Annotated in this window: 59 protein-coding genes, 1 rRNA gene and 1 riboswitch (1 of these 61 running past the window's edge); of the genes, 13 read left to right on the top strand and 47 right to left on the bottom strand. The window is 46.6% G+C overall.

The window, feature by feature from the left end:
• Together CRO25_RS26690 and CRO25_RS26695 are read right to left on the bottom strand one after the other, a co-directional pair.
• Positions 1-75, bottom strand: a 16S ribosomal RNA gene (locus CRO25_RS26690); the annotation flags it as partial.
• A 510-nt stretch (positions 76-585) separates the two neighbouring features.
• Positions 586-1,467 carry a nucleotidyltransferase-like protein gene (locus CRO25_RS26695; RefSeq protein ID WP_256863756.1) on the bottom strand — a complete coding sequence of 294 codons (882 nt, stop codon included), beginning with the start codon at positions 1,465-1,467 and terminating at the stop codon, positions 586-588.
• 122 nt (positions 1,468-1,589) lie between these two features.
• On the opposite strand from CRO25_RS26695, the gene CRO25_RS26700 reads away from it, so the two are divergent.
• Positions 1,590-1,994 carry a YgzB family protein gene (locus CRO25_RS26700; RefSeq protein WP_053778954.1) on the top strand — a complete coding sequence of 135 codons (405 nt, stop codon included), beginning with the start codon at positions 1,590-1,592 and terminating at the stop codon, positions 1,992-1,994.
• Positions 1,995-2,118: 124 nt separating this feature from the next.
• On the opposite strand, the gene CRO25_RS26705 is transcribed toward CRO25_RS26700, so the two are convergent.
• The 17 genes from CRO25_RS26705 to CRO25_RS26785 all read right to left on the bottom strand — a co-directional run bounded on the left by CRO25_RS26705 (position 2,119) and on the right by CRO25_RS26785 (position 15,672).
• Positions 2,119-3,849 (bottom strand): glycosyl hydrolase family 18 protein, encoded by a 1,731-nt coding sequence (locus CRO25_RS26705; protein WP_079697082.1) that lies wholly within the window; start codon positions 3,847-3,849, stop codon positions 2,119-2,121.
• A 137-nt stretch (positions 3,850-3,986) separates the two neighbouring features.
• Positions 3,987-4,409 carry a peroxide-responsive transcriptional repressor PerR gene (gene perR / locus CRO25_RS26710; RefSeq protein ID WP_024631328.1) on the bottom strand — a complete coding sequence of 141 codons (423 nt, stop codon included), beginning with the start codon at positions 4,407-4,409 and terminating at the stop codon, positions 3,987-3,989.
• 174 nt (positions 4,410-4,583) lie between these two features.
• Positions 4,584-5,975 carry a DUF4097 family beta strand repeat-containing protein gene (locus CRO25_RS26715; protein WP_079697083.1) on the bottom strand — a complete coding sequence of 464 codons (1,392 nt, stop codon included), beginning with the start codon at positions 5,973-5,975 and terminating at the stop codon, positions 4,584-4,586.
• Positions 5,976-6,001: 26 nt separating this feature from the next.
• Positions 6,002-6,595 (bottom strand): hypothetical protein, encoded by a 594-nt coding sequence (locus tag CRO25_RS26720; protein ID WP_079697084.1) that lies wholly within the window; start codon positions 6,593-6,595, stop codon positions 6,002-6,004.
• A 146-nt stretch (positions 6,596-6,741) separates the two neighbouring features.
• Positions 6,742-7,452 (bottom strand): MgtC/SapB family protein, encoded by a 711-nt coding sequence (locus CRO25_RS26725; RefSeq protein ID WP_063566622.1) that lies wholly within the window; start codon positions 7,450-7,452, stop codon positions 6,742-6,744.
• Positions 7,453-7,484: 32 nt separating this feature from the next.
• The gene (locus CRO25_RS26730) at positions 7,485-7,949 is read right to left on the bottom strand and encodes a GNAT family N-acetyltransferase (protein WP_079697085.1); all 465 of its coding nucleotides are present in this window, start codon (positions 7,947-7,949) and stop codon (positions 7,485-7,487) included.
• A gap of 120 nt (positions 7,950-8,069) precedes the next feature.
• The gene (gatB, locus tag CRO25_RS26735) at positions 8,070-9,509 is read right to left on the bottom strand and encodes an Asp-tRNA(Asn)/Glu-tRNA(Gln) amidotransferase subunit GatB (protein WP_079697086.1); all 1,440 of its coding nucleotides are present in this window, start codon (positions 9,507-9,509) and stop codon (positions 8,070-8,072) included.
• Between the two features lie 26 nt (positions 9,510-9,535).
• A complete protein-coding gene (gatA, locus tag CRO25_RS26740; protein ID WP_079697087.1) occupies positions 9,536-10,993 on the bottom strand; it encodes an Asp-tRNA(Asn)/Glu-tRNA(Gln) amidotransferase subunit GatA in 1,458 nt (485 codons plus the stop codon).
• A 27-nt stretch (positions 10,994-11,020) separates the two neighbouring features.
• Complete coding sequence (gene gatC / locus CRO25_RS26745; protein ID WP_063566618.1) at positions 11,021-11,308, bottom strand: Asp-tRNA(Asn)/Glu-tRNA(Gln) amidotransferase subunit GatC; 288 nt, start codon at positions 11,306-11,308, stop codon at positions 11,021-11,023.
• Positions 11,309-11,611: 303 nt separating this feature from the next.
• Positions 11,612-11,995 carry a hypothetical protein gene (locus tag CRO25_RS26750; RefSeq protein WP_024631336.1) on the bottom strand — a complete coding sequence of 128 codons (384 nt, stop codon included), beginning with the start codon at positions 11,993-11,995 and terminating at the stop codon, positions 11,612-11,614.
• Between the two features lie 126 nt (positions 11,996-12,121).
• Positions 12,122-12,358 carry a hypothetical protein gene (locus CRO25_RS26755; RefSeq protein ID WP_064640575.1) on the bottom strand — a complete coding sequence of 79 codons (237 nt, stop codon included), beginning with the start codon at positions 12,356-12,358 and terminating at the stop codon, positions 12,122-12,124.
• Entirely contained in the window at positions 12,351-12,686 is a 336-nt protein-coding gene (locus CRO25_RS26760; RefSeq protein ID WP_079697088.1) for a YxlC family protein, read from the bottom strand. The genes CRO25_RS26755 and CRO25_RS26760 overlap by 8 nt, the downstream gene beginning before the upstream one ends.
• A gap of 2 nt (positions 12,687-12,688) precedes the next feature.
• A complete protein-coding gene (gene sigY, locus CRO25_RS26765) occupies positions 12,689-13,225 on the bottom strand; it encodes an RNA polymerase sigma factor SigY (RefSeq protein WP_231952702.1) in 537 nt (178 codons plus the stop codon).
• Between the two features lie 98 nt (positions 13,226-13,323).
• Positions 13,324-13,575 carry a hypothetical protein gene (locus CRO25_RS26770; RefSeq protein WP_143021589.1) on the bottom strand — a complete coding sequence of 84 codons (252 nt, stop codon included), beginning with the start codon at positions 13,573-13,575 and terminating at the stop codon, positions 13,324-13,326.
• Between the two features lie 271 nt (positions 13,576-13,846).
• The gene (locus tag CRO25_RS26775) at positions 13,847-14,479 is read right to left on the bottom strand and encodes an MBL fold metallo-hydrolase (protein ID WP_064640577.1); all 633 of its coding nucleotides are present in this window, start codon (positions 14,477-14,479) and stop codon (positions 13,847-13,849) included.
• A gap of 6 nt (positions 14,480-14,485) precedes the next feature.
• Complete coding sequence (locus CRO25_RS26780; protein WP_079697089.1) at positions 14,486-15,055, bottom strand: thioredoxin family protein; 570 nt, start codon at positions 15,053-15,055, stop codon at positions 14,486-14,488.
• Between the two features lie 2 nt (positions 15,056-15,057).
• Positions 15,058-15,672, bottom strand: coding sequence for a DedA family protein (locus tag CRO25_RS26785; RefSeq protein ID WP_063566612.1), 615 nt, complete (start codon positions 15,670-15,672; stop codon positions 15,058-15,060).
• 160 nt (positions 15,673-15,832) lie between these two features.
• On the opposite strand from CRO25_RS26785, the gene CRO25_RS26790 reads away from it, so the two are divergent.
• Positions 15,833-16,180, top strand: a complete 348-nt coding sequence (locus CRO25_RS26790) for a dehydrogenase (RefSeq protein ID WP_072735631.1) — start codon at positions 15,833-15,835, stop codon at positions 16,178-16,180.
• Positions 16,181-16,366: 186 nt separating this feature from the next.
• Here CRO25_RS26790 and CRO25_RS26795 read toward each other — a convergent pair whose 3' ends face one another.
• The 5 genes from CRO25_RS26795 to yyaC form a co-directional block, all read right to left on the bottom strand.
• Positions 16,367-18,541, bottom strand: coding sequence for an O-antigen ligase family protein (locus tag CRO25_RS26795; RefSeq protein ID WP_079697090.1), 2,175 nt, complete (start codon positions 18,539-18,541; stop codon positions 16,367-16,369).
• 269 nt (positions 18,542-18,810) lie between these two features.
• Entirely contained in the window at positions 18,811-20,088 is a 1,278-nt protein-coding gene (locus tag CRO25_RS26800; RefSeq protein ID WP_256863762.1) for an SAM-dependent methyltransferase, read from the bottom strand.
• Positions 20,089-20,178: 90 nt separating this feature from the next.
• A complete protein-coding gene (locus tag CRO25_RS26805) occupies positions 20,179-20,868 on the bottom strand; it encodes a DUF6483 family protein (RefSeq protein ID WP_079697091.1) in 690 nt (229 codons plus the stop codon).
• 240 nt (positions 20,869-21,108) lie between these two features.
• Positions 21,109-21,900 carry an alpha/beta fold hydrolase gene (locus tag CRO25_RS26810; RefSeq protein ID WP_079697092.1) on the bottom strand — a complete coding sequence of 264 codons (792 nt, stop codon included), beginning with the start codon at positions 21,898-21,900 and terminating at the stop codon, positions 21,109-21,111.
• 76 nt (positions 21,901-21,976) lie between these two features.
• Complete coding sequence (gene yyaC, locus CRO25_RS26815; protein ID WP_079697093.1) at positions 21,977-22,519, bottom strand: spore protease YyaC; 543 nt, start codon at positions 22,517-22,519, stop codon at positions 21,977-21,979.
• Between the two features lie 160 nt (positions 22,520-22,679).
• On the opposite strand from yyaC, the gene CRO25_RS26820 reads away from it, so the two are divergent.
• On the top strand, positions 22,680-22,904 hold the full coding sequence (locus CRO25_RS26820) for a DUF1128 domain-containing protein (protein WP_063566608.1): 225 nt from the start codon (positions 22,680-22,682) through the stop codon (positions 22,902-22,904).
• 122 nt (positions 22,905-23,026) lie between these two features.
• On the opposite strand, the gene CRO25_RS26825 is transcribed toward CRO25_RS26820, so the two are convergent.
• Positions 23,027-23,752 carry a pirin family protein gene (locus tag CRO25_RS26825; protein WP_063566607.1) on the bottom strand — a complete coding sequence of 242 codons (726 nt, stop codon included), beginning with the start codon at positions 23,750-23,752 and terminating at the stop codon, positions 23,027-23,029.
• Positions 23,753-23,895: 143 nt separating this feature from the next.
• Positions 23,896-24,915 carry an asparaginase gene (locus tag CRO25_RS26830; RefSeq protein ID WP_079697094.1) on the bottom strand — a complete coding sequence of 340 codons (1,020 nt, stop codon included), beginning with the start codon at positions 24,913-24,915 and terminating at the stop codon, positions 23,896-23,898.
• Positions 24,916-25,094: 179 nt separating this feature from the next.
• On the opposite strand from CRO25_RS26830, the gene CRO25_RS26835 reads away from it, so the two are divergent.
• The 4 genes from CRO25_RS26835 (at position 25,095) to CRO25_RS26850 (ending at position 27,102) form a co-directional block, all read left to right on the top strand.
• Entirely contained in the window at positions 25,095-25,790 is a 696-nt protein-coding gene (locus CRO25_RS26835; RefSeq protein ID WP_063566605.1) for a phosphatase PAP2 family protein, read from the top strand.
• Between the two features lie 134 nt (positions 25,791-25,924).
• Positions 25,925-26,182: a GlsB/YeaQ/YmgE family stress response membrane protein gene (locus CRO25_RS26840; protein ID WP_063566604.1), complete on the top strand. Its 258-nt coding sequence runs from the start codon at positions 25,925-25,927 to the stop codon at positions 26,180-26,182.
• 65 nt (positions 26,183-26,247) lie between these two features.
• Positions 26,248-26,655, top strand: a complete 408-nt coding sequence (locus CRO25_RS26845; protein WP_079697095.1) for a YtxH domain-containing protein — start codon at positions 26,248-26,250, stop codon at positions 26,653-26,655.
• 81 nt (positions 26,656-26,736) lie between these two features.
• Entirely contained in the window at positions 26,737-27,102 is a 366-nt protein-coding gene (locus tag CRO25_RS26850) for a DUF5665 domain-containing protein (RefSeq protein WP_024631356.1), read from the top strand.
• A 25-nt stretch (positions 27,103-27,127) separates the two neighbouring features.
• Here CRO25_RS26850 and CRO25_RS26855 read toward each other — a convergent pair whose 3' ends face one another.
• From CRO25_RS26855 to CRO25_RS26905, 11 genes are all read right to left on the bottom strand, one after another.
• On the bottom strand, positions 27,128-28,156 hold the full coding sequence (locus CRO25_RS26855; RefSeq protein ID WP_240321509.1) for a magnesium transporter CorA family protein: 1,029 nt from the start codon (positions 28,154-28,156) through the stop codon (positions 27,128-27,130).
• Between the two features lie 128 nt (positions 28,157-28,284).
• Positions 28,285-29,058: a sigma-70 family RNA polymerase sigma factor gene (locus CRO25_RS26860; RefSeq protein WP_024631358.1), complete on the bottom strand. Its 774-nt coding sequence runs from the start codon at positions 29,056-29,058 to the stop codon at positions 28,285-28,287.
• Entirely contained in the window at positions 29,055-29,507 is a 453-nt protein-coding gene (rsbW, locus tag CRO25_RS26865) for an anti-sigma B factor RsbW (protein ID WP_063566601.1), read from the bottom strand. The genes CRO25_RS26860 and rsbW overlap by 4 nt, the downstream gene beginning before the upstream one ends.
• 18 nt (positions 29,508-29,525) lie before the next feature.
• Positions 29,526-29,864, bottom strand: a complete 339-nt coding sequence (locus CRO25_RS26870) for an STAS domain-containing protein (protein ID WP_063566600.1) — start codon at positions 29,862-29,864, stop codon at positions 29,526-29,528.
• An 86-nt stretch (positions 29,865-29,950) separates the two neighbouring features.
• Positions 29,951-31,627 (bottom strand): response regulator, encoded by a 1,677-nt coding sequence (locus CRO25_RS26875; protein WP_079697096.1) that lies wholly within the window; start codon positions 31,625-31,627, stop codon positions 29,951-29,953.
• Positions 31,628-31,643: 16 nt separating this feature from the next.
• A complete protein-coding gene (locus CRO25_RS26880; RefSeq protein WP_063566598.1) occupies positions 31,644-32,516 on the bottom strand; it encodes a protein-glutamate O-methyltransferase CheR in 873 nt (290 codons plus the stop codon).
• Positions 32,517-32,587: 71 nt separating this feature from the next.
• Positions 32,588-36,307 carry a response regulator gene (locus CRO25_RS26885; RefSeq protein WP_079697097.1) on the bottom strand — a complete coding sequence of 1,240 codons (3,720 nt, stop codon included), beginning with the start codon at positions 36,305-36,307 and terminating at the stop codon, positions 32,588-32,590.
• The gene (locus tag CRO25_RS26890) at positions 36,304-37,473 is read right to left on the bottom strand and encodes a PP2C family protein-serine/threonine phosphatase (RefSeq protein WP_079697098.1); all 1,170 of its coding nucleotides are present in this window, start codon (positions 37,471-37,473) and stop codon (positions 36,304-36,306) included. Before CRO25_RS26890 ends, CRO25_RS26885 begins: the two co-directional genes overlap by 4 nt.
• Before the next feature lie 391 nt (positions 37,474-37,864).
• Positions 37,865-38,209, bottom strand: coding sequence for a general stress protein (locus CRO25_RS26895; RefSeq protein ID WP_064640589.1), 345 nt, complete (start codon positions 38,207-38,209; stop codon positions 37,865-37,867).
• Between the two features lie 93 nt (positions 38,210-38,302).
• Positions 38,303-38,815, bottom strand: coding sequence for a hypothetical protein (locus CRO25_RS26900; protein ID WP_143813272.1), 513 nt, complete (start codon positions 38,813-38,815; stop codon positions 38,303-38,305).
• 87 nt (positions 38,816-38,902) lie between these two features.
• Entirely contained in the window at positions 38,903-39,415 is a 513-nt protein-coding gene (locus CRO25_RS26905) for a DUF948 domain-containing protein (RefSeq protein ID WP_063566593.1), read from the bottom strand.
• 219 nt (positions 39,416-39,634) lie between these two features.
• Between CRO25_RS26905 and CRO25_RS26910 the strand changes: the two genes are divergently transcribed.
• Positions 39,635-39,799 carry a DUF1328 domain-containing protein gene (locus tag CRO25_RS26910; protein WP_017692264.1) on the top strand — a complete coding sequence of 55 codons (165 nt, stop codon included), beginning with the start codon at positions 39,635-39,637 and terminating at the stop codon, positions 39,797-39,799.
• Between the two features lie 398 nt (positions 39,800-40,197).
• Positions 40,198-40,701 carry a hypothetical protein gene (locus CRO25_RS26915; protein WP_090954767.1) on the top strand — a complete coding sequence of 168 codons (504 nt, stop codon included), beginning with the start codon at positions 40,198-40,200 and terminating at the stop codon, positions 40,699-40,701.
• Positions 40,702-40,806: 105 nt separating this feature from the next.
• Here the strand turns inward: CRO25_RS26915 and CRO25_RS26920 are convergent, their stop codons facing one another.
• On the bottom strand, positions 40,807-41,697 hold the full coding sequence (locus CRO25_RS26920; protein WP_063566592.1) for a cation diffusion facilitator family transporter: 891 nt from the start codon (positions 41,695-41,697) through the stop codon (positions 40,807-40,809).
• Between the two features lie 292 nt (positions 41,698-41,989).
• On the opposite strand from CRO25_RS26920, the gene CRO25_RS26925 reads away from it, so the two are divergent.
• Positions 41,990-42,178 carry a hypothetical protein gene (locus CRO25_RS26925; protein WP_063566591.1) on the top strand — a complete coding sequence of 63 codons (189 nt, stop codon included), beginning with the start codon at positions 41,990-41,992 and terminating at the stop codon, positions 42,176-42,178.
• A gap of 167 nt (positions 42,179-42,345) precedes the next feature.
• Here CRO25_RS26925 and CRO25_RS26930 read toward each other — a convergent pair whose 3' ends face one another.
• The 6 genes from CRO25_RS26930 to CRO25_RS26955 form a co-directional block, all read right to left on the bottom strand.
• Positions 42,346-43,971: an ABC-F family ATP-binding cassette domain-containing protein gene (locus CRO25_RS26930; RefSeq protein WP_064640591.1), complete on the bottom strand. Its 1,626-nt coding sequence runs from the start codon at positions 43,969-43,971 to the stop codon at positions 42,346-42,348.
• A gap of 215 nt (positions 43,972-44,186) precedes the next feature.
• A complete protein-coding gene (locus CRO25_RS26935; RefSeq protein WP_079697100.1) occupies positions 44,187-45,251 on the bottom strand; it encodes an MBL fold metallo-hydrolase in 1,065 nt (354 codons plus the stop codon).
• A gap of 71 nt (positions 45,252-45,322) precedes the next feature.
• Positions 45,323-45,520: a hypothetical protein gene (locus tag CRO25_RS33725; protein WP_063566588.1), complete on the bottom strand. Its 198-nt coding sequence runs from the start codon at positions 45,518-45,520 to the stop codon at positions 45,323-45,325.
• An 8-nt stretch (positions 45,521-45,528) separates the two neighbouring features.
• Entirely contained in the window at positions 45,529-46,563 is a 1,035-nt protein-coding gene (locus CRO25_RS26945) for a cytochrome d ubiquinol oxidase subunit II (RefSeq protein ID WP_063566587.1), read from the bottom strand.
• The gene (locus CRO25_RS26950) at positions 46,560-47,906 is read right to left on the bottom strand and encodes a cytochrome ubiquinol oxidase subunit I (RefSeq protein ID WP_063566586.1); all 1,347 of its coding nucleotides are present in this window, start codon (positions 47,904-47,906) and stop codon (positions 46,560-46,562) included. The genes CRO25_RS26945 and CRO25_RS26950 overlap by 4 nt, the downstream gene beginning before the upstream one ends.
• 327 nt (positions 47,907-48,233) lie before the next feature.
• Positions 48,234-51,044: an ATP-binding protein gene (locus CRO25_RS26955; protein ID WP_176854785.1), complete on the bottom strand. Its 2,811-nt coding sequence runs from the start codon at positions 51,042-51,044 to the stop codon at positions 48,234-48,236.
• Positions 51,045-51,424: 380 nt separating this feature from the next.
• On the opposite strand from CRO25_RS26955, the gene CRO25_RS26960 reads away from it, so the two are divergent.
• On the top strand, positions 51,425-52,123 hold the full coding sequence (locus CRO25_RS26960; protein WP_064640594.1) for a response regulator transcription factor: 699 nt from the start codon (positions 51,425-51,427) through the stop codon (positions 52,121-52,123).
• Positions 52,124-52,163: 40 nt separating this feature from the next.
• On the opposite strand, the gene CRO25_RS26965 is transcribed toward CRO25_RS26960, so the two are convergent.
• The gene (locus CRO25_RS26965; protein WP_064640595.1) at positions 52,164-52,604 is read right to left on the bottom strand and encodes a hypothetical protein; all 441 of its coding nucleotides are present in this window, start codon (positions 52,602-52,604) and stop codon (positions 52,164-52,166) included.
• Positions 52,605-52,829: 225 nt separating this feature from the next.
• Here CRO25_RS26965 and CRO25_RS26970 point away from each other — a divergent pair, with 225 nt between their 5' ends.
• Positions 52,830-53,972, top strand: coding sequence for a virulence factor (locus tag CRO25_RS26970; RefSeq protein WP_064640596.1), 1,143 nt, complete (start codon positions 52,830-52,832; stop codon positions 53,970-53,972).
• Between the two features lie 142 nt (positions 53,973-54,114).
• A riboswitch (Lysine riboswitch) is annotated at positions 54,115-54,332 on the top strand.
• A 114-nt stretch (positions 54,333-54,446) separates the two neighbouring features.
• Positions 54,447-55,913 carry an amino acid permease gene (locus tag CRO25_RS26975; RefSeq protein ID WP_063566581.1) on the top strand — a complete coding sequence of 489 codons (1,467 nt, stop codon included), beginning with the start codon at positions 54,447-54,449 and terminating at the stop codon, positions 55,911-55,913.
• A gap of 166 nt (positions 55,914-56,079) precedes the next feature.
• Here the strand turns inward: CRO25_RS26975 and CRO25_RS26980 are convergent, their stop codons facing one another.
• Positions 56,080-57,207: a transglutaminase domain-containing protein gene (locus CRO25_RS26980; RefSeq protein WP_072735556.1), complete on the bottom strand. Its 1,128-nt coding sequence runs from the start codon at positions 57,205-57,207 to the stop codon at positions 56,080-56,082.
• Between the two features lie 198 nt (positions 57,208-57,405).
• Positions 57,406-57,671, bottom strand: the 3' end of a protein-coding gene (locus CRO25_RS26985) for a YcdB/YcdC domain-containing protein (protein WP_079697102.1). It continues 2,134 nt past the right edge of the window; only the last 266 of its 2,400 coding nucleotides appear in the window; its start codon lies beyond the right edge, outside the window; the stop codon is at positions 57,406-57,408.

A 57,671-nucleotide genomic window follows, 5' to 3' on the forward strand; every position in this document is an offset into this window, starting at 1 on the left:
TCAAGTCCGCTCGACTTGCATGTATTAGGCATGCCGCCAGCGTTCGTCCTGAGCCAGGATCAAACTCTCCAATAAAGATGAATTTCAGTAGCGTGGTTAAACGCTATGAAAATCATCTCAAGTATTTGAAAAGAGCGATAAGCTCATTTTGAAACTGACGAGATTAAAAATCTCATTGTTTTGCTTTGAAATCATACAGTCCGAAGACGTGTACCGATTTCTCAGCGTCGATCTTGCAAGCAAGATCGTTACTCACTCGTTGTTCAGTTTTCAAAGATCAAACTCGATTTGCGTTACTCTTTTTCGTCTCAACCGTGTTTTCGGCGGCGACTTAAATAATGTATCACATTTCGTTTGTTTTCGTCAAGAACTTTTTTTAATTTATTTTTTGAAGCTTTTCGTTCTTCACTAATTCCTATGCAGAATTTATCATTTGTTGACGATAAGCTCGTTTGAGGAACGAAATATAATGTATCATATTTCCTGAATAAGAGTCAACCTCTTTTTATAAATTATTAAACAAACAAAAAAGGAAGGTTTCCCCTCCCACTTTATAATCCATATAACGTCAGGCTTCACGAGTAACTACGCCTCAATCCAATAGCGGATTTCCCGCCCATCTCCTCCTATAAAGGATGGCCATCCTGCCGATTCTTTTACTATAGAACGAAACACCATCTTACGAAGGATAAGCGGCAAATCCTCCCGTACGAATCTCAACTGTGGATGATGGACAAGTTCATCCATACTCCACGGTTCTCTTCGACTTCCAAGCACACGCAGAAGCAATCCAGAGCAATCGCTCATTTTGGACATCACTGAGAATTCACAAGCAAGCAGCACAAGCTCAACTCTCTGTTCCAGCGTCTCTGAACTTACTGTAAGCTCCTGATAGAGCTTCCACAAAGCACGATCCAAACTCTGCACATGTGTCCAGACCGCATGATCTGGGTAGATCCCCTGTTCAATAAGTACAATTCTTGCCCAGTTCCCCAGAGCCTCAAGTACATTGTAATAGGCATCAACAACATGGCCTTCTTGAATGTAACGTTTCGCTTCCACATACATTCTCAAAAAACTGGCGAATTCATGTAGCAGCTTTTGCTCACGCAGTTCGGTTCCAAAAGCAGATAGTTCCTCTCGCAAATCGCTCAAGGCGTTATCCGCTTCCCAGATGATCTCACCTTCAATCAGGCACTGCATGATGTTATTGTTATCCCCCGTGATTACACTGCTCTGCAGCTCATGACGGCTGACATAGATTATTTGATAACGAAGATCACCATATTTGTAGTGTCCAACCTTGGATATCAACTGGTCGGTATTATGAACAACAAGTACGAGCAATTCAAAATCCTGGATTAGGGAGCCGTGGAATCGCTCTCCCGGGTGGGAATAAGCGATAGCCCCAACTGCCCCTGTCTCTTCCGACTGTTCGGACAAAAAAGCAAGGTTCTTTAGTTCCACGATTCCCTCCATACAATTCATGGCAGATAAGCGCCAAGTCAGTTATAATGTAATTCTACATGTAGGCTGAAGTTTCCTTCTTATCCAGGTCCGATACTACTCATACGATAGGAGCATTTTTCATGATTTTTAAATCAGCAAAAATTAATGCTTTTCGCACTTGGGGACTACTGCTTACCATGCTAGGCATGGGCCTAATGGTACTGGGAACGGCCGGAATTGTGTTCTGGGGACACGCAGGCAAAGTATTTGCTGCTGTGGGACTCGTCATCGGCCTGATAGCCATGATGGCTAGTCTGGCCATTTATTTCTGGGCTGGTATGCTTTCCACAAGCGCAGTACAAGTGGACTGTCCGGAATGTGGCAAGTTAACCAAAATGCTCGGCAAGACGGATCGTTGTATGTTCTGTCACACCATCCTTACCCTGGACCCTAATCAGGCCAATACTACCAGTTCACAACTGAAAGCGCATTCCACACCTCCATCCCCTTCCGACACAGATCATGGCATGAGTTCCAACAGCTAGATTTTCTTTTCATCAAAGCCCAGAGACAGAAAAAAGGCCCGGTATCTTCACCGGACCTTTTTTTGAATTTCAGAAGCACTTTTAAATTAATTAATATATAAGTTCAAAGAGAGCTATTTCATGTTTATTTCGAATACCCTGCCTGTTTTAGCGTCTCCCATGCCGATGCATCGGCGAAGCTTCGATTCCATGCAGCTACTCCACCCAATTTCAACGAAGCAACCAAATCAACACGTGCCTGAAGCGAAACGGCATCTTCTATCCAGATTTTCTTAGTGGCCCCATCCTCGGAATATTCCACATAATTCTGTCCGCTTTGTTTATCCAGAATAGGTTTGAGTTTCTTTTCCTTGATCAGGTCTGCGACGGTGCTCATGCCTACCGCTTTGGAGGACACTTTCACTTCTCCTTGATCATTGGTCTCTTCCGTCCAGATTCGAGTATATAGCGGCACAGCCATAATCAATTTGTTCGATGGTACTTCATCCTCTTCCAGGATCTTTCTCATAGAAGACTCGGTCCAAGGAAGCGAGGCAACCGAACCGGCCTTTGGACTCGCAGCCCAGTGCTCGTCATACGCCATAACGACAATATAATCGGCAAAAGAGCCTAACGAGCGACGATCCAGAAAAGCAGACCACATCTCACTGTTCGATTTCGGCGTCACATCAACCGAGAGCATCAAGCCATGTATGCGAGCCATCGCTTTGATTTCACGGACAAATTGAGTGATATTCGGCCCGTCATCTGTATAGACATTCTCAAAGTCAATGTTAATGCCGTCCAAATGATACGTCTGTGCATACTCCAGCATCTGCTCAATAATATGCGTACGTGTCTCATATGAGGCCACAGCTTCTTTCGTAACATCCGGATCAAAGCTGTTATCCATCAAGCCCCACACTTCCATGCCGGAATGGTGAGCCCAGTTGACGTATGCTTTATCTCCTTTGCTTTTTACGTTGCCCTGTCCATCTGTAATATGGAACCACGTGGGACTGACCACATTAACTCCAGGCATCTTGCCAATCGAAGATACATCAGGCTGTCGGTTGTATACGGCTTCCCAAACCAGATTGACCGGTTTATTCTGCCACTTTTTCTCCGCCGCAGTCAGGGTAAATTTAGGCTTGTCCAGTTCCTTTTTCTCCGTAAGAGTGACATACTTATTAGCCACATAACCGGCATAACCATTATCCAACTGAACAAAGCTCTGGTCATCACCTGTCTGCCATACCCTTACTCGTGCGTCCTGCTCCATATCGGCGATGATGGGAGAAGATTCTCCCCCACGTTTGTACAAAGGAACCGTTTTGTCTGCCTTGGAAGACAATGTATTAATCTCTGCATACTGAATCGTGTCACCTCCACGCATCAGCAGAACGGCACCCGTTGTAACATCTTCCTGTATAGCTATCCCATATACTTCTTTCAATGGTTTGAGCGGAATATAAGCTTCTCCCCCAACCACCTCCGGTTTAACCGTCATGGGATAATCTCGATGATTAAGCTCCGCTTTTGTACTGCCTTCCTTCATATGGAGTACTCGTTGCGGTGTTGCAATAATGATATCTCCTGTGTCTGCTTCATAACGTATTCCGGAATCGATCGCCTCTTGCAGCACCGATACGGGCAATTTAAGCTGATCTCCCGTTCCTGAAGCCTCGCCATCCATCAATTGTCCGTCCACAAAAATAGGTTGATTCATGCCAATCCAGTCGGGGTCTTCGTGAATCTGATTAAGCCAAACATTCGTTATTAGCCAATAAGCACCGCCTGCAACAACACAGGCAGCCAAAAATCCAGGCCAGAACGAGCGGCGCTTCTGACGTGTATATCTACTTTTTCTACTCAAACGTCTACCTCCGTTAATCATGCTGAATCATAAAATAGCTAAACTGCTGAAGACTATATACATTCTATCGTCCTAAAAACAAAAAACGTGAAGAATCCAAACTGAATTCTGCACGTTAATATTGTAATTCATCTCTCTTAATCCCTGCAACTTTTACAAACACCATATACTTCCAATCGGTGACCATGTACTTCAAATCCTGTACTTGACTCCGCCTGGAGCTCCACGCTTTTTAGCGAAGGATAACTAAAATCTTCAATCTTGCCGCATTTATCACAGATAACATGGTAATGATCCGTCACATTGGCATCGAAGCGACTTGAGTTATCCCCGTATGTCAACTCCCGGACCATGCCCGCTTCCAGAAACATCTTCAAATTGTTATATACAGTCGCCACGCTCATACTGGGAAACTGGGGTTCAAGCGCACGGTAAATTTCATCGGCTGTCGGATGCCCCATGGATTCCATCAGATAGTTCAATATGGCATGACGCTGGGGTGTAATACGGACACCGGTCGTTTTCAGATGCTCCAACGCATGTTGGACACGTGTTGCCATAAAACCCACCGCCTTACCTTTCATTACTCTGCAGAGACAGAATGTATGATCACATGTTCTCTTCATTCAGAGTTGATCCTCGGCTGGAACAACGACATTACATTTTCCTGCCGTGTAACCTTGCCAGTTTATATTTATTGTACGGCGATTGCAAGTTTATTGTCAACGCGCCAGTCAGGGAACTTCGGACATTTCGCCTTGGGAATTCTGTCCGTCTTCGGTCATTTGTTCCAAGTTATCTTCCGAATCCAGTGAATTCGTTCCAACAGGAGGCACTGCAGGATTACGATCAATCGTGAGGTCACTGTTACCTTCAACTTTAACCGTATACTCTCCTTCACCAAGCTGGCCCTCAATCGTTTTATTCTTCACTTTAAACGGCAGATCCGTTTGCAGATCTCCATAACTGCTGGAACCACTGAGGCTATAATCCCCCCGCTCCGGAAGCAGAATGTTAATAGCACCTACAGCGCTATAAACGTCCCAGTCACCGCCTACTTTGGCGGAAACAATACTTATACTGCCATTGAGGGATTGAGCTTTAACTGCCAAACTTGCGCCGTCTACATTGATATTTCCGTTTCGGGTATCCGCTGTGATCTCTCCGACGGAGTCCGTGATGTTAATACTTCCGACTTGTGTAGTCAGATTCACATTTCCAGAAACCCCACGGGCCTTCATGTCCCCACGATTACTGTTCAAGTCCACATTTCCGATCGCATTTGCCACAACGACATCACCATTCAACGTTTTACCGGAAATATCACCTACGGCATTCGTAATTCTAATCCGTCCATTTCCGGTCTCGGCCAAAATGGTACTAATGGCTTCCGGACGATTCAACAATATGGCTCCATTGGACGTCCGAATATCGAGATTGAAACGACGATCATCCGGGATCGTTATGGTGATATTCATCCGCGGCTGTGTTTTCTCGTTCTCTCCATACGTTTTGCCTGTAGTCTTGATATGAATCACTTTTGTCCCGTCTGCCTCAACAAAAGAAGCGTCCGCCACTGCTTTGGCCTGTACTTCAGTTGTCTGATCCACCCAAACTACCGTGCGCACTTCAATTTCTTCCGTGTCCCCCCGCTGTATCGAGATATCCCCGTTCACTCCCTCAACAACAAGGTCCGATGTATCCATACCTACAGGCACCCGAATCGTGCCCTTATCTTCCATATATCCTGCTGCCTGACTATAGTCCATGGATGCCGCTCCGAGATTAAGACTCACCCTGTTCCACAAATGCATATAATGATCCTGCTCAGAAACGATAAATACAGAAGCCGTCAGGACAAGGGACGTCAGGATGCCTTTCGCATCAGGTCTGAAGCGCATTTTAATTTTCTCACCTTGGTTGTCTGAACCTGCGTTCCCTCTTCGACGTGTCACTAAGAACAACAGTATGTATTCTACACCTAACACAACGAGCAAGAGGGGCCACCAATCGACCATCTCATATACATAGTCCGTTCCCCACCGTTTATCCAAAATCAACAGCACACCGACAGCTACGAGTAAGGCCGCAGCCGTATAGCGGCCGACCCGGACTTTACGGTTCATGGCTATCCCTCCTTGAATAGTTCACACTAGATTTTCTTCTTGCGAAACATGACCCAGATTTCCCGTCCGAAAAGGATTAGTCCACCTGCGATCATCAGAACAGCAAAAGTGTATCCGCCATACACAGCGATTAACTCTTTAAACCAACGTGGTTTACGAAAGAACAATACCAGCATCGATCCCCCTACAATTAAGAGCAATCCAAACGAGATGCCTCTCTCCCACACCATCATGGCTTCCCCTGCAGAACGTTCATTAGGAATGGGCTTGTCCGAGCTATTGTGGGTAACCGCTCTTCTCCTGCGCATCATCACCCAGTCCGCAGATTGCAATACGTCGAATACATTGTAAAAGTAAATCACCGGAATAAACAACGCCAACAGGATAAGCAATGGTACATTGATCTGTATTCCAATGGTTGAGAAGTACAAGAGTGCTGACAAGTCCAGAAGTACAAGCATCATGAAAGTCAGACCTCTCATGTATAATCGGAGATAAATATGGCCCAGACCCGGAATAACCGCACTTAGTAACCCGGCAATAAACTTGTGAGTTCGATTTCGGACAGGTTTTCCGCGCGTTCCGCTGGAAGTGTTGTTCGACTGACGTTTCCGTTTCATAAACGACTCCTTTCTTCCGGGCTGATGTTCCCGCTCTTCATGCATTTGGTTAGATAGTACCCTAAAGAGCCGGGAGAGTAACTGGAAGAAATATGGTTATGAGCAAAAACCCTCCGGCACTAAAGGCCTCAGAGGGTTTAATTCATTTATTCGACCGACACTTTCGTTACATGTTCCCACTGTCTTAACTTGGATACGAGATGCACTGCACTCAATTCATGTGGCATGTAGACATGCAGCACAATTTCAATTTTGCGTTCAACCGATATCATTTCAGCATAAGCCAAATCCTGTTCATTCACCGTTATTTTACGGATTTTGATCTTCTCCTGCTCCATAAATGAAGATACCTGTTCCAGAAAACCGGGCTCAGACAAAGTATGAAGTGTAACGACATGCAGTTTGTTTCCTCGTATATACCTAAGCTCCAACTTGTTGAATACCCAGAGATTAAGTAATACCAAGACGGTTGACACGATGGAGGCAAAAAAGAATCCTGCGCCTGTTGCTAGTCCGATGGCTGCCACAACCCAAATGGAAGCCGCCGTTGTCAGTCCGGTAATCGACTTGCCGGTAAATAGAATCGTGCCCGCTCCGAGAAACCCAACGCCTGTAATAACGGCTGTAGCCAGACGGGCCGGATCAATCCTTACGTTTAATTCATTTGCAAAATCTTTAAAACCATAAATAGACAACATCATGATTAGTGCAGATCCAAGACATACCAAAATATGGGTACGCAGACCAGCAGCATGATTGGAACGCTCCCGCTCCAGGCCTACAAGCCCTCCAAGCAGCATAGCCAGTAATAATCGCAATAAAATGTGCCACTCATCTATTAACCAGGGATTGCCCAAAGCCGGTATTCCTCCTCCAGTTGTTCACATCATTAATCTTTATTCTTATGAAATGTCGTTAATTCCACTCCAGGTGCAATCTGTACAACCTCCACGGGCTTAAAACCGAATTTGGTATACAATTTCACGGCTGGCTGGTTCAACGTTCCTGTGGAAACGATATAACGCGGAAGATCCGGATACTGTTCAAACACATACGTCATCAAAGCAGCAGCAATCCCTTTACGAAAATGATCAGGATGCACCATCATGCGTGTGATCGTCAATGTATTGATCTCTTCCTCATCCACCGCAATCGCACCAAGCAATTCCCCATCCGTGTCCAGATAGCCATAGAAAGTCTCTCCACAGTTCTGAAGTGTCTCCATCGTATCCATCAAAGGCGGAATTTCCTGGAACCCGATGATCTCGGCTTCGAGCCGATAAGCTACATGCTGCAGTCGCCAGAGCTGCCCTACGGTCTCCAGATCATTCAAATACAAAGATTGAATCTTCATAACCTACCTCATCTCCTTCGTACGTCCACTGAATCCAGGACAATAAAATCAAACTTATGCCCTAACAAAAAGAGGCTGTCACAGGGACGAGCCTCTTTCTGTCCGGCCTCACCGGATGGATTAGCGGTTCAGTACATCTGTAAGCAGTTGATTGGCTAGTCCCGGATTGGCTTTGCCTTTGCTTTCTTTCATGACTTGACCAACGAGGAAGCCAATGGCCTTCTGCTTACCAGCCTTGTAATCTTCCACGGATTGCGGGTTGTTCGCAACAACCTGCTCCACAATCGCGAGAATGGCACCTGAGTCACTAATCTGGACCAGACCTTTTTCTTCAACAATTTGCTGTGGAAGCTTGCCACTCTCGAGCATTTCCTTAAATACCGTTTTGGCGATTTTACTGTTAATTGTACCTTTTTCAAGCAATCCAATCATCTCACCCAGACCTTGGCCAGTCAGTGGCACCTGAGTCAATTCAAGGTTGCTGGTATTCAAATAACCAAGCAAATCACCCATAATCCAGTTGGATACGGCTTTGGCATCCTTGGTGTATTTCAGACTGTCTTCAAAAAGATCAGCGACCGCTTTGGAAGAGGTAATAACCTCAGCATCATAATTAGGCAGTCCATAATCAGCGGTATAACGGGCTTTACGCTCGTCCGGAAGCTCCGGTATGGAAGCTCTGATTCGTTCTTTCCAGGCTGCATCGATATGCAGCTTCACCAAATCCGGGTCTGGGAAATAACGATAGTCATGCGCTTGCTCTTTACCACGCATCGACAGTGTTTTCCCTTGAGCCTCATCCCAGCGACGAGTTTCCTGAACCACTTCGCCGCCGTCGTCCAAAATTTCCGCTTGGCGGAATTGTTCATATTCCAGACCACACTGAACGCCACGGAAGGAGTTCATGTTTTTCAGTTCGGCTCTCGTTCCCAGCTTCTCTTGTCCATGCGGACGCAAACTAATGTTGGCATCACAACGCAGTGAACCTTCTTCCATCTTCACGTCGGATACATCACAGTACTGCATGATGGCACGCAATTTTTCCAGATATGCACGAGCTTCCTCTGGAGAAGAAATCTCCGGCTCAGAGACAATCTCCACGAGTGGCGTACCAACACGGTTGAAATCGACCAATGAAGCATAGCCGCCGTCCACGTGGGTAAGCTTCCCTGCATCTTCTTCCAGATGAAGACGCGTAATGCCGATTCGCTTCGTTTCACCGTTGACTTCAATATCGATCCAGCCATTCTCACCGATCGGTTGATCGAATTGTGAGATCTGATATGCTTTCGGAGAATCGGGATAGAAGTAGTTTTTGCGGTCAAACTTGCTGACATCAGCAACAGTGCAGTTAAGGGCCATGGCTGCTTTCATCGCGTAATCTACAGCCTGGCGATTCAATACAGGCAATACGCCTGGGTGTCCGAGACAGACCGGACAAGTATGTGTATTTGGCGGAGCTCCAAAGGCAGTGGAGCAGCCGCAAAAGATTTTGGAGTTTGTATGCAACTCGACATGGACTTCAAGTCCAACGACCGTTTCATATTTAGATGCGGACATTTCTATATTCCTCCGTTCCGGGCAGTCTACAGCTGCGGACGCTGCTTGTGGAATTCCGTATTTTGTTCAAACGCATGCGCTACGCGCAGTACGGTCGTTTCATCAAAAGCTTTACCGATAATCTGCATGCCAACAGGCAGTCCATCCGAGAATCCGCAAGGGATGCTGACTGCAGGTACACCAGCCAGGCTGACAGGGATAGTCAGAATGTCGTTGAGATACATCGTAAGTGGGTCATCGACTTGGGATCCTAGTTTGAATGCTGTTGTTGGCGCAGTTGGCCCAATGATGACATCATATTTAGCAAATACGTCGTCGAAATCCTGTTTGATCAACGTACGCACTTTCTGTGCTTTCAAATAATACGCATCGTAGTAACCCGAGCTGAGTGCATAGGTTCCAAGCATGATGCGTCGTTTCACTTCGGGACCAAAACCTTGACTGCGGGACTGGTGGTACAGATCCAGCAAGTTTTCCGGATTGTCTGCACGAACACCATAACGTACGCCGTCGAAACGAGCCAAGTTCGAAGAAGCCTCCGAGGAAGCGAGTAGATAATACGTAGCCACCGCATATTCGGTATGCGGAAGGGATACTTCTTCCCATGTTGCGCCGAGTCCTTCGAGGACTTTCAGGGCAGACAGGACGGTTTCTTTAACTTGAGGATCAACGCCTTCACCAATGTATTCCTTCGGAACAGCAATGCGAAGTCCTTTGACATCCCCTGTCAGTCCGCTCAAGTAATCCGGGATATCCACTTTCGCGGATGTCGAATCTTTGGCGTCATAACCAGCAATGGCTTGCAGCACATAGGCAGAATCCTCGACATTTTTCGTCAAAGGTCCAATTTGATCCAGGGAAGATGCGAATGCAACCAGACCAAAGCGGGAAACGAGTCCGTAGGTAGGTTTCAAACCAACAACGCCGCAATAGGATGCAGGCTGTCTGATCGAGCCCCCTGTATCTGATCCCAATGTGAAATAAGCTTCTCCTGCCGCAACAGCGGCAGCAGATCCACCACTGGAGCCGCCTGGAACACGATCGAGTGCCCAAGGGTTACGTACAGGGTAGAAGCTTGAATTTTCATTGGAGCCGCCCATGGCGAATTCGTCCATGTTCAGCTTCCCGATCGTCACGGTATCCGCCGCTTTCAGCTTCTCGACAACCGTTGCATCATACACCGGGTCGAAATTGCGCAAAAACTGGCTGCCGCATGTTGTGCGCAGTCCGCTCGTAACGATGTTGTCCTTTATGCCGACTGGCAGACCGAAAAGCAAACCTTTCTCCTCACCGCTGACGAGACGATCATCCAGTTGACGTGCACGTGCACGTGCTTGTTTTTCATCCAGCGCCAGATAAGCCTTAACCTTTTCATCCCGTTCACCAATGTTCCGATATGCCTGATTCACCAGATCGCTGACCGACAGCTCCTTGGCGTGCAGCTTGTTATGTATCTCCGGCAACGATTGTTCAAATAAACTCACGTAATTCGTCCTCCTTCCGGTTATCCGTTATTCCATTACAGCAGGCACTTTGAATTGCCCGTCTTCTTCATCTGGTGCATTGCGCATGACCTGTTCAATTGACAGACTTTCTTTCGTCTCATCTTCACGCATCACATTGCTGACGTGCAGCACGTGAGTGGTAGGCTCAATGTTCTCTGTATCCAGTTCATTCAGCTTCTCAGCATATTTTAAAATCGCGTTCAGCTGCCCTGTTAGGGTTTGCTCTTCTTCAGCAGTCAAATTAAGCCGGGCCAGCTTGGCCACATGCTGAACGTCATTATTCGAAATACTCATTTCCGGATGCCTCCTTCATTCGTTCTAATTCCTGAAACCGCCGAAAACGAATCGTCCGTTTAACGGGCTAAAGTCCCAAGATAACTTTTTTCATTATAGGTGAGATAGTTCGACAATTCAATGCAAATGACCCGAGTTACCGAATATGCAAAATAACACCACATCAGGGGAGTCTTCCTTTAATGCGAATTTCAAAACCTATTAACTGAATTTTTACGCATTAACCAGGATAATGAGGAGCTTCAACGTTCATATGTTCCAGTCTAATCAAAAAAGAGCCGGCATCAGCCGACTCTTAAAATTCTAAATCCATGCACGCAGGTTAACCTGCTTTATAAAATCCGCCTGGGACATAACATCGTTCGCGGTTTCCTCTTCCTCTTCCACAGCTTGAAAATCTCCGTTCATCAGATGATGAAACAGTTTCTCATTGTGTGTCGCAAGGGCGTAATCTATCAACGCTTCTCGCTCGACCCGCTCAGCTTCCTGCTTCAGCAGAACCTCTTCTAGATCGACGTCGCCGGATGGAACAAAAAAGTTCCGATTCACCTGCGGCACTCGAAGCACGTAATCGAACGCATTGTCCGGATTCCGGTCATAAGCGATGATGAAACCATATTCCCCCACAGGAAGATTCTGCTCAAACGCATCCGCGACGATGACAACCTTCTCTCCTAATCGCAGCATCGTCTAACCTCCTGGTAGTCTATCTTTTTATTATTTGTATAGTCTACTAGAAAAGAATAGCGCTGTCTACGATTACTAGAATTAAACAAAACATTTGTGCAAAATCTTTTTTCCAACCCGTGAACTCTATGATTTGTCCGACGTTTGCTTAGGGGGTCTGCGATCTGCTCGCACCACAATGAACCAATATATGATCAAAGGCGTTGGGAATCCCGTGATGCCCCACAATCCCCATAACCAGGGGAAACGGCCACGTCTGCGTGCGTCCTGAAAGATCCATGTTCCCTGTATCAGCAAAAGAATGGCAATCAGAATAAGCCATATGAGAGGAATTTCATTTAAAGAATAATGCAGATCATTCATGACGAGTCTCCTTCCGGCGTCGCCCTGACCAGATTACTGCCACGGCAATCGCTGCGCACAAACTAATCGCCTGGATACCCAAATATAGAGCTGGAGCCGAATGGAACAATAAGGCACCAAAAGCGATAATGAACAATCCCACAATCCAGAACAAAATCATTTCGATCCGTTTGGCTCGTCGTCTCATTTGTTTTCGTTCCTTGACTTGGGCTTCAATGGAGGCTAATGAAGGAATGTTTACAGGCTCATACGCATCATCGAGCACTCTCATCTGTTGCTGCATCCGCTTCAGAATCTCTTGTTCATCCTGTTCCTCAGATCTGCTCATGCTCAACCCAGCTCCTTTCTCAATTGACGAAGGCCATAGGCAGTTCGAGACTTCGCCGTTCCGGATGGAATACCCAGCATTTCACCAATTTCATCATAGCCATAACCATAATAATGCTTCAGCAGGACGGCAATACGATGTTCTGGGGTTAACCTTGTCATAGCATCCATAACATCTGTCCATTCTTCATTCCGGCTCTCAAATTGCCACCGCAATTTCCGTACAGCCTGATTACGAATGGCTTCCAGCCAAATCTGTTCTCTTCGTCTGCGCCTGGACTTGTCGATATATATACGGGTGGCAATCGTAATCATCCATGACGAAAAGGCAGACGAGCCATCGTATCTATAAATATTTTCCATACATCGAATCATCGTATCCTGCACCGTCTCCTCAGCAACGTTGGGGTCCATCGTTACTTTGACAAGATACTTATACACAAAGGCGTAGTGACGCTGCAGCAGTTCTGCCAGTGCACTGTCATCCCCCTGTATCGCTCTCTGTACCTCTTCCAGTTCGGCTGCCTCCATCTGCATCATCACCTGCTCTCCGCTCAGTCTTATGTTATTACGACAGGCTCTGCATAAACGTTCAATTCAATCCAAAAAAAATCTGAAGCCGACAATTTCCCGGGCAATCAGACTTCATTTCGGTAATCTTGCAGTTTGTCGAACCACGGTTGGTTGCGGGCTCCGCTGCTTAATAAACGACTTCTCCATATATTTTGCTGTTGATCCTTGATTGGATTCATCTCATTATTCATGTAGTTATGTAGTTGAGGACGCTGGGTAACTGCTTCTATTCTGCCACTTTCCATTGCTAGACGGTTTTCTTCGATGATCAGGTTCTCGGCACGTTGTCCAAACTGAATCACTCGCTTTTTCTCCACTTCTAATTCCTCGCTCTCATTAGACGATCTTCTGTAGATACTTGTCAACGATCTGTATGTAGGGTTAAACGGATGTAACTTTGATAAAAAAGTGGCTGAAAACAAAAAAAGAACGCAAACCGGGTATAGACCACAGTCTGCGTGCTTCGCAAGTTAGGGTGTTTCTTTGTATTGCTTCAGTTAGATGGTGCTTTAACGCTTGTAACAACTAATTGCTATTCTAATGAAAAAGTTGTCACTTGTCCAGACTTTCTTCACATAAATTGTCGGATCATCTTGCAGACACGTAAGGATTGTTCTTCTTCTCATAACCGATTGTCGTTTTGGGACCATGACCTGGATACACTTTGACCTCATCCGCGAAGGTGTATAACTTGTTCTGGATGGAATCAATCAGATCCCGTTCACGACCTCCGGTCAGATCCGTTCTGCCTACACCCATACGGAACAGAACATCACCAGCAAACAGATCGTCACCACACAGCAGACTTACACTGCCTGGGGAGTGTCCCGGTGTATGGTACACTTTGAACGTATGACCAATAAAGTTCAGAGTCTGCCCTTCGTCCATGGCATATTCAGCTGGATCTGTCGAAAGCGGCGGGGTAGCCTGCGGCCAGTTCAAAGAACCATTCAATTTCGGCGTCGTAAGCCAATCACTCTCCAAGTCATGCAAATAAACGGGACAGCCTTTCAATTTGCGAATTTCATCCACGCCGCCCATATGATCAAAATGCGCGTGAGTAAGCAGGATCGCTTCGATCTCCAGGTCCTGAATGGCTTTGAGTAATGAGCCCGGATTCATTCCAGGGTCAATGATTACGGCTTTACCTGGATCATCACCCTGCAACAGATACGCATTGGTCTGGAGCGGTCCCAAAGAAAATGTACGAATGTTAAGCATATCGGCTCAGTAACCCGAAATCAGTTCACGCAACTCACGAATAATAGCTGCATTTGACTCCGTTCCTTCCCCATAACGTTTACCAATCTCTTGACGTGCTACAGCCAAATTATCCTGATAATCTGCTGCTTCACGGTCCGGGTTGAGACGTTTGAATTCAACCATAACTTCCTGCACATGTTGCGGACGAGGTCCCCATTGACCCAGTACATGTCCGCCCGTATCTGCAAAAATAACGACAGGAACAGAGCGTCCGCCCATCGTAAGGAACTCATCCATCACTTCAGGGTGATTTTCCAAAATAAGAACTTCTGTCGGAATGCCGGAAATTTCCAGCGCCTGGAATACGACTGGAACATTGCGTACCACATCGCCACACCAGTCAGCAGCCAAAATTAACACACGCAAGTCATCGCGGTGATTCAGGCTTTCGAAAAATTCACGATCATCCTCACTTGGCCATACAAAGCTGTCATAGTTTGCCTGAAACTCACTTTGGTTCTTCGTCATGCTCTCAATGAAATCTTTCGGTGGCAGACCTTTACCGAATTTGTGAGACAAGTTTGGTTTTCCCATAACTAGACACTTCCCTTCTTTTTACGAGCATTCATCCATTTAATAAGTACATAAACAATCATAAGTGCGAGAGCAACGAGCAGAATCGGCATAATATAAGGTGCCGCTTTCTCGTTGATATGTTGCCATTGATCTCCAAGTATCATCCCTAAATATATAAACAATGCAGACCACGGTATAACAGCGAGGGTTGTCAGCAAAATAAATCGACCCGTATGCATTTTGGATATACCGGCAGGAATCGATATGGCATGTCTTACGACCGGAACAAAACGCGCCGTGAAAATGACCCCTGTCCCATACTTGCGGAACCACTCTTCGGAATGGTCGATGTGCTTTTTCTGGATCAGTATGTATTTTCCGTAGCGTTCAAGTACAGGTCTTCCGCCATAACGGCCAATCCAGTAAATAAATAGCTGGGCTATGACACCGCCCACGGTACCAAAAATCAATGCACCGAAAAAATTAATATGGCCTTGTGAAACGAGAAAACCTCCATATGCCAGTACAATTTCACTCGGAATAACTTCAAGCATTAGTCCAAGCATAATTCCAAAGTATCCAAGACTCTGAATCCAATCGAATAATTGATTGACAATGTTATGAATAACGTCCATCTCGACCCTCTTTCTTCATCCTGATTGGCAGTGCCCTTCCGCACCATGGATGTTCGTCCCTATTTTATCACAGGCCTGTAGCTGTTGCTACTTCACCCGTCTGGGATAGTGTCCCGCAGGCAGGCGTTTGCATATGGTATCGGGAGAGGAGCGTGAGAAGATGTCATTCAAATCAGCACCCGGTACTCCCCCGGTCAAACATAACACCCCAGGCCAGAAACTGCCTTCTGCCCGCGGTATCCGAAGAGCATGCAGCAAAGAGCTGTATCGAACAGCCAAAAAGCTAAAGGTATATATCTCCCCCGAGCTGATGAAGCAGGCGGAAGAATTGTATTATGGGAAGGTCATCACCAATCTGCTCTGGATCGGAGAAAATCGGGATAATCGCAAAAAATTATGCGAATGGTGGAACGCGGATGTCAGCCTAGAGATTGCGACTCTATGGGGTGTAGAGGTAGAACCGCTGCAAGCTGCCTTTAAGAATGCGTTTGGCGGATATCGCCTGTAAATTCGGAGTACTGGACAGGTAGATGAACAGCTTATAGTACAGCATATTGCTTGATTTTGAATAACCCGAACTGAGGCGTAAAGCAATACTTTCAATGGATCAATGCGAGATTGTTCATGCCGTTAAAAGTTGAATCATTGTTTTCATGGATCTCGTTCTCTTTTAGCGTTGGATGAGGTCAGATATTCAGGGAATCTTTCTGGTCACCTCTGAAGCAAGTGGATCAAAAGCAAGGAGGCGCAGATTATCCCCGTAACGTAATGCGTCTTCTCCAAGCTCAAAACGCCGATCATTTCTATCCTTCTCTGATGCTACTTTTTCGGCCAGTTGTCTGTAACGTTCATATATCCTTACTCCAGCAGCAGCGGTCTGCCTTCCTCGTTCAGCATACCCTGCCGCCAGTTCCCTCCGTGATGCCTGTTCCATCCAATACAGGGCTTGGGACTGGCTGGACGCGTCAAAACGATTCTGGGCCAGGCCTTGTTCAAAATAGTTCCCGGCCGACTCTCCTCTACCCGATTGAGCGGCTAACCGCCCCAACTCTCCGTAGAGTTGGGGTGAAACAGGGGAAAAGGACAAGCTCTGCACCAATATGGAGTCAGCCTTTTTCGCTGGAAGCGTACGGGACAGGGAGATGGCGATATCCGGTCTGTAGGGGTTGAACTTGTACGCCGCAGTAAGTAGCGCTTTACGCTCAGTATCTCCTGAATCTTTTGACATGGCTAAACGATATTGTTGTTCTGCCGCCACTTGTTGTCCAGCAAGCCAGACTGTGCCGCCAAGCCAAAACATGACGAACAGTCCCGTTAATATCCCTTGAGGCCACGGGCTTAACGGACGGAGAAAACGAGACCGTTTTTTGTCAGCCACGGATTCCTGAAGAGTTGACGACGAGAGGGCCCAGCCCCCAAGCCAAATGAACATCATCCAATTGAAGGTGAAGCTCCAGTCAAAGTCCATAGCGCCATGGAGGACAAAAACAATAACCGAAGGCAGCAGCTGCGGTGCATACCTCCACATCGTTCGCAGGGTGGAAAAGAACCATCCGGCGATGAGCAGCAACCCGATCACGCCTGTATCGAGTGCCAGATCGAGGAAGCCGTTGTGGACCTCGCCTCCGACATAAGGCGAGGATTGGATGGCGCGAAACATATTGCGCCATGTCTCTCCCCCGTGGCCCAGCCATGCGGCCTCGGTCCAGAGCTTCAGGGCGTCCCGCCACATCTGAAGGCGGGACAGCCCTGTGCCGACACCAGCCGCCATGCGGTCGGCTGTGGAGGCCACGGCCACAGTGGCGGCGGCGATTCCCGCCAGCACTGTGGCCGTGAGGGCAGCGGCGCGTGCACGAGCGCCGCTGTGCCACAAACGGCACAGCAGCAGCGTGCCGAGCAGCGCAGCTGCCCATGCTCCGGCCAGTGCCAGCAGGCCGGGCACGGGTGCAGGCGCCAGCTGGGCCGCAGCCAGCTGGCGGTAGAGCCAGGCCGCGCACGCCAAGGGCGCGGCTGTGGCCAGCAGCAGCGGCAGGCGGGCACCGCGCCGCTGCAAAGCGAAGGCGGCGACCGCGGCGCAGCCGGTCGCCAGCCAAGCGCCGCGCGACTCGCTCAGCAGGAGCGCGGCTTGCGCGGGCATGAGCGGCAGTGCTGCCGCGATGAGCCGCCCGGCCGACAACGGCCGGGCCATAGCGCGCGCGGCGGCAGCCAGCCGCTCCAATGCGTACATGCCAACGATGGCACCGTACGCATTAGGGTACTGCAGCAATCCGCCGAGCCTGGCTCCGGCGGAGCTGATCTCGGGGTCAGCGGTTCGCATGACCCCATAAGGCAGCGGCAGCACACCGCACGCGGCTAGCACTCCGCTTAGCACAAGCAGGCCGCCTGCCAATTGCCAGCCACAGGCAAACCATCGCGTTCCGTTCGCGCGTGATGCCAGTATGACGGTTAGCAACGCAAATATCGCCAGAAGGCTCCAGCGCAGCATCTCATCCAAGCTTCCCTGTACACTGACAGAGCCCATCCCTATATGCAGGCCAAACCAGACTGCTATTGCCAGGGGCCAAAGCATCCAGCGGAAGTGTGCATATTGCATAATCGCCTCATATAGTCGTTTGAGGTAATCCAACCACTGAGCAATCCCTAACTGCCCTCTCGTCTTCGGTGCATTAAAGCACATAATGAACAAAACAAACCAAATAAGTACACTTCCTGATGCCATCAATACCATAGGATACACGTCCGTAGCATAAAACAATCCTCTACATAGACATCCTGCCAACAGTAAAGCCACTGCAATTAAACCAAGAACTGCGGTTAGTGCCGATTCTGAACTCCACTTAGTCTTCTCATCTGATCTCGCCTCCTTCATGCGCCTCCCTCCTTTCTCCCGTCTCCGTATTCTTCTTAATTAATTTCAAACAAAAAAAGACAGAAGCTCCCAATAGGGTCTTCTGCCTGATTTCATGCCTTTGGCACATTATATATATTTTCACGGGACCCTCTTACCAGTATGTCCCGTCAACGGCGATGACAGACGAACTGCGTCGTCTCAAAGGATCAAATAACTCAATCATGTATCTATCCTTTTTTCCATCTGCCGTCAAACATCATGCTTCACTCTTCATTATTCCCGTACATTCAACAGTGATCACAGTGGCTGGCATCTTGGGTGACACCATTGATCGATTCCTCATTTGAATTCTCTTGGCTCGCATCTGCCCCATGGTTCGGCGCAGCTTCTTTCAGCTTGCCGTCACCTGGAAGCAAGTCCGCACATGCCCGCTCCAAATAAGGATCTGCGTGAATGAAATCACGGAATGCAGTATATTCTTTCCACATGTCAGCAGTCTGCCCAGCCTGGCCTCGTACGGCACGGATTAAAATATTTTTCGGCGTATGCTCCATGTCGATAAATTCAAGCAGCTGCGTTTTGTATCCCATCAGATCGAGCAGCTTGGCCCGAATGGCATCGGTTGCCAAAGCGGAGAAACGTTCCTTTAGAATACCGTGTGACAACAACGGATTCATCACGTTGGATTCAATCTGGTCAAACAGCTCGTGCTGACAACACGGTACAGATAGAATAACGGAAGCGCCCCAACGAACAGCTTTTTCCAAAGCAGCATCGGTTGCTGTATCACAGGCATGCAGCGTTACGACCATATCCACTTCATTGAGCTCGTCGTAGTCAGCGATGTCCCCAACGAGGAACTTCAGGTCACCGTAATGCAATTTGTTTGCCAGATCATTACAGTGTTCAATCACATCGGCTTTTAAATCGAGTCCAATAATTTTGAGTGATCTGCGCTGTTGAACGGACAAATAGTGATATAAAGCAAAGGTGAGATAAGACTTTCCGCAACCAAAATCAACAATGGTCAATGGACGGCCCTCCGGCAGATGCGGGATGACATCCTGTACCATTTCGAGGAAACGGTTGATCTGTCTGAACTTGTCGTACTTGCGAGCCAAAACGCGGCCTTCCTCGCTCATAATCCCCAGCTCGACCAGGAACGAAACGGGAACTCCATCTTCCAGCACATATTGCTTTTTGCGATTATGCGAGAGGTCCACCGCAGTCTTGGAAGGCGACTTGGTCAGGATGGACACTTTATATTTTTTGCTGATCAAAATTTGATAGTCTGCGTCTGTAGTACAGAGCAGTCCTTGACGAAACGTCTCTTCGCATAGCAAAGTCATGCGCTCTGCCGCTTCATCCGGAGTCAAATTCTCGTGCAGCACTTTGTTGGTATAATGAAATGCGAATTGATAATGAAGCTGATTCTTGAGCGTTACCGGCTTGACTTGCACTTTCGTATACGAGACATTGTCCCGTCTGCGCAGCTGGCTCCAGGTCGCTGTAATCAGCGAATTCTGTTCAAAGATGTCTTGTATAAGCTTTCGCAATGAATCCACGGGGGTACATCTCACTTTCGGTTTGGTTTGGTCAACCGTTACCATAACACAATTCCGTTCCCTCTCCAAGTTAACGGCCTATTCATCGGTTTAACGGTTCAGCTCGGCAATCCCCTCTTCCACTTCCTCACGAGGCAAACCACCTTGTTGCAATTGCTCATCTTCCAGTTGTCTTAACCTTTCATAGAAAGCCTGTACCTCACCCCGATAATGAATGGGATGACTATCGTCTACCTGCAGCAGTCTGTACCAGCTATTCTCAGCCTGATCATAACGCCCCTGCTGTTCACGATACAGGGCAAGCTGCTTTTCCGTTCGTGCGGGAAGTTCGTATTGTTTCGTCTGCTCCAATATTCCCTCCACACGATCTGGTGCATCCAGCAGCTTCGGATTAGCCCCATTATTCAGTGCGTACAGGTAAAAATGAAGTGATCTCATCAGACGAATAAGTGCTTCATTCTCCGACTCCATTTTTTCCTGGTCATCTATGCCCTCTACTTTGGCCTTTTCATTATAAATGTACGCCTCTTCTTCGATCAGCCTGGCGGCTTGTTGCAGATTGTCCACTTCAATGACGCCGCGAAAACGGAACATTTCAATGACATCCTCGGCCGGCAGTGAGTTCAGCAGAGATAAATTCAGTCCAAACTGCCTACGCAGTAGCTCGTCCAGCTCGGATAGAGCCTCCGTGTGTTTTCGCTGTTGTTTAAGTGTAAATACTTTGCCGATCGCTTCTGTCATTTCCTCCATCATGCGGAGCAGATAATCTTTCCTGAACATGCTATGTGCCCCCTCATCATTCGATCGTGTACATTCCAGTTTCACTTGCATGATCCATTCTCATCATTTTAATTCATGCCATGACAAAAAGCCAAAACATGGTCTATGGCTCGATCTATGCTCTGGCCCTGAACAAATAAAACCCCTGCCGTTCTTGAGCGAACGTTGCAGGGGTTTAGCAAAATACCGACGCTCCGCCAAGGAGGCGAAATCATCCGATACTCTATTCATGTTCCATTATTACTTCGATAATCCCGTCAAAAATTGTTTAATGACCTGAATTAAATCTTCCGGAGCTTCATACATGCTCATATGTCCTGCCCCAGGAATCACGGCTTGTGTAATATGTGGTTTGTCACTTGTGAATGTACGTTCCGGCGGAATGACGGCATCCTTCTCTCCGGCAACCAGCAGGACAGGAAGCGGTGTAGCGGACAATACATCACGACGATCCGGTCGTTCCCGCATAGCCAGTGCAGCTCCAGTTGCCCCTTGTGGCGCAGTCTGGTAACCAATTTCCTTCACACGAGTCACTTGCGTCGATAGCGATTCTACATGTTCTTGTGCAAACAAACCGGGAACCAGCCCATCTACAAAGTGAACAATGCCTTCCGTCTGAATGGTGGATACTGCACGAAGGCGTTTTTCTTTGCCTTCTTCACTATCCGGATAGGCTGTGGAATGTATCAAGCCGAAGGCATTCAATCGTTCTGGGTGGCGCTGTGCGATAGAAAGTGCGATATATCCGCCCATGGAGTGACCGAGCAGGAAAGCCTTGTCCACCTTTAGCTCATCCATTAATTGCAATACGTCATTGCCCATCTGATCAATGGTATAACTACCTACAGGTGCGTCCGTTTTTCCGTGTCCACGCAGATCGGGTACGATGCAACGATAGCTGCGTGCAAGCTCAGGCACCACTTCATCCCAGTAGGATGAACTGCCGCAGTATCCGTGGAGCAAAATGAGTGCTTCTCCCTTACCCTGTTCGGCATAACAAATCGTCGTTCCGTCACACATCACTTTTTCCATATAAATCCCTCTCTCTGCGCGAATTAAATTAATTCAAGTTGTATATTATTAAGCCTGCATATCATTAATGAAACGTTTATCTGTATTTCACTGCTTCGGCGACCGCCTCTGCAATCGATCTGGACATGCCCATAACGAAATGAAGCGAGGTCATCTGTAGAATGGAATAAGGTCTCGGTCCATTAGCATTCACTACAGCAGCCACGCTGTAATGACCAACTGGCGGCAGCTTGCCTCCAACCGATTTTGCCGGAATCAGTGGATGTTCCGCAAGATAGTATGTACCTGTTGCCTGTTTTGGACCCAGACAAGCATCAATGGCGATGATGGCATGATGTGACGGGACAAGCGCCAGCCTCTTCTCCAGTGTATCCGCATCACAAGGAGAAGCCAGAGTTCCTACAACGTGATTCACTCCATACTCCTGCAGTAGACTGCCTGTCAGTGGGCCCAGAGCATCTCCGGTGGAACGGTCCGTCCCGATACAGACAAAGGTGATTTCATCCGGTGAATGAAGCTTATAGATGTGCTTGAAAAATAATACCAAGTCTTCTCCCTGCACATTGTGGCGGGCTTCCCTACTTTGATGACGAACCAATTCCCGCTTATATACGGCCAATCTCTTACCTCCTTATACACATGTACTTCCTGCCTGAGTCTCTATTGTTATATTCCTCATTTTACCCGATGCTTGATTTCGTCGCAAAAGCATTGGCCTGAGCCTGTCCAATCATGATACAATGACAACAGTTTCCGATACGGAAGGGATGGACATAACGATGGATTTAACGCAAGCAAGCGCAGCCAACATGGAATATATGATTGAAGCAATCAAAACGAAGTTGCGGATGGCCAGTGGAGCTGCCATGCAGGCTTCGTCTTTCCCACTTGCGAAGTATGAAGATTTGTTTGACCTGTATGAAATGGTCCTAAGCAAGGAACATCTGAGTATCTCTGAAGTGGAAGCTGTCGCTTCCGAACTGGGTAATCTCCGCAAATCCTAGGGCGGCATCGCCCAGCAAACTTTGAGAGACTCTTTTACGAAGGCAGCTACAACAAGCCGTACAAAAAGGACCTGTTCTCCACATCACAGTGGAGACAGGTCCTCTTGCGTTTGTTTTTTTCGTTAAGGCAAATCCACCAATACAAATTCAGCCGTCTCGCTGCCTGTACCTGTAATTTGCAGATCACAGCTTTTGCGGATACGTGCAGCATCACCCGGCTTGAGATTGAAGTTGCCGTCTGAACATACAATCTCGATATGGCCACTAATCAGGAAGAGATGTGTACGCCTATCTTCATGTTGAGGGTACATTAATTTTTGACCGGATTCCAGGTGGGATAGATAACAAGTTACATCCTGTGAAATAGGCAATGCTCCCTCGGCTCCTTCTCCCCCTTGCCCCGATACAATCGGACAAAGACGGTTCAGATGCTCCTGAGCCTCTACACGACGATTAGTATACGAGGGCTTCAACATGCGCTGGGATGGCAGGAACCACATCTGTAGAAAGCGTACCGGTTCATCCTCTGACGGGTTAGTCTCTGAATGCTCTACGCCGGTGCCCGCACTCATGACCTGAACTGTTCCCGGTTCCAACAATTGCTCCGTTCCCATGCTATCCGTATGTTTCAACGTACCTGATATGACATAACTAACAATCTCCAAGTCATGATGTGGATGTCGCTTAAAGCCTTCCTGCGGCATCAGTGTGTTGTCATTATGAGCCAGAAGACAACCAAAATGGGCATTGCTTGGATCATCATAGTCCGCAAAGGAAAAGCTGAATTCACTGTGTATCCAACCTCGATCCGACGTGTGCCTTTCTTCCGATGTCACTACTTTAATCATGTTCATCCACCTCCAAGGGTTTAGAGCTGCCGCACTGTCGCAGCAGTTCTTGCGTGTATATTTAGAATTCTATAGATCAATACCAGTTGGTATGTCATCTTTACCCGTGGTCCGGGAATTCTAATCACGCCCCTTGCATATGGTTATACGCTTTCTTCAGGTGAGTGAAGCTTGAATTCGCTCTCTGCCCGCCCTACGACTTTACCTGCGTCGTTCCGAATGTCAGGTGGATATACTTCTGCCAGTCGTTCGATGGTTTTTCGATTGCTGTAGCCAATCTGCTCCAGAATGGATTGGGCAATATAGGCCCATTCTTCTTCCGAACCATCAAGCACTTTGAACGTAATTCCGAGGCGTTCCTTTTTCAGGGCAAAACCAAATACACCCTTGAAGCCACCTTTGGCTACAATGTTGCTGTCTTCAAGCAGCACGGAATCCACACGCTGCGTTCCTCCTACCATTAACGGATATTCGTTCATGGCTCCAGTAATGGTCTCTACGGCCGAACGTGTAGATGGGTCCTCGATCAGATCCGGGCAAGCCAGCTTCAGATATGCGTTCGACAATGCCGATAACGGCAACGAAAATACCGGAAAGCCGCAGCCATCCGTCCCAAGTTTAATTTCTTTCTGTTCAATCCCTGCCATATAGGCCATGGTCTCAAGAATTTCACGCTGTACCGGATGTTCTGGTTCTGCATAACTTCCCAAATCGGCCTGTTTCATCTGAGTGTATGCGAGAACGCCCAGATGTTTACCGGAGCAGTTGTGGAGAATACGACGCTTCTCTCCTTGAGATCGTAGCCATTGATTTCGGCTTTCTTCATTGAGGGGGTAACTCGGTGCGCAAATCAAGCACTCTTCACCCAACCCTATTTTGCTTTCTATCTGCTCCAACACCTGAATATGCATCGGCTCCGAACGGTGTGAGGAAGACATAATGGCAATCTCCTGAGCTGTCAGACCGTAATGCCCAGCAATACCAGCACGAATCCCCGGAATGGCCTGAAAGGGCTTGGCAGATGAACGGGTAAACGCTCTAAAATGCGGATCTCCGGCTGAATATACAACATTGCCGTTCTCATCCGTAATGCTTATGTGTCCGTAATGGGCGCATTCCATAACGCCCGCACGGTATTCTTTAATTAACAGGGCACTCTCCATGCGAGTTCTCTCCTTTATACTCCCGAATTCATCTCTGCTTTGCGTCACGACGCCGCATGGGATATCTTAAATAGTATAGTACAAAAGCGACGTTTTTACAGTTTTTTCGACAGACATTTCGGGTAATCCTTTATCAATCTTTATCTACCTACTACCATTACTGAAGGAGATACTTATTTATGCTGCGCAAAACGCAATTACCCACTTCCGGGTTAGCTCGCAAAACTTCAGTACGTCCACTGCTCAACTGGGCTGGTGTCGGAATTATAGCCAGCGTTTCGGTCGTCTTCTTGCTGGCGGCTCTGGGAGCGTTGCTGGGTAACGATGTTATCCTTTCATTGGATGACAGGATCCAGCAGTTATTTTATCTGAACTCAGATTCACGTCTTCATCTGTTGCCTTTCATTTCATTCATTACTGCGCTCGGTTCTTTCAGACTTTCTGCCATCGCAGCTATCGGTTTTTCAATTCTTTTCTTGTGGCAGCGTTGTCCCCGTTTCCTCATATATGGTTATGCGTTACTCAGCAGTTTTGCCATGATGTGGATTCTCAACACCTTATTGAAGGAAATATTCAGGCGTAGTAGACCTGAGCTGGAACATCTGCTGGTTGTTCATGGATATAGTTTTCCAAGTGGTCATGCGATGATCTCGATGGGGTTTTATGGCATGCTCTTTGTCATCTGGGCGATTGAACGACATCAACGTATGTCTGGAGTTGCACTGCCTGTCATTTGCGGAATCACATTTATATTTCTGGTCGGCCTCAGCCGCATCATGCTGGGTGTACATTTTCCAACCGACGTTTTCACCGGATTTGCTGCAGGACTGGCTTGGATCTTCTGTATGATTAAAGGGATTCAACGTTCCGTCTGAATTGTACTATCCTATAATTTCCAGTACAGATCTCCCTACATTGATTGTTTCACCTGGAAGCACGGCGTTTATATACGAAGTAAGCAAACGCGAACAGACACCATCCTACATCAAGTACAAAGGAGGCGGTTGTTATGTGGGGTATTATTATCAGCATTGTGATGGCAGTCATTATCGGTGTAATCGGTGATGCACTTGCCGGTCATAACATGCCTGGAGGAATTATTGGTGCAATGGTTGCCGGATTTGCCGGAGCCTGGCTGGGAGCACTCTTGCTTGGTAACTGGGGACCGGTCATCGGTAACTTTGCCGTAATTCCTGCTATCATTGGAACAGCAGTCTTTGTCTTTTTGCTGGGGCTTGTGTCCAGACTGTTCAGACAGGCTGCCTGATCGGTGCAACAAGGTGTTCGTTGTTTCGTATTCGTTTCTTAAATTTGAAGAAGGAGTGATTTGACATGAATAAAGCAGAAGAACAATATCCTGTACAAAGCGGTTCCACTTTCGCCAAAGGTATTTTCATCGGAGGTTTGCTGGGAGCAGCTGCAGCACTACTCTTTGCCCCTAAACCAGGACGCGAATTGCGTGATGACCTTTCCGAGAAAGTGGGGATGGTTACAGATCGCACAAAAGAAGTTGCAGCGGTTGTCGGTGATAAAGCTTCCGAACTGGCTAAAACGGTCTCTTCCAAAACTTCTGATATTGCAAAAACGGTAAACCAAGGCCGTAATGACGTTATGGACTCCGTAAGAAAAGCTTCCGCTGATGTAGCGAATGAAGCATCCAAAGCGTCGGACGAAGTGGCTACCGCTTCTGTAGAAGCGAAGGAAGATGCACGTAAAGAATTGAACTCGACCAGCCTGTAAGGCTTTGGATCGAGTGACCAATAGCCAGCTGTATTCCAGCTGGCTATTTTTTATCCACGGCGAGATTAAAGGAGGAAGAACATGAGTAAAGTCACAATGAACGGCAATACGCCTATAACCGGAGGAAAACCTGCACAACAGTATGATACCAGCGAACACCCTTTTGAATTGCGACATGAGGTCAAACGTCTGAATACTCGGCTGGATCAGATTGCAGACAGTTTGGAAAAATCTCAAATCAAGGATATTATCGAAAACTACAGCAGTCCCAAAAAACGTATCATTACCAACTTCACCGCTGGTATGGCACGTGGTTTGGGTTTGACGGTAGGGACCTTCGTCGTTCTTGGTCTGCTCGCTTTTATTCTCAGTCAATTCGTGAACATGCCAATTGTAGGACAATATATTGCTGACTTACTGGGATACATTGAAGATTATAAAAAATAAAAGGCACAGGGTGAGGCTGACAAAGTCATCGCCTTCGTTTGCCATTGGCATGCTTCTCTGTTTCTTTGGCCGACGGCTGGGAAGACTTCACTTTGAGCAGATCCCCTGTCCAGCCCTTCATCATCATCCATACATACATGCCGATCATGCTAATGATTATAAGCGCAAGGACGAGTACAACACCCCATGTTTTGTCGATCCAAGGCAGATTCTCGAAGTTCATTCCCCAGATGGCTCCTGCAGCCGTTGCGGGTGTGAATACCGAGGTTACAAGGGTCAGTGTCTTCATAATCTCATTGCCCCGCACCCCTGAAATAGCATTATCAATGGAGATCAATGTATCAATCTCTGTCTCATAATGTTTGAACAAACGCTCCATCCTTTCGATCCGGTGCTGGAGCTGCTGGAAAAAGCGATTCTCTTTCAATTCATCCAGGTAGGCTTCCCTGGCAGCAGCCATCAATTCGGAATACGGAATGAACAGGTTACTCCAATACAGCAGCTCAAATCTAGCTGCAAGAATCTGATCCATCAACGTTCGTGCATTGCGGGATTCCATCGTCCGCTCCAAATCCCTCAAGTTCATCTCAAAATGATCCATACCCACATGGTAATAATGCAATATCGCGCGAAAGAGCACAAACATGCCGTCCCTTGCTTCACTGCACTGTTGTAACATGGCTGCACGTTCACCTGTATTCATAATACCTCTGGTATTATCATCTACATTCAAGGTAACCAGTCTTTCTTGATCCACATAGAAAAACATCTGATTATCTTTACGTGGATCGTTTCTTTCATTCTTGACCGCATATAATAATGACCCGAATATCACGGGCTCCGTGCCGTTCATGAAGCGGACGGACAGGTAGTTGGACTCTACCTCCGGTATTTTGCGAAGCCAGTACTGCATTTCTGGAAATGCGTTCGTCAGTTCCTCCAAGGCATCAGCCATACTCTCCTGATCAGGTGCAACCCAATCCCACCATTCCCAATGGTCTGAGTAGGTAAGCTTGTCCCGACGCGCTTCCAGCTTGACTTTATCCACAATCACAAACATCCACTCCTGCATTCATACTGTCATTAGAAAATCATTGATCCCAAAAAAAGGACACGTATGCATTCCATTGGAATCACGTGTCCTTCTCTATGCCGTGCTCAATATCGTCACCGATCTACATCTCATAATAATGAAGCATTCGACATAATCTGTTTTAATTTCTCAGTGGCTCGCTTCTGGATACGAGATACACTCATTTGGGATACTCCCAATTTCTGAGCAATTGCCCGCTGCGACTGACCATCCTGAAATGCCAAAATAAGCACTTTTTGTTCCTGTTCCTTCAATTGTCCCAATGCCTGCTGCAAGTCCATCCGCTTCTCAACCGAATCGAAGTCATTCACATCAGAACTGATTAGTTCGCCCAAAGTGGCTGCACTCTCATCCTGTGATAGCGGAGAATCCAGTGACACATAGTGGTAACATTCCCGACCAGCCAAGACTTCGATGGTTTCCTCAGGGGTTAAATCCAGGTATTCAGCAATCTCGTTCACACCTGGTGAACGCTCCAGCTTCACTGTCAATTCATCAATGGCATGCTGGACAAGTGCTCCCTTTTCCTTAATTCTACGGGGCACCTGAATATACCAGGACTTGTCCCTTAAATAATTCTTCATATGACCGATCATGCTCTTCATGGCATAAGGTTCAAACGGAATACCCAGATTAATATCGTATTGCTTAAGCAAACGAATTAGGGCCATCTGCCCGGTCTGATACAAATCCTCATACAGATCGGGTCGGTTCCGCGCAATTTTACCTGCTGCCATCTTCACCATCGGTTCATATTTGCGGATAAGAACTGTTGCAATTTCGTTATCCTGGGTTTGCTGGTATTCCCAGATCAAACCTATTGCTTCAGACATGGACTCTGGGGGAGTCACTTTTTCATTCATACTTTCTCCTCACTTCTTGCAAGACGTTTTACGAGTACTACTTTCGTACCTTTGCCCGTCTCACTTTCCACACTGACATCGTCCATCAGAGCTTGCATCAGGTAAAATCCAAGTCCACCGATCTGGGCATCTGTCAGTTCTTTGTCATGAAGGCCTGCACGGGATACCGCCGGGTTAATGTTCTCGAAGCTGGCTCCTTCATCTTTGACGGTAATAGCCAGCGTGTCATTATCCACTTCGAACACAACCTCAACCATGCCGCCTTCGTGTGAGTAAGCATACAGTACAGAGTTATTACAGGCCTCGGATACAGCAACCTTCATATCCTCAATGTCCTCATAAGAAAATCCCATTTTGGACGCAACACCATAAAGATTGAGTCTTACAATATCAACGTAATCAGCTGTCGCCGGTAAATTAAGGGTGACTCTTTGAACTTCTGCATTCATTCCTTTTTCGATCCTTTCCTATTGGGAATTCTTCTGTGAGACAAAGAATTTGGCAATACCCGTCATATCAAAAAGTTTCTGAATTTGCGCAGGAACTTCCTGTACTTCAAAGCGAGCTTCCATTCCATGCCGTGCTTTCAGAACAGATAACAGGATACCAATCCCTGTACTATCGATGTACTTCAAGTCTTGCATGTTAATAATCAAATCTTGTTCCTTGTTGTCCACAAGCGGCTCCATCACTAAACGGAATTCAGGAGCAACCGACAAATCCAGTTCGCCAGTCAGATACACCGTGCACACGCCATCAAGTGTTTCTGTTCTTGCATTGAATTTTTCATTTTTATTTGTATTCATTAGACATCTCTCTCCTGATCAATGGTTTCTTTACCTAATAACCCATCTACAGCACATATGAAACAGTAATCGAATTAGCAAATATTTCAATTCGCCTGATTTATGGCCGATGCATTGGATTTGAACCCTTGTCTTTCTTCCTGAAATCGGGACAACTTCTGTTTCACATTGCCCATTTTCACAGGTTTACTGATGTAATCGTCCATACCTACAGTGGAACATCGCTGCTGAATACCATCCATGACATTGGCGGTCATCGCTACAATAATTGGCTGCTGGTCTTGAGGAAGGCTCTCACGAATTCTGCGAGTACACTCCAATCCATCCATCACGGGCATTTGCAAATCCATAAATATATAATCATAATTGCGATTCGCCAAAACCATCTCCAGCGCCTTCTTGCCATCTTCGGCGATATCTGCGACGAGTCCAAGCTTGCCCAGCATAATAGACATTAGTTTCTGATTAATAGGATGATCATCGACGATTAATACGCTTGGATGCATTTCATCATTTTTTTTAATGTCCGTAAGCTGATCTTCCCCCATACCTGTCGTCAGCTCAGTCTCAACATGCCGCTGCGCTTGAATGGTAAATACAAACGTAGCACCACGCAGCTCCGACGTATCCAGATATATCTTTCCACCCATCATTTCAACGAGCGTTTTGCATATAGCCAGCCCCAGACCCGTTCCACCATACTTACGCGTCATGGATGTGTCCAGTTGGGAAAACGGCTGGAACAGACGATCTACTTTGTCTGGTGCTATGCCTATTCCTGTATCTTTTACAGCAAACTCCAGCGTCATTCGCCCGTCTTTTTCCTCATTAACGGATACGATCAGATACACGCCACCGTGGTCCGTGAACTTGATCGCATTAGCAATCAGATTCAACAAGACCTGGCGCAGCCTCGCCATATCTCCATAGATCAGTTCAGGTACCGAATCTTCCAGGAAATATTCCAGCTCAATATTCTTTTTGCCAGCTTCAACCGCGAAGAGTCTCAGTACTTCACGAATACAGGAAACAAGTTCGAACGGATGCTCTTCCAGCTCCATTTTGCCGGATTCCATCTTGGTGAAATCGAGGATATCGTTAATCACCGTAACGAGTGCATCGGCACTGCGACGTACAATGTCCGCATATTCCTTCTGATCTTCCTTCAGATCCGTTTCCATCAACAGATCAACCATACCGATAACGCCATTCATCGGCGTACGAATCTCATGACTCATCATGGCAAGGAACTCGGTCTTTGCGTTTGCAGCGATTTCCGCTTCCTCTTTGGCCTGAATGAGCTGTTGGTTCATTTTCTCCAGTTCCTGCGTCTTCTGATGCAGCAGCATCGTCTGTGTTTTCAAACGTTTATTCGTGATAAACATTTCTACAAAGCCCTCGATTTTGGATTTCAAAATTTGAGGGATAAACGGCTTGACCATATAATCAATGGCTCCTGCGGAATAACCTGCAAATAAATGCTCTGCCTCTCTGCTATTTGCAGAGATGAAAATAATCGGCACGTCCTTGGACTTGTCACGCGCCTTGATTAACTTTGCTGTCTCAATTCCGTCCATCCCAGGCATCTGCACATCCAGCACAATGACCGCAAATTCGTCTTTCAGCAAACAGCGAAGTGCCTCTTCCCCGGAGGTTGCCTTGACGAGCTTGTACTGTTCCGATTCCAGAACCGCTTCGAGAGCGAGCAGGTTCTCGGGGCGGTCATCTACCAATAATATGTGGATTGGTTCATTGAGCCCCATGACTAAGCTTAACCCCCTATTTAATCTTCCGGTATATTTTTTCCGTCCGGTCTAACGGCTCGTAGGCATCGCTGAATTCCGTAAAATGTATCGATTCTTTAGATCCCAGAACAAGGATGCCGAAGTGGCTCAAACTTTCATGAAAAAGTCCGTGCACATGGTTTCGCAATTCATCATTGAAATAAATCATGACATTGCGGCAAAAAATCACATTAAACTCGTTAAATGACCGGTCTGTCGCCAAATTATGTTCGGCAAAAATAATATTTTTCCGTAAATAAGGATGAAATATAACGGAATTATATTTCGCAGTGTAATACTCCGAGAATGCGCGGGTGCCCCCGGCTTCCAGATAATTTGTAGTATATAATTTCATTTTCTCAATGCCATATACGCCTTCCTTGGCCTGCTGCAATGAGCGATCATTCATATCTGTTGCGTATATTCTTGCCTTGTCGTATAGTCCTTCCTCATGCAGCATAATCGCCATGGAATAGACTTCCTCTCCTGTAGAACAGCCAGCATGCCATATCCGGATGTATGGATAAGTCCTCAGTACAGGAATAATCTGTTCCCGGAAGAACCGAAACAAGGTTGGATCACGAAACATTTCTGTTACAGGGATGGACAGATTCTGTACAAAACGATCAAATGCAGAACGGTCATGAAGCACTTTTTCCTGTAAACCTGAAATGGTCTTTAGTCCTTCGGCATGTACATAATGCCAGATTCTACGTCTTAACGACGGTAACGCGTAGTTCCTGAAATCATATCCATATAAACGGTGCATACCTTCCAATAGCAACTCGATCTCGATCAGTTCACGCTCTTCATCTTGCGGCATGCGGATCGATTCTGCCTCCGCCTCGGTAGGTTCCCACGGTGTCATATCTTCTCTCCACTTCTTCATTTGTTACTTGCGTAATAGATGTATTGTCCTTCATTACCCAAACTATCGGGTTACGAATACAGCCATACCCGCATTAAGGATAACAATTGATCCGTTTGGATCGGTTTTTTCACATAATCAGATGCTCCAGCCTCGATACACTTGCCACGATCCTCTTTCATGGCTTTTGCGGTTAAGGCGATAATTGGCAATTTTTCAAACTTCGGTATCTGTCTGATCCGTGTCATGGCCTCATAACCGTCCATCTCCGGCATCATCATATCCATTAATACTAGATCGATCTCCGGGTTCTTATCCAGAATCTCCAGAGCTTCACGGCCGTTCTCCGCAAATGTCACATCCATGCGATAGCCTTCAAGCACGCTTGAAAGGGCAAATACATTACGGATGTCGTCATCCACTAGCAATATTTTCTTGCCTTCAAACAAGGTTTCCTTATTATGCAGCTTCTGCAGAATTCGACGCTTGTCTTCCGGCAGGTTAGCTTCTACCCGGTGCAAGAACAAGGTCGTCTCATCGAGCAGACGTTCAGGTGACTTCACGTCTTTGATGATAATGGACTCCGCATATTTGCGAAGCTTCATCTCTTCTTTGCTGTCCAGCTCTTTGCCTGTATAAATAATGATCGGAAGATCATTCAAGTACTGATCGTCCCGAATCTGGTCAAGCAGCTCGAATCCAGTCATATCTGTCAGCATCAAGTCCAGAACCATGCAATCATAGCGTTGACTGTGCAATTCATTCAAGGCCTCACTGCCAGTGGACACTGCTGTGATTGCAACATCATCGTGGCCAATCAGTTCAATGATGGCTTTCCGCTGTATTTCATCATCTTCCACAATCAATAGGCGTTTCAATTGATTCTCTGTATAGGATTCGATATGCGAGAAAGCTTTATCCAGCGAATCTTTACTGGAAGGTTTTTTCAGATAAGCAATGGCTCCCATCATCAAACCTTGTTTCATATCATCAATAACCGAAATGACATGTACCGGGATATGACGTGTCGCCGAGCTGCTTTTCAACTCACCCAGAATCGCCCAGCCATCCATCACAGGCAACTGGATATCGAGGATAATCGCATCCGGCAAATATTGACGGGCCATTTCGAGTCCTATGTCTCCCTGAAGCGCCACAATAGCCTTAAATCCTCTGCCTCTCGCCATATCCATCAAAATGTGCGCAAAATTCACATCGTCCTCAATGATGAGGAGAATCTTGTCACCTTCCAAGAGGTTTTCCTGATCATCCTCCAATTGTACAGGTACAGGGGAGTCGGATTGAGGTAGCTCCATAATTGAAATGCTTTCCGTATCAGGTGTCAGCAAGGTCTGTCTGCCTGAACGCATCGTCTGTGAGTCTCTTCCGAAGTTTTCAATCTCAGAAGTAGCAGCGGCTTCTCTTGCTATATCGTCCACCTGAACCTCCTCATCGTGATTATCCGGCAGGAACAAGGTAAAGCTACTGCCCACACCTTCGGAAGACTCTACCTGAATAGCACCGCCAAGCAGGCGGGCAAGTTCGCGACTTATGGACAATCCCAGGCCCGTGCCGCCATATTTGCGGCTGGTTGTACCGTCTACCTGCTGGAATGCTTCAAAGATCAGATCCGTCTTGTCCGATGGAATTCCGATGCCGGTATCCTTCACGGTAAAGCCTACGTATTCCTGGTTCGTATTCAGGTACCCAGGAAGCTCTTCCATTTTCATCTTCCGCCCAATCAGGCTTACAGATCCACGGTTCGTAAACTTGAACGCGTTCGACAACAGATTCCGTAAAATCTGTTTGACGCGGTGGCTGTCGGTATATACCCATTCCGGCAAATTGCTGTCGAACTCAATGTTCAGGTTGAGTTCTTTTTTATTCGCCATTGGACCAAAATTTTGTTGAACAAAGCTGGTCAGTTCTTCCATTCGCACCGTTTCGTAATTGATATCCATTTTGCCCGCATCCACCTTGGACAGATCCAAAATTTCATCAATCATTTTCAGCAAATCCGCACCGGACATATAGATCGTCTGCGCATATTCCTGCTGTTTAACACTCAGGTTTCCATCCTTATTCTCCGATAACAATTGGGACAGGATCAGAAGACTGTTAAGTGGTGTACGTAGTTCATGCGACATATTGGCCAAAAATTCCGACTTGTACTTGCTCGTCATCGACAATTGCATCGCTTGCTGTTCCAACTGTGTTTTGGTTTTCTCGATCTCGTCGTTCTTCTCTTCCACTTCACGAACCTGTTCTTCCAGTGCACGAGTCTTGGCAATCAGTTCGGTATTGAAGTGCTCCAATTCTTCCTGTTGACGCTGCAACAGTTCTTCAGAACGTTTGAGAGCCCCCGTCTGTTCTTCCAAATTCTCATTGGAACGGCGCAGCTCCTCTTGCTGTGTCTGAAGCTCTTCGGATTGAACCTGCAGTTCCTCGGTAAGCGCCTGGGATTCACGCAGCAGTTCTTCCACTCTCAAACGGCGACGAACGTTGTTGAGAATGACACCCAGATTCATAATCAGTTGCGAGAACAACTGTGTATGCAGATTCGTGAACCCTTCAAACGAAGCCAGTTCGACAACGCCAATCAGTTCATCCTCAAATACGACAGGATAGATCATCACACCAGAAGCACGCGATGCTCCCGTTGCTGATCCGATGTTCACATAATCCTCTGGAGTTTTTTCCAGAATAATTGGCGTCATATCCAATGCGGCTTGACCAATTAATCCCTCACCGATACGGTAAACCTCTTTGCCAACATCTTCGTTCTCTTCAAACGCGTAGGCACCATAACGTCTCAGTTCGTCCGGATGTTTCTCTTCATCAATCAGGTATACGACACCTAGTTGAGCTCCAAGCACAGGTGTAAATTCGCTGATAAACATCTGCGAGATCTGACGAATCGACCCTATACCCCGCAACAATTCTGGAACTCTAGCAATGTTCGAACTCATCCAGTTCTGATCTTGCTGTGCTTGTAAATAAGCTTTCTCAACTTCCAGTTTTTCTTCCAAATCATTGGATACATCCTTGAACACACTGGCAATCTGACCAATCTCGTCGGTAGACTTCACCTGTATGCGGCGAATGGTTCGATAACGTCCTTTGCCAAAACTGGTAATCATCATGGACACGGTATTCAGACCGCGTGTAATACTTGGCAGCACCCACATAATGACACCCAACGCGAGTAGTAATCCGGCAATCATGATGGCTACTGTAATCTGTACCGCGCGCATATAGGCTGCGTTCGCATCTTTAATCTCGGTATCTATCTCCTGGTCCTGATAACGGGACAGGGCATTCAGGCTGTCTACAGCTTCCTTTTGCACTGCCAAACCGATTGAGTTCCGGTAGTTATTGGCATCCTCTGCCCGATTCTGAGACATCAAACTGACCTGTCTTGCAGCATAAGCATTATAAGCTTCCCAGGCCGTATTCACACGATCCACCAGTTGATGCTCTGGTGCGCTGTCCGCCCGATCCCGCACTTCCTCAAGGTAGCCTTCGCCTTTTTTCTGCATCTCCTTCAAATCGCCGTCTGCAGCACTTATCGAATTGTTGGGATTCAGCAACAAGTTAGCCAGCACTTTGGCTATATCATTGACCTCTCCACGTGCAGCAGAAGTATATCTGACTTTGAGGTATCGCTCCTGATACATCTGATCGATCTGTTTATTGCTGCTGTTCAGCCGTTCGTAACTCACAAACGTAAGCACAATCATAATGGCCATCAGAGCTGTAAAGCCAATCAGCAGTTTATTTCTGATCTTCATTCAGCTTCGACCCCTTTATTTAAGGTAATCCATACCAAACATTTATCATCATCCCGCTCCTGCGGAATCTCATCATCGAAGAACAACGCCTGCATGGCCGCTTCATCCCACTGATGGGAACCCGCCAGTTTTTCCTTCAAAAATGCCTGCTGCATTTCCTGATCACCCTGGACGGCTTCAGTCAAACCATCCGTATAAAGGGCGATATGCCCCTCGCCTTCATAGTGAATGGTCTGTGGTTCAATATCCATCTTGTCGAACAGGCCTACAGGACAGCAGACGCTGTCAAGCGTTGTCACACTTCCGTCCTGGCGGAAAAAGAGTGCTGGCGGGTGACCCGCGTTAACATAATCAATTCGCTTCATTCGTGTATCTACGACCAGATATATCGCTGTAAAATAGTACTGCACCAGCTGTTTTTCCAGATGCAACTGATTAAAGCGACGATTCAGCTCCTGAATAACCTTCTCCGGGTCTACATACGTTGTAACGGTGTCTTTCAGCACGGAAGCAATGAACATGGTAAATAGGGATGAAGATATCCCATGCCCCATCATATCCAGCAATAGGACTCCATATCTGCCTTCACCAAGCGGGTACCACGAATACAGATCACCCGCAAGTTCAAACGAAGGTTTGTAAATAGCATTAACGTGGAACAATGGATCTTCAATAGCAGGGCTTAACACAGCATTCTGTACCATAGCCGCAAGTTTCAGTTCATCCTGAATCCGCTGATCCCGCTCTTTATGCCAATCCTTCTCTTGTTTCAGACGAAGCGCAAGACGGATTCTAGCCATCAGTTCGACTTTGTTAATAGGTTTGGTAACATAATCGGATGCACCTGCATCCAGCGCCTCGGCCAATTTCTTGGAATCTCCAATCGCGGTTACCATAATAATGGGTATATCCTTGAGATTTTCAAATTTTTGCACAATACTGCATGCTTCGATTCCATCCATCTCTGGCATCATCATATCTAGCAAAATCAGGTCAATATCCGACGGCTTGGGACGAAGTTCATTGTTTTCCCCACCTATCCCAAGGACTTCAAACATCTCCATGGCAGAACTTGCCGTTACAATGTCACGATAGTTTTCTTTTTTCAGAATTTCTCGAATGATAATGACATTCGTCGGATTGTCGTCAACAATAAGTATTCTCATTTCTATCTCCTTATCTGTGGCGTCCGGGTTTGTCGATTCTTATCAGGTCATCTAACAACCTTAATTATACAAATTTCGCATACAACACAGCGGTAGACATAATAATTCCTAGTATAACTATAATCGTATTATCAAAAAACTTCTATCAGTAAATGGCACCATCGCAGGAGAATTCACCCGCTTGTTACCCTGTTTTTGCTGCGTCCTGATCCCGCTTCCAAACTTGCAAAAACATAGATAAGGAATGGGGATATCCCCATTCCTTATCTATGTTTTTGGATAAGCATTCTGCGTCATCAACTTGAAAGCTCTTTTAAATGATGCAAAATACTTGATTCTGAAGCTTGTCCATTCTCAGAAGGCTCCAGCTTACGTGTTTGTATCGGCTAAGCTATTCTTTCTTTTTGGCAATCACAAGTACTTTGCCTTTATCGAGTTCACTCTCGTAAAAATCTGCCTCAGCTTCGGTGAAGCCCATCGAAACAATTTTGGCCCGGAGTTCATCACCGCGGGAGCGGAACAGATTCGCCAAGGAATCAAATACGCCTTCCTCCTTGATGCCAATCTCTTTGGCATCTGCCGTATCGGCAATCCGATCTGTACGATCCTTTTCATGGGCTAGAACGAAGATATGATCAGCAAGGTATCCGGTAATCTGCAATTCTTTCACCGCTTCTACCGCTTGGACTCCGTTTTCTACCACTTTTGCATAAGCTTGCGCATTGGTTGAATTCATCGTTTCCACTCTCCTCTGATTATTCTTCTTTATCGAGCTACTTAGTATATAACCATACAATATCGGCTTGAAACGTTTCTGGATTAACCAATCCTAGGAAACCGATTCATCAAAGAGGTCTATTCCATCAATATAATTGGAGCCTGGCTTCATATATACCTTCAACGCCTGACTTCCTCGAAGAAATACTTCTCCATCCTCTGCTACATAATACGGCTTGCCCAAAATATCTCGAATGGCCTCAATATTCATATCAATCCATTCCTGATTAAGCTTCAGACGTTTCTCGGAAGCATCAATATGCACATAATTGACCACTCCTGTATCTTCGCAGACCCCAACCGTTACATCTTTGAATTGATATTCAGGGCAACCCAGGTATGGATCAAGTTCCTTATGAACCGGTTTGCCTTTATTGGCTAAAATATCATTCACGCTATCATCCAGAGAAATGTCATTCAGAGTCCGAAAGTGCTGGACAGGTCCGGATCGATCAGCAGCCAGAATGATCTCTGGTGTCTCCTCTTCCACTACCGTCCATTGCATATCATGAGCAGCGGATACCGCTGCCGGTTGAACGGAAAAGGGAGAAATTACGCTAAACATAACAAGCAGTAGTTTCATCATGATTCTCACCCTTTCATCAGGTTCATCACCGCTCTGATGACTTCTATTAATTACAAAACGGTCATGCTATTTCCGCATACGTTGCCATACATTAGCGGCTACATCCACATATTTCAGCCAGCCTTTTCCGCCTTTGGCATCATCATGATATGTAGCTTCATAGGATTGCAGTGTCCGATCTGTCGGTGTAGCAGGCGGCGTCTGTACTACATTCGCTACTTCTGAACGTTTGTTCTGTTCAGTGCTGCTGCGTTTCGTCTGAAACTTGGCCATCAAAGTGGATGACACCTGCTTTGCTGCTTCCGTCACTTCGTTCAGCACTTCACCCAGATTCTGTACAGATTCCATAACGGGATCAATTTGTTTCATTTTGTGCTGCACATCAACTGTAATATCATTGGCATGCCTTACCGTCTGTTTAACTTCATAACTAAGCTCATCAATGGTCTTCTGAACTTCCTGCAGTGTCTGTGACACATTGTCGAGTGAACCCTGAGCGGACTTCAAGGTACGAATTAAAAAGAATACAAGTACTGCAAATGCAATTGCAATTAAAGCCACACTAATTTGATAGATCATAAAAGAACCTCACTTTCCAGTATAAATCGGTTTTGTTATTGCTTAGTTACCCGACCCATTCCGAGGCGAAACAAATAGGATATGAACTGTAAAAACAACTCCTCCTGGTAAAATATCGCAATGTTTCAACCCTAAAGCCCTCGGTTAAAGAACAACTACACACGGCAGTGAGACGAACACTTCTCGCTACCAAGTTCTATAAACGAAAGGATGATACACATGTTGAAATGGTCGGTACTATTTCTAATTATTGCTCTTGTTGCAGGTATTTTCGGATTCTTCGGTATTGTTGAAGCAGCTGCTTCGATTGCCAAAGTACTCTTCTTCATCTTTGTTGTACTGTTCGTCATCTCCCTGATTACGGGACGCAGTCGAATGCGATGAATAGGGCTTCCCAATTATGAACAGCACTCGATACATACAAAAGCCTATCGCGCTTGCAAAAGCCGGTAGGCTTTTGTGCGTTCATAATATCTTTTTTTGCAACAATTCTTCCCCAAGCACATTACGACTTCTCTCTATTATGTATTACGCTCCCTTCTGGTCTATTCATCGCTTCTCCCCGATTACATCATAAAAACAGGACCATTATGACATAGCCAACCCGGTTTTCTCCCACCGAAGTATGATATTTACAGGCTCTCCTTATACCCACATATGCTCCAGTTGACACTGGAGAATCCAAGAAAATATTGTTATAATTTGTGATTCACAAGTGAGCTTGCTTGGTTACTTTTAACACAGGACAACAAACTACATACCTAACCGAGGAGGAAAAACAAATGAAAAAAATCGTAAGTTTTGCCGCTGCTCTGACTTTGATGGGATCCATGGCTGCTGCCGCAGGTGCTGAGGAAGCGGTTACCGGAACGGTAGCTCCAGAAACAGGAACTCCTACAACCACAACAACGCCAGCTGTTGAAGTGAACAAACCTGCTGTAGACACTGTAGAAGGCACAGCTGAGACCGTAACTGGCACAACAGTAGACACAACGGGTACAGAAGGTACTTCAACGACTACTGAAACAACAACTTCAACAAAGGATGACAAAATCTTTGATGAGCCTGTTGTGAAAGCAGGAGATGAGGTTCTGGTCCCTACAATGCTGCTCAACCTGTTGGAGCGCACATGGTTCTATGATGCACCTAATGGCAAACCAATCGGTGCACTGGGTTCCCAAGTCATCGATACGACAGGTGAAGTTGTAGATGGATTCGATGGCGGTCAATGGGTACAAGTGTATACATGGAAAGGTAAAGCTTGGATCCACGTTGCTATTCAATAGTATCGTATAATCGTTCTAACGATAAGTAAAGAGGACAGCACGCAGGCAGCGGCTGTCCTCTTTTCATTTGAAAATGCGCTTATTTCCGGATTGTCCCTACCCATTTCAAGGACTTTCCGTCGTTCCTTCTTCCATCTTCGGCTCCACATGCACATGTACATGCATAATATTATGTGAACGTTTCAATCGCTCTTCGACCCGGTCACAGATCTGATGACCTTCGATTAGGCTCAGTCCTCCATCCACCTCAATAACCACATCCACCAGTACATGACTGCCGTGCACACGCGCCTTCACGTCCTTGATCATTTCCACACCAGGAACCCGCGCCACAGAGGATCTTAGGTCTGTCAGTTCTTTCTGATCAAATCCGTCCGTCAGACGATGTGTTGAATCACGGAAAATCTCCCAAGCTGTCTTACAAATCAACAGACCTACAGCAATTGCAGCTACTTTGTCCAACCAAGGAAGGCCAAATTGTGCACCGATGATCCCGATCGCAGCCCCTATGCTGACCCAGGCATCCGAACGATTATCTTTGGCCGCAGCCATCAGGGCCTGACTGTTAATTTGTTTGGCAAGACGATGATTGTAACGATATACGCCCAGCATTACCAGCGCACAGACAACGGCAACTGCTGCTGACCACAGGTTTGGTGCTACAAAGTTTCCTTCATACCAGGAACGAACTGCTTCAACCAATACCTGCAGGCCAACCATGGCCATAATAAATGAAGCAATTAGGGCAGCGACTGTTTCCGCTCTAAAGTGACCATAGGCATGATCGGAATCAGGTGGCTTCTGGGATATGCGAAGTCCGATCAATACAGCAACCGACGCAACAATATCTGTAAGGTTATTAAAACCATCCGCCAGCAAAGCGCTGGAAGCAAACAAATATCCGCAGATCAATTTAAAAGCAGACAAGACCAGATAGGCCACAATACTGACCCAAGCCCCGCGCTCTCCTTTGCGTATTTCTTCGTAAGCGTTCAAACCGGGCGACACTCCTTTAACGTTTCGTATTACGGTTGTTCCATGTTATCAAATGCGTACCGTGTGGGTCTATAGAAACAGTGTTGCCAAGCTGCATTGCTGTAGGGAAGCCGAAACAAAGTTGCCAGACCGCAGGGCTGTAGGTGAAGAGAAAAAATGTTGGCCCAGTCAAAAAAGTGAAGGTTTTCAGCATTTTATCAGGTTGCCCTTGTGGGGCTTTTGTAAAACGTATAAAATGAGTACATCCCGTCCAATTTGGACGGCTTACTGTAAGACCGGGAGGGAAATAACGATGAGCGATAATAACGAACCGAAAAAGGTCAGTTTGCAGGATGCCATACGCCAGAAACTGGCACAGAAGAAAGAACAGGCAAACACGGGTAACCAATCCAGTGCCTATTTTGAAGGCGGCCCTAAAGCAATGAAGAGCCAAAACAACAAAAAGCCTAACAATCAGCGCCGCCGTACTGGCGGATCCTAGACCGCAAGAAGCTCTTGTATGAGATGTTTCTATGGTTACAGGATCACCCTGTATGACCAAAAAAGAACCGCAAGCCTCCTCTGGAGAGCTTGCGGTTCTTTTTATCTTTTATAAGAACGTATAGTTAACTACGTTAACCATACTCAATGTAGACAGAATAGCTTATCTTAAGCTTCTACCGGATACATTTTGTTACGCAATTCTTTAATTTCGTCACTTTCCAGATACTCATCATAGCTCATTTGGCGATCAATGATGCCGTTTGGCGTGATTTCAATAATCCGGTTAGCGATGGTTTGAATGAACTGATGGTCATGCGATGTAAACAGCATGGTGCCGTCAAAGTCAATCATACCGTTGTTCAGTGCGGTAATGGACTCCAGATCCAAGTGGTTCGTTGGCTCATCCAGAATCAGGGCGTTAGCGCCTGTTTGCATCATTTTCGCCAGCATACAGCGAACTTTCTCGCCCCCGGAGAGTACACTTGCTTTTTTCAGGGATTCCTCGCCTGAGAACAGCATACGACCCAAGAATCCACGCAGGTACGTTTCATCCTGATCTTTGGAATATTGACGAAGCCAATCCACGAGACTCATATCTACGCCGTCAAAATATTTGGAGTTGTCTTTCGGGAAATAAGCTTGAGTTGTAGTAATACCCCAAGTGTATTCGCCACTATCCGCTTCTGTTTCACCCATAAGGATATCAAACAACAACGATTTGGCATTACCATTCGGGCCAACAAAGGCAATTTTATCCCCTTTATTTACCACAAAGCTGAGATCATTCAGCATGTTCACACCATCAATTGTTTTATTGATACGGTCTACGGTCAACAATTGTTTACCCGCTTCACGCTCAGGTTTGAAGTTGATGAACGGATATTTCCGGTTCGATGGACGAAGATCATCCAACGTGATTTTGTCGAGTTGTTTCTTACGCGAAGTCGCTTGCTTCGATTTGGAAGCATTCGCCGAGAAACGTTGAATAAAGGCTTGCAAGTCTTTAATCTTCTCTTCTTTTTTCTTATTAGCATCACGTTGCAAAGCAAGTGCCAATTGGCTGGATTCATACCAGAAATCGTAGTTACCTACGTACAGCTGGATTTTACCGAAATCGATATCTGCAATGTGTGTACATACTTTGTTCAGGAAGTGACGGTCATGGGATACTACAATAACGGTACCTTCATAGTCCATGAGGAAGTTTTCCAGCCATTGAATGGATTCGAGATCCAAGTGGTTGGTAGGCTCATCGAGCAACAGGTTGTTTGGACGACCAAACAAGGCTTGTGCAAGCAGGACACGAACTTTTTCGTTACCGCTCAGTTCAACCATTTTCTTCTCATGCATATCACGATCGATACCCAGACCGATCAAGAGTGCCGCTGCATCCGGCTCAGCATCCCAACCGTTCAGCTCAGCAAACTCGCCTTCAAGCTCTCCGGCCCGCAGGCCGTCTTCTTCAGTGAAGTCCGCTTTGGCATACAGAGTATCTTTCTCTTTCATAATGGCATAAAGGCGACTGTGGCCCATAATTACCGTTTCGAGCACTTGATATTCATCATATTCGAAGTGGTTTTGCTTCAATACGGCCATGCGTTCGCCCGGGGTGATGTGCACCTCTCCCGAGTTCGATTCGATTTCACCGGACAAAATTTTCAAAAATGTTGATTTGCCGGCTCCATTGGCGCCGATCAGGCCGTAACAGTTGCCTGGTGTGAATTTGATATTCACATCTTCAAAGAGTGCACGTTTTCCGTAGCGAAGCGTGATGCCGCTTGTACTGATCATTAAGCATTACCATCCTTTATTTATTAATCTGCATACTGCATGAATAGCAACTTGCATTAATCTTGGATTCAATATCCCGATGCCTATTCTGGCACCATATTATAACACAAAAAAGCGGCAAATTCGAAAATTGGCCGCTTTTTACTCGTTAAAGATTTGGTAATCGTTTATTCATGCGGATATACCCTTACATTAGCATATTTGGATCACTTTTGTTAGTCCTGTTTGCTTTCTTCGTGTCGAATACGCAATGTTTCACCATGTCCGAGCACCCGAATGCGCTCTGCGTTGATTCCAAGTCGTTCTCGTTCAACTTCCATTCGATCCAACGCTTCCTTGGGTGTGTCATCCGCTAACTTAAATGTTCCATAATGCATGGGAACCATAAGCTGGGAACCCGTTTCTAGAAATCCCTGCAACGCTTCTTCTGGCGTCACATGTTGGGATGTCATGAACCATTCCGGGTCGTACGCACCGATTGGCATCAGGGTAACACCGATTTCGAAGCGTTCTCCGATCGTTTTGAATCCCTGAAAGTATCCTGTATCCCCTACAAAATAAATGACTGGCGGACCGCCAGAAGATTGATCAGACGATGTCTCTTTTGGCTCATCCGTTCCTGCTTCTCGGGAATTTTCATGACCATGTCCTTCGCTCGTCGCGGCACTCTCCTCCGACGGAATGACTGCCGGGTGATTTTGTTCCAATACATAACCGCCCCAATGGGACGTGTTGGTATCAAATAGGGTTCGGCGTGTCCAGTGCTGCGCAGGTACAAAGGTTATTTTGACCCCGCCAAGCGTAATATGTTCCCACCACTTCATCTCATGACACCGATGGAACCCTTTGCGCACCATTTTGCGCTTGAGACCATCGGGAACGATGAGCAGTGTCTTGGCTGTGACCAACTTCCGCAGCGATGCGAGATGCAAATGATCATAGTGTGAATGCGAGATCAAAATGACATCCAGAGGTGGAATATCCTGAATCGGAATGCCAGGGGCACCAAGTCTGCGCTGAAACCCCATTTTTTCGGCCCAGACCGGGTCTGTCACGATGTTTAGTCCATGATATTGAATGAAAAACGTGGAATGACCAATCCAAGTAATCGTGGTTTCAGCCCGGTTGGCGTGCAGATAATCCAGTTCAGGTGGGTGCTTGGGCACGGTGTAGGAATAATCCTTAACTTTGCTGCGCCGTTGCTCCCTCCATTGCTTGAATTCCTTCAGCGTTTTGTCCGTACTTACATTATCAATGTTGTTATAACGGATTTTCGGCATGAAAGGGCCCTCCTCCCTTCCTCGTATCTTAACAAAAGATTACCCCGAATTGGAAAGTACGTACCAACGAATCAATCCTTTGGATTTTTGCACTTCGCCAAGTAGACGAACAAAAACGCAATTGCAGCCACGATAATCAGTGGTGGGGCGTACATAATCGTAAAGGTCTCAAAAAAACTTAATCCCGTTATACCGGGAATACCCCTCACTCCCTCGTCAGAGCTGAGAAGTAACCTTGGAAGCATGATGAACAGCTTGTTGGGAAGCATGAACGGACTCATCCTTTCTTTTTGCCAGCATTACCTCGCACATAATTGGCATCAAACAGAAACAGCTTCATAATGAGCACGAGTGAAGGAATGAGCACCAGCAGTCCCAGGCTGAACGCCGTAATGAGCGCAATACCCATCGTCTTGTTCGTAAAGCTGTCGAAAATATTAATGTACGGATACAGAATGTATGGAAGATGTGAGCGCCCATAGCCGTACCAGGCAAAGGCGAACTGCAGCATCACGGCGATAAAACACCAGCCCAAATATTTACGTTTCCATACCAGCGAGACGGCGATCACAAAACAGATAAAAGATGCGATAAACATCCATGAGATATTTAACATCTGCTCAAAGTGTGCGGGATTCTGTTTGTTAATCTGTAAAAATGCCAGAAAGCTGGCAAAAATCGTAGGCAGACTCCATAAGAGTGCATACTCCCGAAGAACTTCAAACGCTGTCTCATCCTCCGCCCGCTTGGCATAGTAGGAAAGAAACATCGCTGAGATATAGAGCACACTTACCAGTGCAAGCAATACAACAGACCAGGTATACGGATTCGTCAAAAACTCACGCCAGCGAAAAAATACCTGATCTCCCACCTGCTCAATAATTCCACCTTCGGATATCGCCAAAATGGTGGAAAACACCGCCGGAATCAGCAATCCCGTCGCTCCATACAATGCCATGTAAATCCGGCTGTTCTGACCATTGTTCCCATAGGTATTATAGGCGTAGTACACGCCCCGGATCGCAAGCAGCACAATCGCTAATGAACCTGGAACAAGCAGCGCTGTCCCATAATAAAAAGCGCTATCCGGATAAAATCCGACCAGACCAACAACAAAAAAGATCAGAAACACATTCGTCACTTCCCACACGGGTGAGAGATAGCGCTGAATAATGTTATGGATTTTGTTCTCGTGTCCGGTTAATATGCTGTAAAAGCTGAAAAATCCGGCCCCAAAATCAATCGAAGCCACGATCAGATATCCAAACAGAAACGTCCACAAGATCGCGATGCCTGCAATTTCAAAGCTCAATGCACGATCCCTCCTTCCAGACCAAGAGACTCCAGTTCCTTCTCTGCTTCCTTGTTACGGAACAGCTTGCTGAGTACCCGAATCGCTGAAAAGCAAAGGATCAGGTACAGCAGAATAAACAGAACCAGCATCCAGCCTACAGAGGATGATGTTGTTGCTGCTTCCGACACCTTCATGTACCCGCGCAATATCCACGGCTGTCTGCCGACCTCGGCGAACATCCAGCCCAGCTCAATGGCAATCATGGCCAGGGGTCCAAGCAGGACGATGCCGAGCAAGAGCCATTTGGGATAAGGCTTGCGCCCCGGCAGCCAGCGTCGGAACACATAAAGCACCGGAATCAGCAGAATGATCACGCCGGTCGTTACTTTCAGGTCAAACATATAGTGAATGGACAACGGTGGCCTCAGATCGGCCGGAAATTCTTCAAGTCCTTTCACTTCCGTGTCCGGTCTGTTTCCCGCCAGTATGCTGAGTGCATAGGGGATCTCAATGGCGTATTTCACTTCATTGTTCTCATCAAGGATACCCCCATACACTAGCGGCGCCTTCGTCATCGTTTTAAAATGCCACTCTGCGGCGGCCAGCTTCTCCGGCTGGTATTTCGCCAGAAATTTACCGGAAGAATCTCCGATCATGACGGTGCTGACCGCAAATACGAGCGCGCATACCGTAGTGAGCTTAAGCGCCTTTTTGTAATACACATGATCCCGACCCCGAAGCAAGCTGAATGCAGCGATGCCTGCCAATATACCCGCACTCAATGTGTATGACGAGGCGAGCACGTGAGATACCTTGGTCGGGGTAGCCGGATTCAGCATCGCAGCAATTGGATGGATGTCCTTCATGATGCCATTAATCAGGGTAAACCCCTGAGGCTGGTTCATGAAAGAATTCACCGTTGTAATGAATATCGCGGAGGCAGAGGATCCTAGAGCCACCGGAATCAACAGCAGCATATGGGTATATTTCTTTTTGAAACGGTCCCATGTGTAGAGGTAGATTCCAAGAAAGATGGCCTCTATAAAAAAGGCGAACGTCTCCATAAACAGCGGCAAGGCAATCGCCTGCCCCGCTACTCGCATAAACATCGGCCACAGCAGGCTGAGCTGTAAACCAATTGAGGTGCCTGTAACTACACCAACTGCAACGGTAATAACGAAACCTCGCGCCCATCTGCGCGCCAGCAAGGTGTAATGGATATCATTGGTGCGCAGTCCGCGCCATTCAGCCAAGGCGATCATGAGTGGAACGCCTACACCGATGGAAGCAAAAATGATGTGCACAAACAGGGTAAGACCGGTCAGCATCCGGCTGAGCAGAACAGGATCCAGGGATGACATGGGTTACACTCCTCTTTCACATAATCGTTATGTACGACTTCATACCGCCTGTGTGACGATATGCCTCAATAACTCATGATCCGGATAATACTTTTGACAACGGCATACAGCACGATCACGGCTGCGACCAGGCAGACGATAATAAGGGTTTTCTCTTGTTTACGGAACATAGACCTGCCGTCCTCCTTTTGCATGGCATGCAAATTATGGCTCTATAGACAGTTTGCAAAAGAAGTTGTTTTTTTATCCGGGAAATTTTGAAAAACAAAAAAAGCCTTTATCTATTTCAGGATAAAAGCATCCTATTAGATAAAGGCTTCTCTTGCCTTACAAAAGTTCGTCTTGCTTAGGCAATCGAACCTTGAACGTGCTTCCTTTGTGCGGTGCGGATATAAAGGTAAGCGTTCCCTGGTGGTCCTCTACAATTTTGCGCGAAATGTAAAGCCCCAGTCCAGTCCCGCCAATCTGACGATGATCCGAATTGTCCACACGATAAAACTTCGTAAATAGCAGGTCCTGCACGTTCTCTGGAATACCTATTCCATAATCACGTACATCGATGCATAACCATTCTTTTTCTTCCCACAACGTAATATCAATTCGGTCTGCTCCAGGTGAGTACTTGACTGCATTACCTACCAAATTATGCAGCAACTGAACCATCCGATTCTGGTCCGCGTAAGCAAAAAAGTCTCCATTAAACGCATGTACATAAATACGCTGAATGGATTGCATATTCCATTGCTCAGCAACACCCTCAACCAACTCAAGCAACGGTACATACGTCTTATGATAGGTCATGCCTTCATTGTCCAGACGTTGAATATCAAGTACATCATCCAGCAGACTACTCAGCCGTGCGCCTTCCGAAGAAATGGTCTCCATGAAGTCCTGACGCTGTGAGGCGGGAAGATCATACATCATCATTAGTTCCACATAGCCCATAATGGTTGCTACAGGGGTACGAAGCTCATGGGACACCACGCTGATCAGTTCGTTTTTCATCCGATTCAGGCGTTCTTCCTCCGTACGATCACGGAATACCAGGAGAAATCCATGGTTTTTACCGGGAACATCCATTTGCTTCATGTACAGGGAAAATACACTCTTTTCCACATCATTGAATATAAATTCAGTCTCCACAAAGGCCAGTTCTCCGTTCAGAAAAGCACGAGTCTGCTCAACCAAATTGAAATCGGCGGTTAACACCAGGGTATCAATGGCATTGGCTAAATCTTCGATCGATCTGCCCGAAAAATCTCCGAGGCCAAACATTTCTTCCATTCTTCTATTCACTATTGTGATGGTGCCGGAACGATCTGACATGACCAGACCTTCCCGAACGGATTCAATGAAATGCTCGCTGATGTCACGCTGTTCCTGAATGGCAACTTTTTCATGAAACAGCTCCGCATTCAGCTTCTCCAGAGCCAGCGCATGACGTACACGATCTTCTTCAGCCCTTGTGCGCTCGGTAATATCCTTGATAAACAAGTTATACAGCGTTTCGTTATTGCCCAATTGAATTTCTACAATTTTATACTCAATCGGAAAAACCGAACCATCCCAACGGATACCTGAGATCTCTTCGACGATGACATGCCGTTTACCCCGGATATATTCGAATCTTTCCAGCATTTCTTTGATTTCCATACAGCTCGCTCCCTGAAAAAGGGAAGGAGCATCCTTCTCGAATACTACTTCTTCTCGTTTCAGACCAAACATTCTTTCGGCTTCGGGATTAAACTCGATAATCAGTCCGTTTGAATCTACAGCAATAATGGCATCGATGGATGAATCAATAATAGCGCGTTTGATCTCCTCACTATTCTTCAGTTCTTTGGTTCGCTCTCTAACCCTGTCCTCCAGAGTGAGCTTGTCCTGACGAATCTGTTCGAATTGCTCTAGAAGCACATCAGCCATTTTGCGCAAATTACCAATCAGTATCTGTACTTCTGTTACATGGCTGGTTGGCCATTCCATCTCCCCATTACGAAATAACAGCCTCGGAAGAGAACCAGTCATGCGTGTAAGACGCTTCAATGGACTTATTACTTTTCGGCTGAGAGGAGCGGCGACAATCATGGAAGCCACAAAAATGATGAACAGAGATTGAAGTGTGGTCAAGTAGATCGCCTCAATCCGAGTGTAATAATTGGCTGAGTTGGTCTCAACAAATACTCGATATGGAGTGCTTGTAGTCATATCTGCTTCGTACATGAACGATGCCTGTTTCCAGTGAGTAAGTACATCACTATAATAAGCATCCCCGGAATGAAATAGTATGCTGTTCTCGCCTGGCTTGAGAACACGATATTTGTTGATATCCAGGTATTCTCCCACTTGGAGCGTATCCAGCCCAGAAGCAATGACCTTATCATTTGGGTCAAGAATGATGACATTCACACCCAGTAGATGATGATAACGCTCCATACTTTGATGCATGTTCTCTTGGGTTAGATATCGATCATTTAAATCCTTGATCACAGCATTCGCAGCATGTTTTAGATTAGATACAATGGTGTCATTGATCTGACCTAGCTGTCTTCGGCTATCGGCCGATAACAGAACAAGAGAGACAACGACTACAAAAGCTACGACGTATTTAAAAGCAATCCGTGTGAGCGGAATGGTTCCTGTCCGTTTCGACTTCAGCTCGCCATTGGTAATCCAGAAGTCCACCACAATACCTGCAATTAGTGCATTCACCATGCTAGTCACAGCAACATGCATATATCCATACTTTAATTCTTCAAGATTCATGCTCATCATGAAATATCCATAAAAGGTCACTGGCAATAACATCACGACCCAGAATGCAGCATTGGCCTTCATGACACTTCCATTCTTCCATCGGATCTGCCATCCCAGCATCCAGATTAATTCAATAGTATGAGCGCCAATCATAAAAAAACTATTTGGGACTAGACCCCCGAATAATACACCCAAGGTACAGATTGCTATCAAAGAAGTGAATCCGTATATGGCTCCATGTAAGCGCAAGGCAATAAAAGTTGCGGCTGTGCCGAACAACAGCTGTACCCCATAAAACAGAGTCAGCGGAAATATCGTTCCCAGCGTACCAAGGATAATTAGGATGGCCGTACCCAACCACGGAATACGGAGTTTGATTACCATCCACTCCAACACCTTATTTACCTTTATGTAGTCCATAGGCAGCTGGCCTTATGACTGATTTCTATGTTTGCATTCAACAACAACGTTGGTACCTCCTATGGATTAAAGCTCGTAAGATCTACTTTATTTCCCTCAAACCGTTCTGATACATTATACTGTAATAACTACTCGATGTAGCTTTGGGAAATTTTGAATGATCGGCAATTGAGCTGCATTCATGGTAAAATACTGAAGTTTAGCTGAAACCCTATAGAACTTACTACATATGCATCCTATATTCTGGAATACAAACATTAAAAAATTTGCAGCATTTCCACACATATTACGGCTTTTTCTAAGAAGTTTCTTAACAAATTCATTTCATCAGGAGTGTGACCTCAATGTCTATCAAAGTTCTTCTTATAGAAGATGAGAAAAATCTGGCCGACATGATTGCTTTCTTTCTTGAGGAGGAGGGTTACATAACTGAACGGGTCCATCATGCACGCGAAGCACTTCAACTTTTCCCACGATTCCAGCCCGATATTGTAGTGACTGACTTGATGCTGCCTGAAACAGACGGTAATGATCTGGTTGATGCGTTTCGCCAACACTCGACTGTACCCATATTAATGATCTCAGCCAGCACCATGCTGAATGATCGGCTCCGAGCATTGCACAATGGTGCGGATGATTTTCTTTGTAAACCCTTTAGTCTAAAAGAGCTTGACGCACGAATTAAGGCATTATTGCGCAGATCGGCCATCTCCTACCCGGACAAGCCGATAAAAGAGGACAAACCGGCTGAAATTGTCGGACATGTCAGTGTGAATGAGTACAGAAGAACTTTGTTTGTGGATGGCCTTGAAATTGAGGTCACTCATATTGAGTTTGAAATTATGAAGGAATTGTACCGAAATCCCGGCAAAGTGTTCACCCGCAATGAACTCATGGATCGTATTAAAGGCTCAGAACGGGCATATCTGGACCGTACAATCGATGTGCACATCTCCAGCCTGCGTAAAAAAATTGAACCCGACCCCAAAAATCCAAGGTATATCAAGACGGTTTGGGGAACGGGATATAAATACGTCATTTAGTACACGCCGAAATGAAATAATGGCTCATGTCCTCTCTCTGTCATCGTCTAATCGACTGGGTTGAGGGCTGAGCTGTTTTTGTTTTGTATGCAAAAGAATGCAGCAACCGCTGGATTTCCATGATCAGCCGATCTGGTTCTTCCTCTTGCCAGAGGATCATCTTTATCAGGCCCGTACCCGTAATAAGCTGCAAATGGCGCTTGCGAATCAACGATTGAAAATCCGTAATCACCAGCAAAGGAATCTGAGGCATAAATGCCCGAATGGCATTGGCTGCTGATACGGCTTGTCCAGCGTCCTGATAATCCACAATACAATAGTGAGCTGTGCCCCATTCCTCCCCCTCCTCGTTATTCACGTTCTTTTCTCTCCTCATTGCGGGCTCCCTCTGCTCGTCTGTTATCCATTCATTCAACAATTCAATCATATTGTCATAATCAATACCACGACTTCCGTCCGAAAGTACGGTAATGGGTTCCATAGGTATAACCTCCAGTTCATTCTCTCTTCTTATTGTGCCAATCTTCATTTAAAAATGTTCGTGTGTGAACATAAAAGAAGTGTTAACTATCTTCGTACGTCTTAACAAACTGTGTAAGGTTCATTACCCATTTCGCAGTTTGCGGCAATTCATGTAAAATAGGGATATGCCCGTGTCCATTGCGGGAACTTTAAGAATGAATCCGGTACAGGAGGTTATGAACCGATGAATATTGTTTCCATTGAACCAACACCCAGTCCCAATACGATGATGCTGCATCTGGACGAACGTCTGGAGGACGGGATCCGCAGAACATATACACTGGATAACGAACGGTCTGCTCCGGCGTTTATTCGCCAGATGCTTCATATTCCCGGAGTAAAAAGTGTATTCCACACGACCGACTTCGTAGCTCTTGACCGCAAGGGAAATGCGGATTGGTCCGTCATACTTGGCGAAGTCCAAAGCCGTCTTGGCCAACAGGGAATTGATCTGGACTGGATTGAATCTGAAGATGCCTCTGGCGAGCACTTCGGTGAAGCACAGGTATTCGTTCAATTTTTCAGAGGTGTACCGATGCAAATTCGGGTCAAAGCCGGCGCCAAGGAAGAGCGCATTTCGCTCTCGGATCGATTCGTCAAAGCCGTTACTGAAGTCGCCAGTGCAACGCTGATCAAGGAACGGAAACTGAGTGACTATGGCGTTCGCTACGGTGAATTGCCTGAAATCGCAAGAGAAGTTGAACAGGAGCTGGAAGCAGCATATCCGCCTGAGCGTCTGGAACGCGTGATTCAACAAGCCATTGAGCACGGCTCCAATGCCGAAGAATTCGTGGAACGTCGCCGCCAGCTGGATGGTGCCGAGCTTGAAGAGGCTCTGCATAATGAGGACTGGAATGTTCGCTATGCTGCATTTGATGGCATGGAACCTACAGCAGAACGGCTGCCACTCGTTGCTCATGCACTCCATGACAATAAAATGCAGATACGCCGGCTGGCTGTTGTATATCTTGGTGATATCCGTACACCGGAAGCGATGGAATTGCTGTACGAAGCTCTGCAGGATAGTTCGCCTGCTGTACGTCGAACTGCCGGAGATACCCTCTCCGATATCGGTGATTCTGCAGCAACGGCAGCCATGACAGCTACGTTATCCGACAAGAGCAAGCTTGTACGCTGGCGTGCGGCCCGCTTCCTGTACGAAGTGGGAACCGAAGAAGCAGAGCAAGCTCTGCGGAAGGCAGCCGAAGATCCTGAGTTTGAAGTCAGCCTGCAAGCCAAAATGGCACTGGAACGGATTGAATCCGGGGAACAGGCAGCTGGAACCGTATGGCAGCAGATGGCTGGGCGTAACAAGACGTCGGAATAGTCCTTTCGATTCATATCCAACAATTGTTATTGCACTGGAATACCATGGGGGTTATACTGATTGTCTGTTTACTAAACAGGACATTGAGTGTTACGTTCTGTGATTTATAATTTCATAGACAATAGATACACCTCATCCATGATGATGAGGTAGAGGTCGCGGGTGCGATCAGTACGCTGAAGGAGGCGCTAAGGAGCCGCTTATGAATTCAGCCGAAAGGTGCACCCGCCGAAGCTCGCAGGACGGTTCCTTACGTTGTCCAGCGCGGCTGGGGCTGTTGCCGAAAGGTGCAGAACTGTCACAGATGTATGATGCCTTCCTCGGAGGGTATGATTTCTTCTGTGTTGAGCTATCTTAAACATCTGGGACGAGGTGCGGACGATTGATAATAAAGACCGCAGGCTAATGCCTGCGGTCTTTTGGTTATTTCCATTGTTCTGAACCCATTAGTACGCTGAAAGAAGGAGTGTTTCCATGCAAGACCGCAACAACCAAACTAACACAGGACCTACCCTGAAAAAAGGACTACGCGCAAGGCATATGACCATGATTGCACTCGGTGGATCCATTGGTACAGGACTGTTCCTCGCAAGCGGAACCGCTATTTCCAATGCAGGCCCCGGCGGTGCACTGATTGCTTACGTTGCCGTCGGCATCATGGTCTTCTTTCTTATGACCAGTCTCGGAGAGCTGGCTACCTTCATGCCTGACTCCGGTTCATTCAATACGTATGCGGCCCGCTTCGTCGATCCTGCCCTCGGGTTCGCCATGGGTTGGAACTTCTGGTACAACTGGGCCGTCACCATTGCAGCAGAACTCGCTGCAGCAACCGTACTCATCAAATACTGGTTTCCTGACAGTTCATCCATGTTGTGGAGTCTGTTGTTCCTCGTATTAATCTTTGCCCTAAATGTACTGTCTGTTAAAGGGTACGGAGAGTCGGAATACTGGTTTGCCATTATCAAAGTCGCTACAGTGATCATCTTCCTTACCGTTGGTGTGCTCATGATCTTCGGCATTATCGGCGGAGAAGCGGTTGGATTCAGTAACTTTACTATAGGAGACGCCCCATTCCATGGCGGATTCTTTGCGGTTCTCGGTGTATTTATGGCTGCCGGGTTCTCATTCCAGGGAACGGAGCTCATTGGCGTAGCAGCCGGTGAGAGCGAAAATCCGCGTGAAAATGTCCCTCGTGCTATTCGGCAAGTGTTCTGGCGTATTCTGATCTTCTACATTCTGGCAATTACAGTCATCAGTCTGATCATTCCTTACACACATCCGAATCTGCTTAAAGGTGATCTGAACAACATCGGAGTTAGTCCGTTTACTCTTGTCTTTGAAAAAGCCGGTCTGGCCATTGCTGCTTCCGTCATGAATGCCGTTATTCTGACCTCTGTACTGTCTGCCGGGAATTCAGGCATGTATGCTTCAAGTCGTGTTCTGTATGCTCTTGCCCGGGATGGCAAAGCGCCTCGCTTCTTGGGTCGGCTGAACAAAAAGGGCATTCCAATGAACGCCCTGCTCTTGACCACAGCGGTAGGTATGCTCGCCTTTCTAGCCTCCCTTTTCGGTGATGGCATTGTATACACCTGGCTGCTTAATGCATCCGGTATGTGTGGCTTTATCACCTGGCTCGGCATTGCCATCAGCCATTATCGCTTCCGCCGTGCGTATGTGGCCCAAGGTCGGGATTTGAACGATCTGCCCTACCGTGCACGCTGGTTCCCATTTGGTCCGATCTTTGCTTTTGTGTTATGTATCGTCGTCATTATTGGACAGAACTATCAGGCGTTCACGGGCGATCAGATCGATTGGAGCGGAGCCCTCGTCGCTTACTTAAGCGTTCCACTGTTCCTGATCTTATGGCTGGGTTATAAATTTATTAAGAAAACAAAAGTTGTACCATTACAGGAATGTGATTTTACAACTACAAATGAATAACGATATTGCACAGGCAACCTTCTTTCCACTGGAGAGAAGGTTGCCTTTTTTGTTCGTCCAAGTTTCGGGATAGCCATCATCCACGTAAAAAAAGAACGCTCATCCATGAGCGTCCTTGTTCACCATAAGGTGTGTCCTATTATAATCATTCATACAAAGTTTGATGTCACATGGTCCAGGTAATTTTCACACGCAGATCCACGGTATCCTCCATGTTGGATACGTAATACGATATCGACTTCATGCCAAGCTGATACAGATCCTGCAAATCCTCTACTAGTCCCGTCTCGGTACCTTTGTATCTGAAAGTCAGCGAGGTTCCACCATCCTTGAGCACACTCTGAACTTTAGTTTTCAGTGCAGAATGACCACTAATCGCATCACTTTCGTCGTAGAGCGAGTATTCCAGTGTATGATACAGCTTCTGGTACGCGTTTGCCTTGCTACCTCCCGCCTTCACCAAAGTTTGCAAAGCTTCACGATAGGGAGCAGATGCAGCAGGATACTTGCCTTTAGCTGTCCATACATGGTCACGTGCCATCTCATCATCACTGAGCAAATAATAATTGTGACTTACCTTGCCCTTACGGTCAGGAGTAGGATCATCCCACGTCGTATCCATATGGTACCACTTGCCATCCAGCTTGACGAGATTCCAGGCGTGTAATTGCTCACCAGCCGTTCCTTCCACAATCCGATTCTCTATACCCACCTGCTCCAGCATGCGATAAGCCAGCAATGAATATCCCTGACATACGGTACTGCCGGTAACAAGTCCATCGTATGCAGTATATTTCTGCAAGGATGTATCGTAGGAAAGGTTAAGTACAATCCAGTCATGAATGACTTTAACTTTCTCATGATTCGTCATGCCAGGTACGATAATCTCTTTGAGCACGTTGGTCACCTTGCGGTTCACGTAGTCGGTTTGCTCCTTCGTTTCCCGATATGCCAGCTTCACATGCACCTCTGCGGATACATTGGAGCCTTTATAGTTAAATGCATAACTTTTAACGGTATATTGAATATAAGGATCACTGGTCATTGCTTCGTCAATGGAGCTCTGCAACTGTTTTTTGAGGCCTTTCACATTGCCTTTGTATGTAAAAACAAGTTCCTCTGTGCGCTGGGACATCGCATTCAGCAACGTCTCGCGCAGATCCGTATTCGTGGATATGTCCGATGTTCCCGACGCCGCGTACAGCTGATCCAGATCGACTGCATGTGGCAGTGCCACAGCAACAAGACAACCAGCCAATAGCAGGGTTATCACTCGTTTTCCGTGCTTGCCCATGAAAGGATACCACCTCTCTTTGCAAAGTTCTCATGCCTCATTGTATCACAAAAGGGATTGACGGCAGGCTTCTAGTTTTGTCGAAAAGCATCAAAAGAGACCCTCCGTAGAAGGTCCCCCTGTCTTCAGCAAAACACCCTAACCTACCCGTTATCCTCATCATATGACTCTTCCGGGCATTTATGCAACAAACTCCAATCAATATAAACGATTGCCGCTCATAAAGGTATCCGTCTTGCCCTGAAGCTTGGCCAGACGTTCCAATACCTGAGCCGCCTCGGCAACCGTCACTTTGCGTGCAGGCATGAATCGTCCTTCAATCGAAGGCAACAATCCCAGCTTGATGCTGAGGGAGACCGCTCCCTTGTTGTTGACTGCACTGGCATCTGCCAGGTTGGGAAGATCCGATGGCAATGTGTAGAATCCGGCCAGTTTCTCATAGCGCAAAATGCGCACGAGCAATA

Source organism: Paenibacillus sp. RU5M (assembly GCF_900221055.1).
GTDB classification, from domain to species: Bacteria; Bacillota; Bacilli; order Paenibacillales; family Paenibacillaceae; genus Paenibacillus; species Paenibacillus marchantiae.

Bases quoted from the DNA above. Each gene is read 5' to 3' on its own strand.
- CRO25_RS26700 (WP_053778954.1), top strand. From the start codon at position 1,590: ATGATTTTTAAATCAGCAAAAATTAATGCTTTTCGCACTTGGGGACTA.
- perR (WP_024631328.1), bottom strand. From the start codon at position 4,409: ATGGCAACACGTGTCCAACATGCGTTGGAGCATCTGAAAACGACCGGT.
- CRO25_RS26715 (WP_079697083.1), bottom strand. From the start codon at position 5,975: ATGAACCGTAAAGTCCGGGTCGGCCGCTATACGGCTGCGGCCTTACTC.
- CRO25_RS26720 (WP_079697084.1), bottom strand. From the start codon at position 6,595: ATGAAACGGAAACGTCAGTCGAACAACACTTCCAGCGGAACGCGCGGA.
- CRO25_RS26730 (WP_079697085.1), bottom strand. From the start codon at position 7,949: ATGAAGATTCAATCTTTGTATTTGAATGATCTGGAGACCGTAGGGCAG.
- gatB (WP_079697086.1), bottom strand. From the start codon at position 9,509: ATGTCCGCATCTAAATATGAAACGGTCGTTGGACTTGAAGTCCATGTC.
- gatC (WP_063566618.1), bottom strand. From the start codon at position 11,308: ATGAGTATTTCGAATAATGACGTTCAGCATGTGGCCAAGCTGGCCCGG.
- CRO25_RS26750 (WP_024631336.1), bottom strand. From the start codon at position 11,995: ATGCTGCGATTAGGAGAGAAGGTTGTCATCGTCGCGGATGCGTTTGAG.
- CRO25_RS26755 (WP_064640575.1), bottom strand. From the start codon at position 12,358: ATGAATGATCTGCATTATTCTTTAAATGAAATTCCTCTCATATGGCTT.
- CRO25_RS26760 (WP_079697088.1), bottom strand. From the start codon at position 12,686: ATGAGCAGATCTGAGGAACAGGATGAACAAGAGATTCTGAAGCGGATG.
- sigY (WP_231952702.1), bottom strand. From the start codon at position 13,225: ATGATGCAGATGGAGGCAGCCGAACTGGAAGAGGTACAGAGAGCGATA.
- CRO25_RS26775 (WP_064640577.1), bottom strand. From the start codon at position 14,479: ATGCTTAACATTCGTACATTTTCTTTGGGACCGCTCCAGACCAATGCG.
- CRO25_RS26780 (WP_079697089.1), bottom strand. From the start codon at position 15,055: ATGGGAAAACCAAACTTGTCTCACAAATTCGGTAAAGGTCTGCCACCG.
- CRO25_RS26785 (WP_063566612.1), bottom strand. From the start codon at position 15,672: ATGGACGTTATTCATAACATTGTCAATCAATTATTCGATTGGATTCAG.
- CRO25_RS26790 (WP_072735631.1), top strand. From the start codon at position 15,833: ATGTCATTCAAATCAGCACCCGGTACTCCCCCGGTCAAACATAACACC.
- CRO25_RS26795 (WP_079697090.1), bottom strand. From the start codon at position 18,541: ATGAAGGAGGCGAGATCAGATGAGAAGACTAAGTGGAGTTCAGAATCG.
- CRO25_RS26805 (WP_079697091.1), bottom strand. From the start codon at position 20,868: ATGTTCAGGAAAGATTATCTGCTCCGCATGATGGAGGAAATGACAGAA.
- CRO25_RS26810 (WP_079697092.1), bottom strand. From the start codon at position 21,900: ATGGAAAAAGTGATGTGTGACGGAACGACGATTTGTTATGCCGAACAG.
- CRO25_RS26820 (WP_063566608.1), top strand. From the start codon at position 22,680: ATGGATTTAACGCAAGCAAGCGCAGCCAACATGGAATATATGATTGAA.
- CRO25_RS26825 (WP_063566607.1), bottom strand. From the start codon at position 23,752: ATGATTAAAGTAGTGACATCGGAAGAAAGGCACACGTCGGATCGAGGT.
- CRO25_RS26830 (WP_079697094.1), bottom strand. From the start codon at position 24,915: ATGGAGAGTGCCCTGTTAATTAAAGAATACCGTGCGGGCGTTATGGAA.
- CRO25_RS26835 (WP_063566605.1), top strand. From the start codon at position 25,095: ATGCTGCGCAAAACGCAATTACCCACTTCCGGGTTAGCTCGCAAAACT.
- CRO25_RS26840 (WP_063566604.1), top strand. From the start codon at position 25,925: ATGTGGGGTATTATTATCAGCATTGTGATGGCAGTCATTATCGGTGTA.
- CRO25_RS26845 (WP_079697095.1), top strand. From the start codon at position 26,248: ATGAATAAAGCAGAAGAACAATATCCTGTACAAAGCGGTTCCACTTTC.
- CRO25_RS26850 (WP_024631356.1), top strand. From the start codon at position 26,737: ATGAGTAAAGTCACAATGAACGGCAATACGCCTATAACCGGAGGAAAA.
- CRO25_RS26860 (WP_024631358.1), bottom strand. From the start codon at position 29,058: ATGAATGAAAAAGTGACTCCCCCAGAGTCCATGTCTGAAGCAATAGGT.
- rsbW (WP_063566601.1), bottom strand. From the start codon at position 29,507: ATGAATGCAGAAGTTCAAAGAGTCACCCTTAATTTACCGGCGACAGCT.
- CRO25_RS26870 (WP_063566600.1), bottom strand. From the start codon at position 29,864: ATGAATACAAATAAAAATGAAAAATTCAATGCAAGAACAGAAACACTT.
- CRO25_RS26875 (WP_079697096.1), bottom strand. From the start codon at position 31,627: ATGGGGCTCAATGAACCAATCCACATATTATTGGTAGATGACCGCCCC.
- CRO25_RS26880 (WP_063566598.1), bottom strand. From the start codon at position 32,516: ATGACACCGTGGGAACCTACCGAGGCGGAGGCAGAATCGATCCGCATG.
- CRO25_RS26885 (WP_079697097.1), bottom strand. From the start codon at position 36,307: ATGAAGATCAGAAATAAACTGCTGATTGGCTTTACAGCTCTGATGGCC.
- CRO25_RS26890 (WP_079697098.1), bottom strand. From the start codon at position 37,473: ATGAGAATACTTATTGTTGACGACAATCCGACGAATGTCATTATCATT.
- CRO25_RS26895 (WP_064640589.1), bottom strand. From the start codon at position 38,209: ATGAATTCAACCAATGCGCAAGCTTATGCAAAAGTGGTAGAAAACGGA.
- CRO25_RS26900 (WP_143813272.1), bottom strand. From the start codon at position 38,815: ATGTTTAGCGTAATTTCTCCCTTTTCCGTTCAACCGGCAGCGGTATCC.
- CRO25_RS26905 (WP_063566593.1), bottom strand. From the start codon at position 39,415: ATGATCTATCAAATTAGTGTGGCTTTAATTGCAATTGCATTTGCAGTA.
- CRO25_RS26910 (WP_017692264.1), top strand. From the start codon at position 39,635: ATGTTGAAATGGTCGGTACTATTTCTAATTATTGCTCTTGTTGCAGGT.
- CRO25_RS26915 (WP_090954767.1), top strand. From the start codon at position 40,198: ATGAAAAAAATCGTAAGTTTTGCCGCTGCTCTGACTTTGATGGGATCC.
- CRO25_RS26925 (WP_063566591.1), top strand. From the start codon at position 41,990: ATGAGCGATAATAACGAACCGAAAAAGGTCAGTTTGCAGGATGCCATA.
- CRO25_RS26930 (WP_064640591.1), bottom strand. From the start codon at position 43,971: ATGATCAGTACAAGCGGCATCACGCTTCGCTACGGAAAACGTGCACTC.
- CRO25_RS26935 (WP_079697100.1), bottom strand. From the start codon at position 45,251: ATGCCGAAAATCCGTTATAACAACATTGATAATGTAAGTACGGACAAA.
- CRO25_RS33725 (WP_063566588.1), bottom strand. From the start codon at position 45,520: ATGCTTCCCAACAAGCTGTTCATCATGCTTCCAAGGTTACTTCTCAGC.
- CRO25_RS26950 (WP_063566586.1), bottom strand. From the start codon at position 47,906: ATGTCATCCCTGGATCCTGTTCTGCTCAGCCGGATGCTGACCGGTCTT.
- CRO25_RS26955 (WP_176854785.1), bottom strand. From the start codon at position 51,044: ATGGTAATCAAACTCCGTATTCCGTGGTTGGGTACGGCCATCCTAATT.
- CRO25_RS26960 (WP_064640594.1), top strand. From the start codon at position 51,425: ATGTCTATCAAAGTTCTTCTTATAGAAGATGAGAAAAATCTGGCCGAC.
- CRO25_RS26965 (WP_064640595.1), bottom strand. From the start codon at position 52,604: ATGGAACCCATTACCGTACTTTCGGACGGAAGTCGTGGTATTGATTAT.
- CRO25_RS26970 (WP_064640596.1), top strand. From the start codon at position 52,830: ATGAATATTGTTTCCATTGAACCAACACCCAGTCCCAATACGATGATG.
- CRO25_RS26975 (WP_063566581.1), top strand. From the start codon at position 54,447: ATGCAAGACCGCAACAACCAAACTAACACAGGACCTACCCTGAAAAAA.
- CRO25_RS26980 (WP_072735556.1), bottom strand. From the start codon at position 57,207: ATGGGCAAGCACGGAAAACGAGTGATAACCCTGCTATTGGCTGGTTGT.